Consider the following 57,671-nt stretch of genomic DNA (forward strand, 5'->3'; position numbering starts at 1 on the left):
TCAGTTTTTTTCCTGCTTCCTGAAGAAAGAAATAGGCAGATTTTGAGTTGACGTTAAACATCGTATCGTATTCTTCTTCCGTAGTTTCGGCAAAAGGTTTTTTAAGCACCATCCCTACGGTATTGATAGCAATATCAATTCCTCCGAATTTCGAAATAGTTTCATTAAAAAAGGCGCTAATATTTTCTACTTTCGTAAGGTCTCCCTGGAATAAAAATGCTTCCGCTCCCAATGCCTGAACTTCCGCCAGGGTCTTCTCACTGTCTGCTCTTGAGCTTTCACTGTTATAATGAATAGCCAGCTTTGCTCCTTTCGCTGCAAAGTCCCTGCTTAGAAGGCCGCCTAAATTTTTGCCGCCTCCGGCAATTAATATTACTTTTCCTTTGACATCTTGTGTTGACATTATCTATTGTTTTAAAATGTTATCACAGCAAATATGGAAAATGAATATCATTTTAGTATGGTGAATTTTTCGGAAGATGTAATAAATTCCTAATTTTCTCCTTATTGTGATGAAGAATATTAATCAAATTAAAAAAAATAATATTTTTTTCACATACCACAGAAAAGATATATCCTATTATTTACCAGCATGATACATTTATAAAAGCCCCTGAAATAAGGCACTAACAGAGATCAACTCCAAAAACAGAGGAGTTTTAGGCACAGCATTTGCAGCTCCTTGAAACGTATTATACACCACTTCATTTTTATAATATATTATTTTCCACAATCCTCAGTACGCTGAGGATTTTTTGTTTTATTATCTGTTAAATGAAACGAATATTTTACTCTTATAAAACCTGAAAATACATTTTTGATAATCAATGATTTAAAATAGGTTTATTCAGTTTATTATCGTATATTTGCCTATTAATTAAATAGGCCTCTGCCTTTGCCCTCTGTTATAGTTTTAGAAAATATTTCTTTTCAGTTCCCGCTTTCTCAGACGCCTCCTTATTTTAATAATGACTTCTTTTATCCATAAATGGCAAAAAACAAACTGTTTTCAACTTTTTGTTTATAAAGAAGAACAGACGGACTACTGCAGGCTTTACACAGCCCAGGGCAGATCAGGTAAACAAATACAATTTAAAATTAAATAATAGAATAATTTATGGCAGACTCTTTTTCTAAAAAAGAAAACTTCAAGAAAAAAATTCAAAAGCAAAAAGAAAAAGCGCTAAGACGCGAAGATCGTAAAACGAACAACAACAAAGGAGCAGAAGATGTTTTCATGTATGTAGATGAATTCGGAAGACTTACTTCTACCCCTCCTGAACAAAGAGAAAAAGTGGAAGTGAATATTGAGGACATTCAGCTTGGTGCAGCCCCAATTATTGAGGAAGACATCAGAAAGTCCGGAATCATTACTTTCCACAGTGAAAAAGGATATGGCTTCATCACTGAAGACAATACCAAAGAAAATATTTTCTTTCACAACAACAGCTGTGCACATCCTGTAAAAAAAGGAAACAAAGTATCTTTCGAGAAAGAAAAATCTCCGAAAGGATTCTCTGCAGTGGATATTCAGATTATCAAATAATTACTGCTTTAGCTTTGCAATAACAGATCTGTTCTTTTTCTGCAGGTTCTGTAAAACAATAAAGAAAGCCACCCTTAGAGGTGGCTTTCATCGTAAAAAAAAGTAAAAATCAATCCAGTTTTCCGCCCAGTGCTTTAAAAAGCAGAACGTTATTCCTGGTATTCTGATGCTTAAACTGGAGCAGATCCAGCTCAGCAGTCAGTTTGCTTTTCTGAGAATTGATCAGTTCAAAATAATTGGCGTATCCTGTGAGATAAAGATCATTGGAAACCTCAACACCACGGTCCAGAAAGCCTACTTCTTCAGATTTCAGCTGCAGCATACGTTCATAGATCTTGGTCTGTTTTAGAATAGACTGAAGCTCATTGAATGCCGTGGTAATGCTTTTCTGATAATTGAGAAAAGCAATTTCCTGTTCCTTTCCCGCTACCTTGAACTCATATTTCAGCTGGCCTTTATTAAAAACAGGCACCATTAACCCTCCCAATAACTGACCTGCCAGAGAAGCCGGACTGAAAAAATTTCCGGCAGAAAAAGAATTCAGTCCAAAGCTTGCCCCAAGATCAATCTTAGGATAAAAAGCCGCTCTTGCCGCTTTCGCATCAGCCTGAGATGCTTCCAGTACATAATAATTCGCAGCGACATCCGGTCTGGAATGGATCACGGATTCCACATTGATTGTTTTGTTCAGAATCTCCATATTCGTAGGCATCAGCAATTTTCCCCGTCTCACATCACCGCCGTAGCTTCCGGTTAATGTTGTAATAGCCTGTTCCACGGTGACAATTTCCACTCTGATGTGTTCAATTTCAGCCAGCCAGTTATTATTTTGTGCTTTAAACTGCTGTACGGCAAGTTCCGTTGCCTTTCCTACTTCCCGCTGGGCAAGTACAATTTCAAAAGCCCTCTGCTGAAGATTATAGTTTTTCTGATAAATGGCCAGCCTGTTGTCCAGCGCTACCAATTGATAGTACAGGTTAGCAATATCAGTAAAAAGTTCCACCTGCAGCAAACGTAATCCTTCCGTGGAAGCCAGATATTTTTTCTGGGCTGCCAGCTTTTTGTTTTTAAGCTTTCCCCAGGCATCTATTTCCCAGCTGCTTCTGGCTCCCAGCCAATAATTTGGGGTAAAATCACGGTTGATTTTCTGATCTTCCGTAATATTCGGTGAAAGGTTGGTATCGTAATTTCCAACTCCTTCCATTGTATATTTTCCGTAGCGGTCACCAGATGCAGTTGCTCCTATTTCAAGAGAAGGAAGAAGATCCATCTTGGAACGTAAGAGAAAGCTGTTGGCAATATCTACCCTTTGCTGCGCAATCTGAAAATCCGGATTGGCCCGAACTACCTTATCAAAGAGTTCCAGTAGATGATGATCCGTAAAATAAGATTTGAGATTGATCTGCTGAAACTGGTCTGCATCCGAAGCTTTTTCCTTTTTTATCAACTCATCCGGCAGCGTCTGCGCTTTTTTCAGCTCCGTTACTTTCGGAATGGTACACGACATCAAACTCAATATTGCAATTCCGTATCCTATATTTCTATGATTTAATCTCTTCATTTTTCTTTTTATTTTCAAGTTTGGCAAAGAATATATACAGTCCGGGAATAACCACCAGCCCGAAAACAGTTCCGATAAGCATTCCTCCCGCAGCAGCAGTACCAATGGAACGGTTTCCTACCGCTCCGGCTCCTGAAGCAATACATAAAGGAATCAACCCGGCAACAAAGGCAAAGGAAGTCATCAGAATAGGACGGAGACGCTGTCTGGCTCCTTCAATCGCAGCAGGAACAATATCATAGCCCTGTTTATTTCTGGCGACTGCAAATTCTACAATAAGGATTGCATTTTTAGCTAAAAGCCCGATAAGCATTACCAAAGCAACCTGTGCGTAAATATTGTTATCCAGCCCGGTAAGTACCAATGCGATATAGGATCCGAAAATTCCTGTCGGAAGGCTCAGAAGAACCGGCATCGGAAGAAGGAAACTTTCATATTGTGCCGCCAGCAAAAGATATACAAACAAAAGACAGATCAGGAAAATATACACGGTTTGATTTCCGGATAAAATTTCTTCTCTGGTCATCCCCGACCATTCAATATCGAAACCTCTCGGAAGTGTTTCTTTTGCGACACGTTCTACTGCTGCAATAGCATCTCCGGAGCTGTACCCGTCACCAGGTTCACCATTAATCATGGCAGACATATACATATTATATCTTGTTAAAACCTCAGGTCCGTATACTTTTTCAATGGTGATGAAAGTAGAGAAAGGCACCATTTCGCCCTTATCGTTTTTCAGATAGAGATTCAAAATGCTCTCCGGTGTATCCCTGTGTTCAGGATCTGCCTGCACCATTACTTTATACATCTGGCTGAAACGGATAAAATTAGTCGCATAATAGGAACCGAGCATCGTCTGCAGAGTAGACATTGCGTTGTCTACGGAGATTCCCTTTTTAGCAGCCATATCATAATCCATATTGATCATGTACTGCGGAAAGGTGGCATCAAAACTGGTAAAACTATTTTGCAACTCGGGAGCTTCATTCAGTTTTTTAACAAAATCCTTTGTGATTTTATCTGTATTTTCAATGGTTCCTCCTGTTCTGTCAAGGAGACGCAGCTCAAAACCGCTGGTATTTCCAAAACCGGGAACAGTAGGCGGGGCAAAGATCTCAATCTGTGCATCAGCAATACTTTTTGTTTTATCGGAAAGTTCTGTTATCAGATCATTGACGGAGATATTTCTTTCTTTCCAGTCTTTAAGATTGATCATCGCCATTCCGTAAGAAGATCCGGCAATTTCTGTTACAATGCTATATCCGGCAAGTGTCGTTACATTCTCTACTCCTTTTATCTTTTTAGCAATTACAGTAACTTCATCCAGTACTTTTTCCGTTCTCTCAACGGTTGCTCCCTGCGGAGTGGTAACACTTACATACACCATTCCCTGGTCTTCCATCGGGATAAATCCAGTCGGCAGGAACCTGCTCGTAACAAAAGTAAGTACAATGAATAAGAACAGAATTCCGAAAGTAACGATGGTTCTGGTTGCAAATTTTGATAAAATACCTACGTAGGTTTCTGTCAGTCTTTCAAATCCTTTATTGAAGCTTTGGAAAAACCGGTCAACAATATTTTTCTTTTTGTTGTGATCATGAGGTTTCAGGATAATGGCACACAGTGCCGGAGTCAGAGTTAAGGCATTTACTCCGGAAATCACAATACTTATAGCAAGCGTCAATGAAAACTGACGGTAAAATACCCCTACAGGTCCGTCGAGAAAAGCCACCGGAATAAATACGGCCGACATCACAATGGTAATGGCTACCACAGCTCCTGCAATTTCTTTTGTAGCACTGATGGTTGCCTCCAACGGCTTCATTCCTTCCTCCATTTTCACATGGACGGCTTCTACAACGACAATCGCGTTATCCACCACAATTCCGATGGCGAGAACCAAAGCAAACAGCGTCAACAGATTCACCGAGAAATCCAGCATATCCATAAAGGCAAAAGTTCCCACCAACGCAACCGGAACAGCTAATACCGGAATTAAAGTGGAACGCCAGTCCTGAAGGAAAATAAAGACCACAATCCCCACAAGAATAAACGCTTCAATAAGCGTTGTCAGTACCGCACTGATGGACGCATCAAGGAATCTGGAGACGTCATATGCCATATTGTATTCCATTCCGGGAGGAAACGAGGTGACTTTCAGCTCCTCCATCTTCGCCTTTACGCTTTCAATCACTTCAGAGGCATTGGAACCGGGACGCTGCTTCATCATAATAGATGCCGAAGGTCTTCCGTCTGTTTTGGAAACCATCCCGTAATTCATGGCTCCGAATTCTACTTTAGCAATATCTTTGAGTTTAAGGATGGTTCCGTTCACATCAGATCTGATAGGAACTTCCTCATATTGTTTAGGTTCAAAGAATTTACCTTTATATTTAATGACATACTGGAGCTGGCTGGACGTTTTTCCGGATGTTTCTCCTACTTTCCCCGGTGCCGCTGAAATATTCTGCTTCTGCAGGGAACTGATCACTTCATCTGCTGAAATACTATAAGCTGCCATTTTCTGCGGATCCAGCCATATTCTCATGGAATATTCTTTCTGCCCCATAATCTCGGCACGTCCTACCCCATCAATACGTTTTAGTTCCTGAAGTACGTTGATATCTGTAAAATTGTAGATGAACTGCTCATCCTGGCTTGGATCTGTACTCGTAATATTGAGATACATCAGCATACTGTTCACCTCTTTCTCAGTAGTTACTCCGGCTCTGATTACCTCTTCCGGTAATTCATCGAGAATTGTGGTCACCCTGTTCTGAACATTTACTGCCGCTACATCAGGATCTGTTCCCACTTCGAAGAATACCTGGATTAAAGTAAGCCCGTCATTGGAAGTCACGGTGGACATATACGTCATTCCCGGAACTCCATTAATCGCCCGTTCCAAAGGCAGGGCTACGGCATTGGCTGATACTTCAGCATTGGCACCCGTATATTTGGCGGTAACGGTTACCGAAGGCGGTACAATATCGGGAAACTGGGTAATGGGCATCTTCATGAGTGCCATAATTCCCAGCAAAACAAATACAATGGAAATCACCAACGAAAGCACCTTTCGTCTTATAAACATTTCTACCATGTCAGTTTGATTTAAAGATTAGGGAAGGTTAATACTTCTTTTTAATTTTAATTACATCACCGTCCTTTAAAGACTGTGTTCCTTCGTAAATGATTAAATCTCCTTTTTTAAGACCACTTTCCACCACATAAGAATCTCTTAAAGTAGCTCCGATCTTAATAGCGGTCATTTTCACTTTGCTCTGTTTATCTACAACAAATACATAGGTTTTATCCTGGATAGAGAATGTGGATTTCTGAGGAATTAATATCGCATTGGCCTGATGCTCGGAAATAATAAGTTTTCCTGAAGTACCGTGCTTGATAAGGCGGTCCGGATTGGGAAAGAGCACTTTATAACGGATAGATCCCGTAGTTCTGTCTATTTCTCCTTCTGCTGTTTTCAGTGCTCCGTTGAACTGGTAATTCACTCCGTTCGGAAGAGTAAGCTCAATTTTCTGATGATTTCCGATTTTGTCGTTGGCCAAAAGTTCAAAATACAGGTTTTCCGGGATGGAAAAATAAGCATAGACTTCGTTCAGCTGGGACAAAGTTGTGAAAAGGGTTCCGTTTTCTACAAGGCTTCCTTCTTTATGGGGAATAACATCAATCACACCATCGAAAGGAGCGGTCACCCTTGTAAAGCTGATCTTCTGAAGAACAGTTCTTCTCTCCGCATCTGCAAAGGCATGTTTCGCTTTGGCCGATGAAAGTTTTGCCTTTACCATTTCCAGCTCATTATTAGCTACAAATTTTTTAGCATGAAGGCTTTGGATCTGTTTCAGCTCTACTTCTGCAACGCGGACGTCTGCATCGGTCTGTTTTAAAGTGGCATTGGCTTTTAAAAGCTCCATCTGAAGTTCGGCATCATTGATTTTGAAAAGAGACTGTCCCTGGTGTACAAACTGCCCTTCATTCACATCAATACGCTGAATAATGCCGCCAATCCGTGAACGGATGTCTACATTTTTCTTCGCCTGAATATCTGTTACAAACTGGTTGTTGACGAGTGTATCTTTTTCTTTGATCTCCAGTACAGGAACTTCTTTTTCTTTTGCTCTGTTTTTTTTGTTGTCTTTACTGCATGACACAGCGAATAATATTGCCAGAAAGCAAATTATTACATTTTTAGAATACATTTAAAGGTATTTAAGTTATAAAATTTCGATAAAATAGACGGATTTTCAATAACTTATACTAATACAGCTGGAGGAGATGGAGAAATGATTTTACTCCGCAAATGATAGAAATGGCAATGTCCGGAAGGCTGATTCTGGAGGAAATCTTCGTGATGGAAGAGAAATCTCCTGTTGCCATATCCTCTTTGCAGATTACATATTTTACGATCTTTGAAGCGGCAGGCAGCGCATGGGTGTTCATGTCCGTTTCCTCATAAAAATCGAGGGCAAGGACGTTTCCTATATTGGGAACACATGGAATATTACGTAATGATTTTTCTGCCCATTTCGAATTGAAAAGGGTGAAAACCAGTATGAAATAAAAAAAGATAAATGACCTCAGACCTGCCATGTCAATCAGAAAAACTTTGGTTTTTTAGTAAAAACGATAGTTCGGCTAAATTATGGATTTTATATGGGGTTTTTGGCATTATGAATGTTAAAAAAACTTAAACAATGCCTTATATCATTAAAAAAATAAGGTTTCTGAACTGCTTCAAAAACCTTATTTAATTTTTAGACTTATTTTGTACTGAACATTTTTTCCAGGACAGTATAACGGTAATTGAAAATATCTTCCAGTTTCTTTTTAACAAACAGCGAGTGGGCCATTTCACCCAAAAACCCCATGGGAAGCTCATAATCAACAGTATCTTTCATGAGAACTCCTTTTTCGTTGGGGATGAATTCATGGTGGTGATGCCATAATTTGTAAGGCCCTTTTTTCTGGAAATCTATAAAACTCTTCTGAAAATCTACTTTAAGAATCTCTGTCTGCCACTTCATCTTTATTCCGAACAGTGGTGATACATAATAATCAATGAGCATTCCTTCAACAATTTCATCGTTCTCCATTTTTGTCAGAACTATAAAATTCATGTCTTTAGGCGTGATCTCTGTGAGGTTATTGGCGGAAGAAAAAAACTTCCAGGCCGTTTCTATATTGCAATTTAGCTGTTGTTCGCGGAAAAGTCGGTGCTTCATAATTTCTCTTATATTACTGATAGATCCACATCAGGATAGGTTTTCCTGTCTTTTGAATCATAGGATCAATCTCTCTCATGGCATTATTGGAAATGGTTGGACAGCCCCAGCCCTCCGGAGACCCTTTCGGAAAAACTTCGTTGTCACTCATCTGGTCCCAGGAATGGAAAACGATATATCGCTTCAAAGCATTACTGTTGGTTTCTTCCAGGCCATGCATCAAATATTTAATATTGATTCCCCATTCACTCCGGCCTCTTCCCTGTAGCTTATATTTTCCTAAAGATGAAAGGTGGCTCCCATCTTCGTTGCTAAATTCGGGGTGATCTTTTGAACCGTCTCCACTCCATGGATTGGAGCCGCAGCCATGACCCACAAGGTACTTCTTCACAACCGATTTCGTTTTAAAATCCCAGACAAAAAATCTTTTAATCCCCGAATGAAGGCTCATATCAATCAGAATGCAGAATTCTGTGCTGAGCTTTTTTGAAACGCAGAACTTTAGAGCTTCCTCTGCTTTTTCTGTAATTTCAGTGAGGTCTTCCTGAGGCTTCTTTTCAGTTACGATGGCAGGATCAGTTGTAATACGGCGGTTCTCTTTAGGTTCATTGGTACAGGAAAATATAAGATGAGCGGCCAGAATTGCGGTGAAAATCCTCATTGCGACTTATTTATAATGTCTGAAAATTCCAAAATCCGAAGGTGTCCATAAGGCTGCTTTCTGTCCTGCTGCTTTCAGTGCATCATTGGCCCAGGTATTACAGGTATTCAGGAAGCTGTATTTTCCTTTGGCATCATAAAATGCATCGTTTACGTCGTATACGGCATCGGTAGGAATCAGGATGAAATTTCCTTTGGAATCTTTATCAAATTTATCTTCAACAAATTTCACCAGACTGGTATACTGGTTTCTGCTGATCATTATTTTTTTGCAGTCCTCGCCTTCTTTCATGGTTTTATAATACGTACAGTGCATCGCCGAATCACTCAGCCAGAATGCCGCTTTGAATGCCGTAGAAAATTTCAGATCCGCCCATGTTGGGGTATCAAGATAGAAACCTTTGTCGCCCCAGCCAATTCCTATATAATTATAATCTGTACTTTTTGATTTGGTATTGGAAAAAGGAACTTTCGTACTCCAGTCGAAAAGATCGTTTTTCACGGGCATTACAATATCTGTATGCACTCCGTTGGTATAAATATAAATGGGAATATCTTTCGGCTGCCCGTCTTCTTCTCCTGAAACTTCTATAAGTGGCAATACAAGCCCTAAAATCACATAGAGCGCCACAATTCCCAAAATAGCTCCTAAAGTTTTGAGAACATATAATACTATTATTTTCACCGTCATGTCTTAATAAAATTTAATCTTCAATTTCCTGTAAAAGTATTTGTTTTAATCGAAAAAATGATTAAATTTAGTTACGAAATATTCACCAATATGCGTAAAAATACAAAATCACAAAAGAGATTTAAAGTAAGAGTGAAAACAGCTCCAAAAAGAGTACAAAAAAAACGTTGATTTTCTGTGGGACATTGGTCTCCTGAAAGTCAATTTTCTTTTTAGGAAAAGCTTTCCGACTGTTCTTATTTTTTTAGATCTTATCCTCCCTAACACTGATTGTATAAGGGGTGGTCGATTATCCTCCAGAGTTTTGGAACCTAAAAATTCCAGATGAGGATTTGTCACCAAAAATTTAGGATAGAAGATGGATGAATTTGTGAAATGGTGAATGTGTGAATTGTTAATTGATCGGTCATAACCAATTGACTATTGACTTGCGGAGCAAAATTGAGCCTTGATATTTGATTTTGAATTTTGAATTAAAAAAAATTAGAACTATTCCAATCACGGAACTCCCAACCCAAAACCCATAACCAGTAGCCCGCACCTCGAAACCCGCAACCATTAATCAACATCTGAAGAACGTTCCAGGAATTCAATATTCCGCTTCAATCCTGCAAATTTTGTTCTTTTTACGGGGGATTTTCTAAAAATTTCTGAGAATATCTCCTGAGTAATTTCCCGCCATTCTTCTTTTTTGAAATTTTTCAGTGATTCATTCGGAGCAAAACGGCTCTGAAGATTAGGAGCTGAGAATCTGTTCCAGGGACATACATCCTGACAGATATCACATCCAAACATCCAGTCTTCCATCCTGTTTTTAAAATGATCCGGAATTTCATTTTTGAGCTCTATCGTCGCGTAAGAAATACAACGGCTTCCGTCGATAATCTTTTCTGAAACAATGGCATCAGTAGGACAGGCATCAATACATTTTCTGCAGGTTCCGCAATGATCTGTCGTTGCATGATCAGGAATGAGCTCCAGATCACAAATGATTTCGGCTAAAAAGTAAAACGAACCATTCTGTTTGGTAATGAGATTGGCATTTTTCCCTACCCAGCCTATACCTGATTTTCTAGCCCAACTGCGTTCCAAAACAGGGGCAGAATCCACAAAAACCCGGAATCCGAACTCTCCTATCTCTTCCTGAAGTTCTGCCACCATTTCACGGAGGATTTCTTTTACCACCTCATGGTAGTCTTCCGCATAGGCGTATTTTGATATTTTATAGTTTTCCAAAGCAGAAATTTTCTCTTCCGGAAAATAATTATAGGAAAGTGAAATAACCGATTTAGAACCTTCTACAAGCAGCCTGGGATCTAATCTTTTATCGAAATGGTTTTCCATGTACTTCATTTCTCCATGGAAGTTATTTTTAAGCCATTTTTCAAGATTCGGAGCATCTTCTTCTAAAAATTCCGCTTTGGATATACCGCAGCTCTGAAATCCAAAACGTTCTGCTTTGGACTTGATTAACTGAGAGTTTTTTTCGGCACCGGAATTAAGGATTTTCACTTTGCAAAATTAAGATTAATTTACTAATCTTTTGCTTTCCAATTATTGAGGAATTTTTAGGATTTTTTGTGGAAAATTTAAATTTTGATAAGGAGTTTTTCAGAAAAAAATTGCGTATTTTCGTTCTTACTTTTTTAATCTAAAATTAAACAGTTATGTCTTTAATAGAAGTTATACAATCAGGAAACTATGAATTAATTGATGTTCGTGAGCCAATGGAGCTTGAAATGGACGGAAATATAGACGGAGCCCAAAATATTCCTCTGGGTGAAGTGGAAGACAGAAAGGAAGAAATTCTATCTGTTGAAAAACCAGTAATCCTGTTTTGCAGAAGTGGAAACAGAAGCGGAAAAGCATTAGAATATCTTAACAGTCAAGGCTTAAAAGACGGCTATAACGGCGGAGGCTGGGCTGAACTGAAAGCTGTACTGGAAGCAAATCAAGGAACTTTTTAAAAGTTCCTTTTTTATTTTCAGCAGTTATGTATTTAAAGGAAAAATTCAAAGATCTCTGTTTTGATTTGACATCGGATCAGGATCTGATCAACAGCTTCTGGGAGGAAATTGAAACTAAATATTCCGAAAAAGGCAGGCATTATCATAACCTTTTTCATCTGGAAAATATGTTTCTGGAACTGGAAAAGGTAAAAAGCAACATTCAGGATTTCATGGCTGTTTCTTTTTCCGTGTTTTATCATGATGTTATTTATGATGCCACTTCAAAATCCAATGAAGAAAAAAGTGCTTTATATGCTGCCGAAAGACTTCAAAAACTGGGTCTACATCAGGATATAATCTCAAAAATATCATTACAGATTTTAGCTACAAAATCGCACCTCCATTCCAATGATTCCGATACCAATTATCTTCTGGATGCCGATCTTTCTATTCTTGGAAAAGATCCGGAACTCTATCTGGACTATACCCGGAAGATCAGAAAGGAATACTCCATTTATCCGGATTTGCTCTATAAACCCGGCAGAAGAAAGGTGCTCAAACATTTTCTCGAGCTTGAAAGCATTTTTAAAACTAAAGAGTTCAGGGATCAATATGAGTTTCAGGCTAAGGAAAATATTGTTGAAGAACTTAGAATTTTGTAATTAAAAAAGGAGATGCAAAAAAAATTGCATCCCCCGTCATGAAAAACATCCATTTCACTAGACCAATACACCACATTCAATACATTGGAACTGTTTGGAAATCTCTTTACTGATGATTCAAGAATAAAGATCACTAGAGTATTTCAATGTGATTTAGATTGTATATTTTGTGTAATAAGTCCTGTAACAGAAGTAGAAATTTACTATACTATCTCTGAGAAAAAAACTCAGAGAATAATTAAAAATTTATTTCCGGTTATTAATTCTTCCTTTTTTTATTTCCATTAAAAATGGATCATAAGAAAAACATAAATGGTATAAAAGCATACAAAAAAAGCTGTCAACCTAAAGTCACAGCTTCATTTGTGTACAAAATTGTATAGAGGATTCTATTACACTCACTTTATGTACAAATGACCTCATTTCAGGATCCTTATTTTTTGTCATCAACTATTTAAACGGATAAACTCTGATGCTTTTGTGAGAACCAGCTCCGGCACTTCCTTATGCGGCGTATGCCCAATTTCGGGAATTATATATTTTTCGGCTGTTCCATTTACTTGGGTAATTGTTTTTTCAACCTGATCCATTGTTCCGTATTCATCGTCTTCTCCCTGAATGAAAAGCAAAGGGCACTGAATGTCTTTTAAAAGGTATTCAATATTCCAGTTTCTGTAGTCTTCGCGGGTCCAGGTTTCTGTCCAGGCTCTGAACAACATTTCTACTTTGTCTCCGTGGTATTTTTGCAGGCGTTCGGGAAGATTGGTTGTTTTGTAAGCTTCCCAGGCATCATACACTCCTTTTAATGTGACCTCTTCTACAAAAATATGTCCCGCTTCGCAGATCAAAGCCTGTACTTTTTCCGGATATTTAGCTGCGGTAATCAGTGCAATGGTTCCGCCGTCACTATGTCCGAACAGAATTGCATGATTGATATTCAATTCTGCAAGAAGATCGTTTAACAGATCTGCTTCCAGTTCCATATAATTAACGGGTCTTATATGAGTAGGCATCGGATAGGATTTTCCGTAACCTAATCTGTCATAGAGGAGAATATTGCACCCTGTAGCTTCAGCCAGTCTGGAAGGAAAATCTCTCCAAAGCTGTGCGCTGCCTAAGGAATCATGAAGAAAAACAAGGGTCGGTCTGCCTTCAAACCGGTGAACATATTCAATATAAAGGGTCTGGTTATTAATCGTTATTAAGTTATTCTGCATCATTATATCATTGGGATAATTACTCACTTAACTGAATGTTTAAAAAGAAAGAACCTCAGCATCTACTGAGGTTCCTTTTATGCTATAAAAAAGGTATTTTGGTTTCTTCAAACTCTTTCAGCAGATTTCGGAATACCGTTTCTACCGGTAAAATTTCATCAATTAAAGCGGAAACCTGACCTATTTCCAGTTCGCCGTCTTCCATATCTCCTTCAAACATTCCGCGCTTTGCTCTGGCTCTTCCCAGAGAGGCTATCAATGCTTCTTTATCTCTTCCCGACTGATAAATCTCTTCCAGCTCGCCAAAGAATTTATTTTTAACCATTCTTACCGGTGCCAGTTCTTTTAATGTAAGATGAGTATCTCCCTCGTTAAGCTCCGTAATTTTCTTTTTCCAGTTTTCATGGGCACTTGCTTCAACGGTAGCAGCAAAACGTGAGCCTATCTGCACACCATCTGCTCCTAACATCATGGCGGCTTTCATCTGTGAACCCAACGCAATTCCTCCGGCAGCAATCAATGGTTTAGAGATGTGTTTTTTGACATTCGGGATCAGACAGAAAGTAGTTGTTTCGTCTCTTCCGTTGTGTCCTCCGGCCTCAAAGCCTTCAGCAACAATAGCATCTACTCCGGCCTCTTCACATTTTACAGCAAATTTGGTGGAAGAAACCACGTGGGCCACTTTTATTCCTTCCTTCTGAAGTGTTTCTGTATACGTTTTTGGATTTCCGGCGGAAGTAAAAACAATCTTCACTCCTTCCTCCAGGATAATCTGGATGATTTCTTCAAGATTAGGATAAAGCATCGGAACATTCACGCCAAACGGTTTATCCGTTGCCAGTTTACATTTTTGGATATTTTCTCTAAGGATATCAGGATACATGCTTCCCGCCCCGATAATTCCCAGCCCTCCGCAGTTAGAAACCGCAGAAGCCAGTCTCCATCCTGAATGCCAGATCATTCCGGCCTGAATAATGGGATATTGTATGTTAAAAAGTTCTGTAATTCTGTTTTGATCTGTCTTCATTTCATGAAGTTTTTTTGCTGAATTAAAATCTATGAAATTGCTCATGCGTAAAAATACTAAAAACAATGGTTCTCAGTCATTAAAAATAGATAAAAAACCTGATATACACTATATTTTCGAGCGATAAGAAGTGAGTATCTCATCAATCACCGGGCTCAGATTTAAAAACTTTTCTGCTAAAAAATGCAGATCCTTCACTAAATGATCAGGATTCAATTCAATCCAGCCTTCCATAAGAGTCAGAGGTCCATATTTTACACTAACATTCTCCCAATTCTGACAGTCTTCCTCGAATCGTTTCCTAAAATCATCTGCAAAGCTCCGGGCCTGTATTGTATAGCCTTTAATATTTCTCAGTTTCAATGCGTGGATATTGTAATATACTTTTTTCTGTTCCACCGATTTTTCATTCACCCAGACGGAGAAAAAAATTCTTCCGGGAGCATCTATGGGAGATTCCATATTACTGGACCATTCCGGCTTGTATATTTTCAAAGCGATGGATTCAAGAATGAAGTCTACGGAGAATTTTAGACCTGCATGTGTAAATTCTTTAAGGGAAATAGTATCAACAGCTTCCTGGAATTTTTGTACGTAAAAATGATTATCCATTGCTTTAAATTTATCTTTTAAATATATATTTTTTTGGAATGCATTCACAAAAAAACCTTCAGAATTTCTGAAGGTTTGATATTTATTTTTTAACTGAATCTTTTTTCCAGTTGGCTTTGAACTTACAGTTGTCATAGCGTCCGTCAATGGATATGAAAGTTGTCGGTAGTTTGGAGTTGACAAACTTCTCAATCATTTCATTTCGCTTTTTATTGAGGGCCATCTGCTTGATTCTGTTATAATCTGTTTCCAGAGTGATCTGGTGAGCAGGGATAACATCTTCCTGTTTGATGATCTTTACTACTTTTCTCTTATTATCGTCGTCTTCAAAAGGAGCCGTAATATCACCTTTATTTAAGCCGGCAAGCTCGTAGCTGATTGCTCCCGGGATGCTTTCTCTTTCAATTTTATCAGAACCGTCTGCTCCGGGAATAAGTCCGGCGTTGAACTTCGTTCTCTTATCGTCTGAGAATTTAAAAGCTGCATCTTTAAAAGTCATTTTTCCAGCTACAATAAGGCCTTTGATACTGTCTAGTTTTGCTTTTGCCATTTTAATTTCCTCATCAGTAGGAGTAGCTTTCAGCAAAATGTGTCTTGCATCATATACTTTCCCTGATTTCTTGATCAGCTGTATAATATGATACCCGAATTCTGACTCAATAGGATCTGAGATTTCATTTTCCTGAAGGTTCAGTGCAGCCGCTTCAAACGGTTTCACCATCTGTCCTTTGTAAATGTTTTTATACAGTCCTCCGTTCGCAGCAGATCCTTCATCTTCAGAATAAATCCTTGCCTGGCTTTCGAAAGTTTCTCCGCCTGCAATATCCTGTTTGATTTTCTTTAATCTTTTGATCAGATCTTCCTTATGAGCTTCTGTAAGCTTAGGATACATCATAATCTGAGCTAAAGATACCTCATCCTTCACTTCCGGAAGCTGCATTTTATAAAGGTTGTAGAAATCCGTCACCTCATTTGGCGTTACGTCTGCCTTTTCAGTGATACGCTGATATTTTGCCTGTCCGTAGTATTGGTCAATATCTATCTTTTCGATAGCATTTTTCATTTCAAATCCGTTTCTGAATTTATATGCGGCAAGCATTGTTTTTTCATCCGGGAACTGACCAAGTAACTGACGGTATTTTGCATTCGCCTGCTCTTTAATAGCAGCAGAACGGTTTTCAATTAATGTATCTTTTTTGGCTTCATATACCAGAAGCTTATTACTGATAAGATTTTCAAGGAATTCACATTTATCAGTCTCAGAAGCACCCTGTTGTTTGGCATAGTTCATCTGCTCATTCACATCTGATTCCAAAACAATTTCATCACCGATTACAGCAGCAATACCATCCACTAATTCCCCTGGTTTTAGCTGAGCCTTCATGTTTGAAGAGAATATCATCATGAAAATCCCAAGAAGAAAAGTGATTTTTAGTTTATTTGTCATTTTACTATTTTAAACAAGTTGCAAATTTAGAATTCTTAACGAATTAGTCTCTATTTTTTATTATAAATATTTCTTAAAAAGACTTATTTATTGCAGTTCAACATCGAATGTTGTTAATTCTTTGAATTGTTTCAATCTGCTGAACATATCAGATTCATTTACTTCTTCAATTCTTTCTGTTCCGAATTTTTCAACGGTGAAAGAAGCCATAGCTGAACCTACGATCAAAGCAGACTTCATGGTATCGAAATCAAATTTTCCTTTTTTAGCAAGATAAGCTGCAAAACCTCCTGCAAATGTATCTCCCGCACCGGTTGGATCGAAAACATCTTCCAGTGGAAGCGCAGGAATCGCAAATACTTTATTGTCGTGGAAAAGAAGCGCTCCATGTTCTCCTTTTTTGATGATCACATAATCCGGTCCCATCGTATGAATCTTCTTAGCTGCTTTTACAAGAGAATATTCTCCGGAAAGCTGTCTAGCTTCTTCATCATTGATGGTAATAACATCTGTTTTAGCAATCATATCCATCAGAATATCCAAAGCAGAATCCATCCAGAAGTTCATCGTATCAAGGATCACCAATTTAGGACGCTTGTTCATTTTTTCAAGTACGGAAAGCTGAACGCCCGGGTGTAGGTTTCCAAGAAGAAGAATCTCTGCATCCTGCATAGAATCAGGAATTTTTGGATCGAAGTTCTCTAAAACATTCACTTCAGTAGCCAAAGTATCTCTGGTATTCAGATCGTTGTGGTATTTTCCGGACCAGAAGAACGTTTTTCCTTCTTTTACGATTTCTATTCCTTCAATATTTACGTCTCTGTCTGTGAACATATCAAGGTGCTCCTGCGGGAAATCTCCTCCTACAACAGAAACAATACCAGATTTAACGCCTAAAATAGATGAAGTAATGCTAATATAAGTAGCAGCTCCTCCTAAAATTTTATCAGTTTTACCAAACGGCGTTTCGATTGCATCGAATGCAACACTTCCTACAACTAAAAGTTTCATATATTTTTCAATGTATTTTAAAGTCAATTATTTTTTCCATTCAAAGGTATCCAGCATATGTTTCATATCATTTTTGATATAGTTCACTGCCGGGGCCAAAGAGTCCGGTTTCGGTCTTGTATTAAAGTATAAATAAGCAGTGACGAAATGTTTCGTACTGTCTGTAACGTAAAACTGAAGATTGGAAGCACTCTGGCCTTTGAGTTCATAGAAGTTTCCGTATACCTTTTTATCAGGGTATTCAAAAGATTTGGTATCTATGGAGCTGGCTTTAATGGTATGCTCGTATACCATTTTTTCGGCTTCTTTGATGTGATCTGCAAAATCATTCTGTATCGGGTAATAGGTTACAAAAACCTTGGCTTTCATTTTGGGATAATTCAAATAGTACCAACAAGGCCTTTTGGCATCTGTAATGGTTGCAAAATCTGAATATTCAAAAGTATAGGCACAGTTATTTTCAAACTTCTGATATTTCGGTGCCGGATACTCAAGGCGGAGTTCCCCATAAGGTTTTGGAACATGATCTTTTCCGCACGAAATTAAAAGCAGCGATACAAAAATAAAAATGACGTTTTTTATCATTTTGCAAAAGTACAAATTAGATTTTAGATTTTGGGAGACAAATTTCAGTCTTTCAGTGAGTTTTGAATGTAGTTTTCCAAAGGCTTGGGAAAAGATTTATCGTGAGAGTCTTCAAAATTGGTAATGATGTACTGATTTTGTGCGATAAAGCTGTCCCAGGCTGCTTCTGAAAGAACCTCAACATTTGAAATTTCAATCGTGAGATTCTTATGGGTAAGCTTATGGGTGATGGTTTTCACATTCCTGATAAAGGGCTCCAGATCTGAAGAAATGGCAGGCGGAAATTCAAAGAGTTTCTTCCAGATAAAATCATCCTTCCTCTGCTGAATCAAGAACTGTCCGTTCCTGTGCACGAAATAATATTTCAATGCAAGATCTTCTGTTTTAACTTTTTTGGTTTTAACAGGATAATCGGATGTCTTTTCAAGAGAAAACGCAAGGCAGTCATCATTAACCGGGCATTCTCCACAGACAGGGTTCTTAGGTTTACAGATCTCTGAACCGAGATCCATCATCGCCTGATTAAAATCTCCTACATTGTCAGGTAGAATCAATTCTGCGAGCTGAGAAAAGTATGAGAAAGCTTTTGAACTGGAGATATCAAAATCATCTGCAAAAATACGGCTCAGAACACGGTAAAAATTACCGTCAACAGCGGGCATTCTGGCTCCGAAACATATACTTGAAACGGCAGCAGCGGTATATTTCCCTACTCCTTTAAGCTTTAAAATTTCTTCATATTCAGAAGGAAATGTCCCGTGATATTCATTCATAATCTGCTGTGAAGCTTTATGAATATTGATGGCTCTGGAATAATATCCGAGGCCTTTCCAATAAAGCAATACTTCATTTTCTTCAGCTTCGGCCAAAGTCTTTACATCCGGAAATCTTTTAATGAAATTATTATAGTGGTTCAGTCCCTGACTGATTCTTGTCTGCTGAAATACAATTTCACAGATCCAGATTTTATAAGGGTCTTTGGTCTGTCTGAAGGGCAGATCTCTTGCATTTTTTCCGTACCAGCTGAGGAGCTTGTTTCCTATAGGTCTGAAGTTATCGTTTTCTAATTTTTCCAAAGGTTTCTTCTTCATTATAGATGCTTCGACTCCGCTCAGCATGACATTGTACCCTAAAGTGTTAGAAACATCATGCTGAGCGGAGTCGAAGCATCTGAATTTACAGACGTTTAATTCTTCTCTGCAAAGATAAAACTATTTATCTTTTTTTACAGAATATACCGGAGCGGCCTTCAGCCATTCATATTTAAGATTTCTTTCCGGAGCAATAAGGCGGTATCCTTCCAGTTTTTTCAGATAAAGATAGATGGAATCGCTTTTAAGCTTGAGTCTCTGCTGCGAGAGAAACATAAAAGGATAGTCTACTACTGAATCTCTGACTGTTTTAAGGACTTTTCCGGATCTCACTTTATACAGAAAAAATGATTTTCCTCTTCCTCTGGAACTGTCGGCCAGTTTTACATTTGAACTTGCGATAACGAGCTCGCTGCCGTCAAAGCACTCTTCTTCGTCCATGATATAAGCTTTCCCCTGCTGGCGTTCATCTTCAAAAAGATCTACCTCATAATGATCAGGCTTCTGGTATTTTTTTTCGCACGCAGCTAATACCATCAACATGAATATAGGGAGAAAGAAGCTTAACTTTTTTTTGATCACATTAATTTTCATATGAATTGGCAGTAAAAAACCGATGTAAAAAATGCATCGGTTTTTTTATTAAAAGTTGAATTTTTATTATTCCTGAGTATATTGTGCATCCCATTCGTTGCCATCATCTCCTTTGTGTCCGTCTAATTTAATAACGAAACTTTTTGTAGGGAAATAAGGGGTCATACGGATATCAAGCCATACTCTGTCTTTATTCACTCTATCTTGCTCGAAACGAACAATTTTGAATTTTTCAATCAATTTATCCGGGCCTTTGATATTATCCAGGAATGTAACGATCTGTCTTCTAAGATCATCTTCATTTTTTGCATTCCAGTTTTCGAAAGCTCTTCTGTTCAGGAAGTCCAGTAAAACTTTAGTTACATAGTCGAATACACGAACTACAGAGTAAGTCTGAAGCCCGATATTGTCTCCTGTAAACAATGTTTTTGCAGAGAATGCCATGATTTTCCCGTACTCATTAACCATCGGAACAAGACCCATTTTTTCCAACTGAGAAATTTCACTTTTCTTCAATTCGAATTTTACGGCATCTACTTCGTTGATATTTCCGTGTTTTTTACCTGCTGCTACCTGAGACATCAAGGTTTTGTGAATTTTTCCGGCCAATGAAGTGGAAGGTGGAAGCTCTACGTTTTCCTCTTCTCCTACTTCTTCTGCTTTTCCTCTTCCCACAAGCCAGTTACACGTCATAATAACGTTACTTCTGTGAAGCTCTCCTCCAGTAAGATTGGCTGAGTGGAATAAATCTACCACATCATCCGGCTTATCAAGATTAGCAAAATCGGTAACCATCATTACTTTGTTCTCGTTACAGATTTTTGCCCATTTTTCAATAACCTTATTTGACCCTAAATATCCAGGTATAGCCAGGATAGAATAGTTGTCTCTAAGATCCAAACGGTCGTAATAATTTTTGAATTCTTCAGAAATGGCATCAATGAATAAAGGGTTATCAAGATCTGAAACCTGCTCCAAGCTTGCATTCACGATACTTACATTATCCACTTTATCCAATTCTGTGTTTTTATAGAATTGGGCTACAGTTCTGTAGTTGGTTTCCAACATACGTACTGAATCCAGTGCATTTTTCAAATTGGTTTTTAAATTCTGATCAGCTGCCTGTGCTTTGTTTTTACAGGTATCTGCCATTTTATCTGCAGATTCGTTTCCTTCCAGAAGGCTTACCCAAAGGTTGATTTTCTGAAGGAGTTCTTTTCTTTCATCAGATTTATTATTGTCTGTCAGGAAAATTTCTTTCCTGGCTTTTCTTGTCGGGTTCATATTGGCGATACCGTCTACAACGGATTCAACAAAGCCAAAACCTCCCATTTTATTTAGCTCAGCAAGCGGATTCCCTTTCGGTTGTCCTGCGTGTTGCTGCTGACCCTGCTGTTGGCTTTCTTGTGCCTGTAATTTGCTATCCATGATTTGATTTAGTGTAAATGATTATTTTTCAAGTTCTTGTGCCACATCTTTCAGTACTTCGATGAATGCAGCTCTGGTCTGATCATTCTCAAGCATATTACGCAGAATCTTATTGGTTTTCAGCTGACGTACAATTTTGTTGTACTGCTCCTGCTCTACGCTAAGCTGCTGTAAATACTCTGATTTCTGGGTAAGATTTTTTGGGGTAAAGTCTGCAAGATTCTGAAAACGGAATTCTTCTTCCACTATAGCTCCATCTTCCGTTTCGTGCTGTACTGCTACAGAAGGCTGAAAATGTCTGAAAACGTCGTCTACCGACTTTAGTCCTGTTACTATTTCAGGGGTATAAGATTCTTCTGTGGTAAGCTGGCTCACTATCAGGGATTTGTTTTCCTGGATTTCCTGGATAGCTTCATTAGCGTCTACTTTTACTTCGTTTCCGCCAACACCATAATTAAACATTGCCATATTATTATTATTTTGAGATTTATGATTTTGGTTTGGATCTGTCTTTGAGTAATTTACCGACGAATCGAATAAATTACCAATCCAATGTTTAAATTTAAAAAAAAACTGTAACATACAAAATTTTGTCAAGATTTTTCTTGAAATATTTAATTTAACCCATAATATATATAACGTAAAATCATCACTTTACGATATCACTAAACTATGAAAAAATAAATAAACAAAACACGGAGATGTAAAATAAAATCCGAGGGTATTTTGTTGCCGTAAGAAAGTTACGAGGTATGGGGTTTTATGATGCAGAATGCGAGTTTCGGGGTGCGGGATTCGGGTTTGAGAGAGGGAGAGTAAGAGGGTTTGAGCGTTATGAGTTTTGGGATGCGGGTTTCGGGTGTGGGTGTGTGTGGTGCGGGATGCGGAAGTATTAAATGAGCCGACCAATATCTGGTGACTGAGGCTCCCGAAGTCACCAGAAGCAGTCTATTCTATCCAAAATCTAATGTCTGAAATCTTTAATTTCCATTCACCATTCACTTGCCCAGCAAAATTGACCATTGATCTTTCTCAATCTCAGCCTTTGCCTCAACCTGGAACTCTGAAACCTTTCTATCCCAAGCTCAAGTTAAAAAAGAATTTCTCCGGTATGAAGAAAAATATTTTTTATATTTAAATAAAGTAAACGGAATAATGAAAGATGTAAAGATCGCGTTCAGAAAACCAATATATCCTGTTTCCGAAGCATTGGAGCAATATCTGGAAAAACATAACAGAACGACCAAAATTCAGTTTCTGTATGAAGATCTGCTCAGATTCAGCGACAGTGTGAATATTCTGGATAAGGAGGGCAAAGATACTTTGTGGCTCGGGGTATTGTATCCTGAACATGAGTTCAGAGAAATAGAGGCTAATTTAAATAAGATTTACACTCTTCTTCATTCCGACGGAGATGAAGCCACTTTACCCTATCTGAAAGTAGACACAATAGACTTCTGTACCTTCGGAAATTCTAAACCTTTCCGAATCCGGGTAAGAAATATCCTGAACGATAATTATACTAATTTTTATATAAAACAGGCCGATGCATCACGGATTTACGGACTGGAAATCGAAGACCTGCTTTCGCCCAACAGGATCAATTTTTTAATTTATAAAAACACCCTGATAGAAGAACATATCTTGGGAATTCCCGGAGACGTCTTTATTCAGAAACATTTACACAACTGCACGGAATCGGAAAAGGCACAAATTTCCAAGGAGTTTGTAAAATTCAATGAACGCTGCCTTATCGGACTGCTTGGAGACATGCGCTCCTACAACTATGTGATTATTCCCATACACGATTTCGATCAGGTTATTTACAGAATCCGTCCTATTGATTTTGATCAGCAGAGTTATGAAGGAAATCTGAAAGTTTATCTTCCCCAATATTTCAAAGAAAACAACGTGATGGTGAATATGGTACTGGAAAAACTGAAGCCTAATTCTATTGAACAATACCGTAAAGAAGTACGTTCACAGATTGTAAAAAGGGTAACCAGCAGCAAAAACAGGTTCGATGAACTTATTTCCATTATGAAAAAAGAAAATATTGCACCGGAAGCCCATGTAACAGAGCTAAAAACAGCTTTGCGAAAACTCACCTACGATGTCAATTTCAAGTATTGCAAAACTATGGGAGACATTATAGAAACCGGGATCAATTTTGTTCTCCGCAATTATAAGAAAGCCTATTAAAAAGAGAATCCACCTCAGCGAAATGTGAGATGGATTCTTTTCTTTTTATTTTTTTGGCTGTTCTACCAGATTTTTATTCTATCCTGAGGCGCTTTGTACATTTTGTCGCCAGGTTTGATATCAAAAGCTTTGTTGAATGCATCCTGATTAACCAACGGGCCGAATGCTCTGAATACACCCGGAGAGTGCGGATCTGTCTTTACCTGATTGATCATGTACTGATCGGTAGACTTGGTTCTCCACACGGTTGCCCAGCTCATAAAGAACCTCTGATCCTGCGTAAACCCGCTTATTTTTCCCGGATTTCCTTTATCTTTCAAATACATCTGCAATGCATCATAAGCTACCGCTACTCCACCAAGATCCCCGATATTTTCACCACTTGTGAATTTACCGTTGACAAAGCTTCCTTTTACAGGTTCGTAAGCGCTGTACTGAGCCGCCAGTTGTGCCACTTTCGCATCAAAGTTTTTACGGTCTTCATCTGTCCACCAGTTATTTAAGTTTCCGTCTCCGTCGAAACGAGAACCACTGTCATCGAATCCGTGAGAAATTTCGTGTCCGATTACGGCTCCAATTCCTCCAAAGTTAACGGCTGCATCCGCTTTAGGATTATAGAAAGGGGGTTGAAGAATAGCCGCAGGGAAAACGATTTCATTGTTTGATCCGCTGTAATAAGCGTTCACAGTTTGCGGCGTCATTCCCCATTCTGTTTTATCTACCGGTTTTCCTACTTTATCCAGATTTTTCTGATACTGCCAAGCCGCTACATTCTGAAGATTGGAATATAATGTAGCGCCTTCTTTTGGAGCACCTACTTTCAACTGAGTATAGTCTTTCCATTTATCCGGATAAGCAATCTTTACGGTAAATTTAGAAAGCTTTTCCTGTGCTTTGACTTTAGTGGCCGGAGACATCCAGTCCATATCAGCGATATGTTTTTTGAATGATTTCAGAAGGTAATCAATATACGTTTCCATCTGAGCTTTTGCTTCAGGCGTGAAGTATTTTTCAACATATAGTTTCCCGAAAGCTTCACCCAGAACTCCGTTCACAAGCGTAAGTCCTCTTTTGTCCATCGGACGCTGCTCTTTTTGCCCCTGAAGGTATTTTGAATAGAAATCAAATCTGATCTGCTCCAGTTTATCATCAAGATTGCTGGCATTTCCGTTGATTAAATGATATTTTAAATAATCTTTCAACAACGGAAGGTTCTTTTCAGTGACAAACTGATCCATATTCTGATAATATTTCAGTTCACCAATGATCACTCTGTCTGTATTGACACCGGCATCCTGAAGGTATTTAGCCAGATTAACATTTTTAACCAATCCTGAAAGTTCGCTTACATTTTTAGGGTTGTATCTCAGGTTAGCGTCTCTGTTTTGCTCCAGTGTTAGCAGATAATTGGCAAGCTGTTTTTCGAATGTCACTACATTCTGTGCAGCCTGTGCCGTATTTTTATATCCTAAAACACCGAATAATTTATCTACATAAGACTGATATTCTGCCAGAGTTTTGGTATTGGCGTCATTTACTTTCTGATAATAGTCTCTGCCTAATCCCAGATCCGGACCTCCCAGATATACCGCATTCATCTTAGAATTCTTCATATCGGCACCTACTCTCCATCCATAGAAAGAATTGTCGCCCAATTTCGTGGCTTCAAGAAGGTATTTCTGAAGATCATTCAGATTTTTAATGGCATCTATTTTTGCTAAATCACCTTTGATAGGAGCTAGACCTTCCGCATTTCTTTTGCTTACATCCATGAAGGAAGCATACAGATTCTGGATTTTCTGTCCTTCTGAGCCTGCAGGATAAGTTTCAGATAAAATTTTGTTCAGGATATCCAGCGAAGCGTCATCCACATTCTCTCTCAAAGCATTGAAAGATCCCCAGCTAGCCTTATCCGAAGGGATTTGAGTCGTTTTCACCCAATTTCCGTTTACATAGCTAAAAAAATCATCCTGCGGACGTACATTTTTATCCATATAAGATAAATTGATTCCTTCCTCTTTCACTTCTTCTTTCATAGGCTTTTCAATGGCAACCTTAGTATCTGTTTTGGTTTCTGTACCAGCAGTTTTCGCTGTTCCGCATGAGTTTAAAAATACAATGCCGGAAAGAGCAAGTATTCCAATATTTAGCTTTTTCATTAAAAAAAATTTTGATTATGTACAAACTTACCAAATATACAAACTTTAGTGATAAGTGATTAAGGATAATTGAGAAATGATGAGGAATTGGTAGTGGGTTCGGGTTGCGGGATGCGAGTTTCTAGTTTCTAGTTTCTAGTTTCTAGTTACAAGATCCGGGTTACTAGTTTCTAGTTGCAGGATACGAGGTGTGGGATGTGGGATTTAATTTTAAATAGGGTTTTATTTTTAGAACTGGTGGCTTCGAGGGCCTCAGCCGCCAGATATTTGGCGTTTATTATATATTTAATACTTCAGACTACCCAACTCACAAACCGGATCTCGCAGCTCAAAAACTTGTACCTCATACCTCGCATCCCAAAACTCATAACGCTCAAACCCTCTTACTCTCCCACTCTCAAACCCAAAACCCGCCACCAAAACAAAAACCGCTCATTGCTGAACGGTTTTTGAGTATGACGATCTGATGACTACCAGATTTTGATTCTGTCTGCAGGAGTTTTGTACAATTTGTCTCCCTGTTTTACGTCGAATGCTTTATAGAAAGCGTCTACGTTGATTAGCGGACCGAAGCTTCTGAAATATCCCGGAGAATGCGGGTCTGTTTTCACCTGGTTCACCATGTATTTTTCACTGGATAAAGTTCTCCAAACGGTTGCCCAGCTTAGGAAGAATCTCTGATCCTGAGAGAATCCGCTGATTTTTCCTGGGTTTCCTTTATCTTTTAAATACATCTGAAGGGCATCGTAAGCGATATTTACACCTCCTAAATCGGCAATATTTTCACCGTTGGTGAAAGTACCGTTGACGAAAGTTCCTTTTACCGGCTCGTATTTGTCATACTGAGCAGCCAATGCTTTTGTTGCTTTTTCGAAGTTGGCTTTATCTTCCGGCGTCCACCAGTCTACTAAGTTTCCGTCTGCATCAAACTGAGCACCTGAATCATCAAAACCGTGGCTCATTTCGTGTCCGATTACAGCACCGATTCCTCCAAAGTTCACAGCAGCATCCGCTTTAGGATTAAAGAACGGCGGCTGAAGGATAGCAGCAGGGAAAACGATTTCGTTGTTTACCGGGTTGTAATAAGCATTTACGGTTTGTGGAGTCATTCCCCATTCTGTTTTATCTACAGCTTTACCGATTTTAGCTATATCTTTATTGTATTGCCATTCAGAGATATTCTGAAGGTTTTTGTATAAAGTTCCTCCTTTAGCTTCAGGAATGATTTCTAATTTTGAATAGTCTTTCCACTTGTCCGGATAAGCCACTTTTACCGTAAACTTGTTCAGTTTGGTCATTGCCTTTTCTTTCGTTGTAGAAGACATCCACGCCAGGTTATTGATGTGAACTGCGAAGCTTTTCTTCAAATAATCAATCAGCTCCACCATCTGTGCTTTTGCTTCAGCAGGGAAGTATTTTTCAACATATAATTTCCCGAAAGCTTCACCAAGAGAACCGTTGATTAATTCGAAACCTCTTTTGTTCAATGCTCTCTGCTCCTGCTGGCCTCTCAGATATTTACCGTAGAAAGCAAATCTCATATCACCCAGTTTTTCGCTTAAATAAGAAGCGCTTCCGTGGATCATGTGGAATTTCAGATAATCCTTGATGACAGGAAGATTCTGAGCATTCACTAATTTATCGAAGTTCTTGTAATACCCGATTTCTCCGATGATTACTCTATCGGTGTTCACCCCTACTTTTTTAAGATAAGCAGGAATATCAACTCCTTTTACAAGGGTTGAAAGCTCAGCCATAGTCTGAGGGTTGTACTGAAGCGTATTGTCACGGCTCTGCTCATTCGTCAGATACGTTTTAGCAATGCTTTTTTCATAGTCTACAATACCTTTTGCCGCAGCATCAGCATTTTTATAGCCTAATTCTTTAAGCATAGAAGCTACATATTTCTGATATTCAGCAATAGCTTCCGTATTTTTTTCGTTTACTTTCTGATAGTAGTCTCTTCCTAATCCTAAAGAAGCATCTCCTAAATACACTGCATTCATTTTGGAGTCTTTAAGATCTGCATCAATTCCCCATCCGTAAAGCGTATTTTCACCGTCTTTTGTTACAGAAATCAGGTAATTCTGAAGATCAGCAAGGTTTTTGATGGCGTCAATTTTATTCAGGTTTTCCTGGATAGGTTTGATTCCGTCTGCATTTCTTTTCTGCATGTTCATATACGATGCGTACAGATCCTGAATTTTTTTCCCTTCGCTTCCGTCTGCAAATTTATCTTTCAGAAGAGAGTTCAAAATAGTCATGGAATTGTTGTCCGTATCTTCTGCCAGTTTGTTGAAACTTCCCCATGTAGGTTTATCGGACGGAATTTTAGCCGTCTTCATCCACGTTCCGCTTACGTAATTATAAAAATCGTCCTGCGGACGTACGGAAGTATCCATAAGGCTGATGTCTAAGCCTTTATCGGTGCTGTTTACTGCTGTTTTAGTAGCTTTTGTCTGTGCACTTACTGTATTTTGAGAGCACACGCCAGCCAATAAAAACAAAGAAAGCGTTAGTTTTTTCATTATGATAACAATTTATACTATATGTATGTTCTTTTTAATCTTTGTTACTTTTACAGAAAACAAATTTAAACAAATATCAGGAAGCGGCTATCTCTTTCACATTTCCTGTTCTTTTTAGAAATCCCCAGGACTGCATTTCTCCTTTCAGCGCTTTTCTTAAACTTCTGAATAACACAATATACATGAGCCATCTGTACCCAAAACGCTGCGGAATAATATACAGCAAGCCAATCAGTTTTTCCCGCTGCATAATAAATGTCATCAAAGCCAGGGAAGCGTCCACCAGAAGGAATATCAGATAATAACTGAAGATTTTCTCTCCGTTTCCTGATAAAATTCCAAAAAACATAATCACATCAGCCAAAGGTGAAAAGAAAGGAATAATATACTGGAAAAGCAATATATTAGGCATTGCCCAAAGTCCCAGTCCTTTGTATTTCGGGTTCAGGAAGGTCTGACGCTGTTTCCAGAACATCTGCATAATTCCATAGGTCCATCTGAAACGCTGCTTTAAGAATTGTTTTACACTTTCTGGGGCTTCCGTTACGGCAACCGCTCTGTTTTCATTGGCAACCGTATATCCGGCTCTTAAAATTTTCACCGTGATATCACAGTCTTCCGCAAGAGTATCTGTGGAATATCCTCCGGCTTCTGCAATCACTGACTTTTTGAATGCTCCTATAGCACCGGGAATGACTGTAATAGCGTTGATATGAGCGTAAGCCAGTCTGTCGAAATTCTGACTTGTCGTATATTCTATCGACTGCCATCGGGTGAGCCAGTTCACCGTATTTCCTACTTTCACATTTCCGGCAACGGCGGCGATCTTTTCTTCAGACTTTGAGTTTAAAAACCTTGCCATCAGATATTTTACGGCATTTTGCTGAAGTTTTGTATCTGCATCAATACAGATTACATATTCCGCATCGGTCTGTGAAATCCCATAGTTCAGAGCTGTGGCTTTTCCTCCGTTTGATTGGGTTAAAACTTTAAGTTTCGGATGGTTCGGAAATGCATTTTTTGTTTTTTCATAAGTTGAATCCTTACTTCCGTCATCAATCATAATGACATCAAAATTCGGATAATTCTGTTTCAGTAAATTATTCAGGGAGGATACAATATTTACCTCCTCATTGTATGCCGGAACAATGATGGATACTTTCGGATAGGATTCCAGAACAGGAAATTCTCCTGATCCTTTTTCTTTTCTTCTTTCTTTAAAAGCCCAATACATCATGATTACCAGTCTGAACAGCCCCAGAACAATAAAAATCGTGAAAAGTGCGACCAGAAAATGACTTACTCCGTAAATAACTGTCGCCAGTACCAGATTGAGCTGCATAATATAATAGGATCTCGTTTTAGGAACTCCCGGCATCAGTATATTTTTGTTTTTATGCAGAATACTGGAAAGGTTTGTAAAGTGGTATCCCTGTTTCTGAAGGGTCGGAATCAAAAACTGAAGTGCTTTTACCGTTTCTTCTCTGGTATCTCCGCCTGCATCATGCAAAAGAATAATATTTCCTCGCTCCTGTTTTATGCCTGCCATTACCCGTTTGATGATCTCATTGGCTTTTATTCCCGGCTGCCAGTCCTCAGGATCGATGCTTTCACCAATATCCAGATAATTTTGCTGTCTGGCCAAAGCTACGGGAATAATTTCTTCAGAAGTGGTAGGCTCGGAATCTGCATTATAAGGAGCTCTGAACAGAATGGTGCTGTGTCCTGTGATACACTCTATTAGCAGCCTTGTCAGTTTCATTTCCAAAAGAGCTCTCGCCGGGCTTACTCTGGCTACATTTTCGTGGGTAAAGGTATGGTTTCCAATTTCATGACCTTCCCGGAAAATCCTTTTAACCAAAGGAAGATTCTTTTCTGCATTCAATCCTACGAGGAAGAACGCAGCGGGAACGTGGTATTTTGAAAGAATATCTAAAATCTGCGGTGTGTAGGTTTCGTCCGGCCCGTCATCAAAAGTAAGCACCAGTTCTTTTTGCGGAGCTTCTCCATATTTTTTCACTTCGTACGAACTTGGGTACGTCACATAATTCTCGTCGGTGATTATTTTTTCTTTGGGATCTATTTCGAGGGCAATTTTTCCGTCGTGAGGTGTATTCAGAACATCCAGAACTTCTCCGTCTCCGATATAATCTACCATAGTCTGCCCTTTTACATTTTCCAGCGTTTTTAAATTAAGCTTGGAAAGGCCTACCAGCGTAAGATCTTTATCATAGAAATTCCAGATTCTGCTGTCTTCACTTCCGAGTCTCCAGATGGCTGTTCCGGCGAGCGGATATTCGGAGGAAAACCGCATCGTATTAAAATTGGAGGCTGCATCGTTGAAAAAAACCGTGTGGGTATTTTTTTTAGAATCGGTGTAGGAATAATTTAAATTGAATGTGTTGTCATCAAAGTTCATCACCGCCTTACTTGCATTCGCTTTGGTAATAGCCTGCATGTAAGTGACAGAAGTATTGTCATCTTTGTTCCTGCTCCAGTCGTAACCGTAAGCTGCAAGTCCGAGAATGATTTTTTCCGGAGTGGTTTTCTTAACTATCTTCTCAGTTTGCGCTTCGATCCACTTTTGGGAAGATACAGGTCCGGCATCGCTGTCTACGGCATATTCGTCGTAAGCCATGAGAATGAAATAATCTACATAAGGATTCAGTTTCTGGATATTATAATCGTCGTTATCCGTCATGATGTCCATAGTCACCAGCAATTTATTCTGTTTGAACGTTTCTGAAAGCTCCTTCATAAAAGCAACAAGATATTCATCAGAATCCAGGTTCATATCTTCAAAGTCAATATTAATTCCTTTAAAATGAAATTTCTGGCATTGCTGTGCCAATTTCCGGATAAGCTGTGTTCTTCTGTTCGGGTCTTTCAAAACTTTGCCCAGTCCTTCAGAACGGAATTCTCTGTCTGAATTATTGCTTAAAATAGGCATGGCTGCGACTCCGGTTCTTTTAATGACCTTATAGCCTTCCGGATCTATATTGGTTTTTAAATCTCCGGTTTTAGGATCCAGGAAAAACCATTCCGGAAACACCAGATTGATATGTCTGATATTTCTTTTGAGGGACATCAGAGACTGCGGATCCCATGCTACATAGAATGCCGAACGTATGCCGCCCGGAAACCGGGACCAGCTGCTGTTTTGGTTTTTAAGTCTTTCGGCTCTTGCTACCTGAATTTTGGCAAGATTGGTATGAATGTTTTTCTCAGAAATAAAACTTCTGAATCCTTTATATTCTTTCGAAATTTTATTTTCCTGAAGATAGGGTTTACTGGCTGTAATTACGGCTTTATAATCTTCTTTAAAAGGAATTTTCGGGCTTTTGTCCAGCTTCATCATCAGTCCTAAAGCAAGCAGAAGCAATACTGCAACGAAAATAAAAATACGGGTTCCCCACTGCACGCCTCTCCAGCGTTTTTTGCTGTCGGTCTGAAAAATCTGTTTTGAGTTTTCCACGTTTTTTGAAATTTTATGGAATGGATCTCAAAAAGTGTGAAAAACAGTGTTGGTTTTAATTAAAAAAAAATTAAAAAAACAAAAAGAATTTTAAGCATTTATCAGAAGGCTTACCACATCCTGAATAACTTTCTGGGAAACAAAATCCATAAAATCAAGTCTTTCCAAATGAGGCAGATACAGTTTTGAAGTAACTTCCTGATCTTTAATTCTTATGGTATAAAAAACCGTTCCCACTTCTTTCCCGTCCTCTCCCCTTCCCGGGCCCGCAACGCCGGTTGTAGACAAGGAAATATCTGTATCAAACAGTTTCTGACATCCTTCTGCCATTTCAGCTGCCACCTGCTCACTTACGACGGTAAACTGCTCTACCGTTGCTCTGGAAACTTTCAGAATATCAATTTTCTTTTCCGTAGCATAGGCTACCATCCCTCCCATAAAATAGGCTGAGCTTCCGGGATTAGAAGTGATCATTTTGGCCAGTTCTCCTCCGGTACAGCTTTCTGCCGTGGAAATAGTCAGCTTTCTTTCGGTAAGAATTTCTGCCAGAATTTTCTCTATTTTATCCTCAGATACAGCAATAACCTTATCTCCCAACAGCGGAAGCAGCTTCTGAACCTCATCTTCTGCCTGCAGTTTCAGGGCTTCTTCGTTATCTCCTGATGCCGTTAATCTCAGTTTTACACGGGTGCCTACCGGAAGATAAGACAATGCGAAATTTCCGGGAAGTGCAAGCTCCCAGTCTTCAATGGTGTCTGCGAGAATACTTTCAGGAATTCCCACCACGGAAACAATCCGGGTATGAATATAATTAAGACTGAATTTTTCCTGTAAATAAGGAACAATCTGATGTTTAATCAAAGGTTTGACTTCATAAGGTACCCCCGGAAGACTGAAACACAGCTTTCCGTTCTGTTCCATCATCATGCAGGGAGCTGTTCCAAAGTGGTTTTGAAAAACAAGAGATCTGGAAGGCACAAAAGCCTGTTCTTTATTTCTTTCCAGAATATCCAGACGGCCTCGCTTTTCCATATATTTTTTAAGATGGTTGAATGTGACTTCATCCAATACAATTTCATCATTGAAAAACTCTGCCAGTGCTTTTTTGGTTTTATCATCTCTTGTCGGGCCTAAGCCTCCGGTGGTTATGATTAGTTCACCCAATTCAAAAGCCGTTTTTAAGGTGTCTTTAATGGTATCAATTTCATCTGATATTGTAAAAATCCGGGTAACCTGTATCCCGATATTTTTAAGTTCGGTAGCAATAAAATTAGAATTAGTATCCACGGTGTTCCCGGAAAGGATCTCGTCTCCGATGGTGATCAGAACTGCTTTTTCCATATCGTATCAATTGTCATGCAAAGGAAGTTAAAAAATGTAGAAGGGCAAAATGGTTGAAAGGCGAAGATGGCTGAGATGGCGAAAAGGCTAAGATGCAAAAATGAGAAAGGACAGAAAGGCAGATGAGGTAATAAGCTGATTGACAAGTCTGATGTTTTGCCATTTCGCTCCTTCGCTTTTTCAACCCTTTACTTTTTAGCTTGTTAAAATTTTCGTGCAAAGTAACTGGGGACGTAGAAATTCTGAAAAACAACGAATTGCTACTTGTGCGAATTTCAATTTAATTTAACATTATTTTTATGTTAATTTGTGTTAAATATTGATTTTTATTGAATTATTAATATACAAATGAGATAATTTAATATAAATTTATAAAACAATTCAAAAACAATTTTATTATGAAACAAACTCTACTTTTTTTCAATTTATCAGATTTAATCCGGAAAATCTTTAGGAAAAGGATACTCTCACTGAGCTTATTCTTCGCTCTTTTAGCTCATGTTAATGCACAAATCGTTTATACTGACATTACCGATTGTACCACAACTATGACAGCCGGCGATAGCGGTTTTCAGCTTTGCAGTATAGATTTCGATAACGACGGAATGAGAGAATACAGTTATAGATGGGATGATTGGGGCCCTCAAGGCTGGTTTATGCATTTGGTTCCGGGAAATTTTAATTCCGCAATAGCACTGAAAGGCACAACCACTAATGCATTCGGAGGAAGATTTGTAAAATCATTTTCTTCCAACGAGACTATTGGAAATACTGAAACATGGGGTTCTTCACAACCTGAACCTTTTATAGGAGAATCTACAACTGATAGCAATTTTTTGGGCCTGGGAGATAAATACATTGGTGTACGGTTCATCAAGAACGGTGTTAATTATTATGGCTGGATTTTAGTGAATTTTTCGCAAACAGGCAACGCAAGAAGTCTAACCGTGAAATCCTACGCTTATAATTCCACGGCTAATCAGTCAATTTTAGCAGGCCAGGGCAGCAATCTTAGTGTCAATGAAACGAAGGCGGCTGAAAATTTTAAAATTTACCCTAATCCTGTAAAAAAATCTTTTACCATTGAGCATACTATTAAGAGTGGTGATATCAAGTATGAGATCTATAACACTTTGGGACAAATCGTAAAAACAGACGTACTGCATAGCAAAGAAAAGCAAATACATGTTTCCGAACTGGATAAAGGTGTTTATTATATCAAGCTATATGATAAAGCAGGTACATTAGGGCAGCAAAAATTCATTAAAGATTAATTTGGCAGGCTCTACAAATACTATCGGTGTCTCAGAAGAAAGTACAAAGAATAGATGAAGGAATGTTCGCAGAAACTATATTTCTTCAAACTGAACTATAAATTTTCAGTACTAAATCTTTCCCGTTTCAACAGAATTCTCATTATAATTTAGGTTTTAAAAAGACCATCATTCAATTATTAATTTAAATTGAATGGTGGCTTTTATTTAACCTGAGTTCGCGTTAAGACATTTCAGTTTTTATCATGAGGTAAGGAAGTCAGAAGCTTGAAGATGGAAGTTATTGAAGTCCAAAGATAGAAATGCAGGGGTATTTTATTAATATTTTTAAAACGACTTCAATACATGTAAAAGAAATTGTTAAATACTTACCATCCAATAGTAACTTCCATCCTCCATCTTCCATCTTTTAATCTTAATCTCTTATCCTGAACTCTCAGGTTATTTATATTCCATTGAGCTCTGTTTAAAAATAATAATTCTAGGAAAAGACCTTCAGAAAATTATCTTTAAAACTTCCGGAAACTTCAATCTCCGTATCATCCGAAAGCATTACAGTACCACTTTTATGGTAAGATTTTACAAATCCTGCATTGATGATATGGGACCTGTGAACTCTTACAAAAGGGTTTTCCAGTAAATCATCAAAATGCTTCAGGAACCGGCAGACCATTTTTTTTGATCCGTCCGTAAGATAAACCTGGGTGAAATTTCCGTCGGCCTGCAATCTCAGGATATCTTCGGTTTTTACGACATCAAATCCCTGAAGTGTAGGTAAAATAAGCTGTTGCTTTTCAGGTTTAAGTTTTAAGTTTTCCAGAAGAATTTTATTCCGGTTGAGCTCTTCTTTTCTTTCAAGGCTTTCCGCCACCTTATTCACCGCCAGAATAAGCTCATGAATATCAATTGGTTTTAAAATATAATAACTTGCAGATTTATTAAGTGCCTGCAGGGAATACTGGGAAAACGCCGTAATAAATATGGTTTCATAGGAAAAGTCTTTGGTAGCCTCTAGCACATCGAAAGCGTTTCCGAAAGGCATTTCCACATCCAGAAATACAAGCTGCGGCTGCACTTCAGCAATAAGAGGAACGGCTTCTTTGATATTTTCTGCTTCTCCAACTATTTCAACCTGCGGGCAGTATTTTGTGATATAATTTCTGAGAACCTCTCTTGCAATGATTTCATCGTCTATGATTACGGATTTTATTTTCATTTTTTGGGGGATTAGATGGTAGGTTGTGAGTTGTTAGTTGCGGGTTTCGAGATGCGGGTTACGGGTTACGGGGTGCGGGTTACAGGTATTTGCCGTTTTTAAATTTTAAGATGCGGTAGGAGGTTTTGGAGGTTTCATTTTCTTTGCAGTCTCCGTTTACTTCTTTGGTTTTCCTGTTGACCGAAATGGTTTTGATTTTAAGATCTGTGAAATGATTCGTTTTTGTCTTGTCCATCATAATTACAGAATGATCATCATCGGACTCACCGGTGCATCTAGTATCCCACTCTCCGCTGTAACGGCTTAATTCAAATTCATTTAAAACTTTTTTAAGGGTTTGCGCTGCAGGATAATACAATGAGATCGTTTCTGAAGAATAAGGATTGGGCTGGCTGCCGTTTTGAACGTACACTTTCAAACCAAAAGCACGGATTTCGCTGCTAATGTTGTACAGGCCAGTATCAATCGTTAAGCCTCTCAACATAATTGCATCTGAAGTAATTTCAACCGGATCAAAATACTGATTTTTAATTCCGCCCTTTTCATCTGTGATCACAATATAATTCCGGATCACGAAAAAATCCTCTTCTTCTTTTCCTTGTAAAATAGGCAGAACAGCGATATAGGCATTTTCCGCATTCGGCATTTTCTTTTCTGTACAGAATTCTTCTTTAATTTTAACTTTATCCAGTTTTAAGCTTTTTATGATATTTTCAAACCGGACACTGTTGATTTCCTGCCCCTGCAAAACACCGGCAAATGAAAAGATCATCATCCCTATGAATATATATTTCCTCATTTCTAAACGGTTTAAAAAAGATTGATTTTTATATTCACTACAACCCCGGCACCGTCTTCCTTATCTTTTATAGAACAGGTGATTTCTTTTTTGTAAAGGTCATTCAGCAGGCTGATTCTTTCCAGCGTATTTTTCATTCCGCGGCCTTCTCTGGTCTTCTGATGCTCGGTTTTCTGTTTTTTACTTTCCTCAATGCCTATTCCGTTATCTTCAACGGTGATTTTCAAATGCTGAGATTCTTTTGTAAAACTCAATTTCAAAAATCCTTTGTCGCTTCTGTAGCGTAATCCGTGCCATACCGCATTTTCCAAGAACGGCTGAATAAGCATTCCGGGAACTTTGAGGCTTTGCATATTCAGGCTTTCGTCTACCTCAATTTCGTAATCAAATTTATCGGCAAAACGTGTTTTTTCTAAAGCCAGATAATTTTGAAGCAGATCCAGCTCCTGCTGAAAAGGAATAAAATCTTCGGCAGAGTTTTCCATGACGCCCCGCATCAGTTTGGAGAATTTCGTAAGATATTGGTTAGCTTCCAACTCGTTATTCGTTGCAATAAAATGATTGACACTGTTTAAACTGTTAAAGATAAAATGCGGATTCATTTCACGCCGTAACGATTGTAAGGCTATTTTTTTGTTTTTAATCTGAACTTTCTTGAGCGTTCTGAAAATAAAGATGACCAGCCCGGTTAACAGAACCAAAACCCCGATCAGGCTGTAATTAAATACATTTTTCTTTCGGATGAGCGCATCTTTCAATTCTTTTTCTTTTTCCAACTGGGAAATTCTCTGTTCGGTATCTTCCAGTATTTTATTGTCTACAAGGCTTCTGTCTTTGGATACAAGATCCGGAAGCTTTCCGAGAAAATCTCTGTACAGCGAAACCGATGCGTCCGTATTTCCTGCTATATTATAAAGGCTGTCCAGTTTCTTGACACTTTTCTGAGCTTCCATGGTATGGCCTTTTTCCAGGGCAATTCCATAGGCATTTTTTAAAAGAGCCACAGCTTCCCGGGGATCATTTTTCTTGATATAAATATCAGCCAGCTCCTGAATCTGGTTGACTTTCTCCTGAGAATTTTCTTTAACAAAATCTTCTTTCAGGACGCTTTTTTTGGCTTCAATGGCTTTATCAAAATTCCTGTTTTCAACATAAAAATTGGTCAGTTTCTGATTGATTTCCAACGCCTGCTGAGGGGCTTCTTTCTTGGAAATCACATAAGCATTATTCAGGTTTTCTTCCGCTTTGGGAATATCTTTCTGCTGAATATTCACATCTGCCATTTGGCTGTAACTGGCTGCAAGATCGCCTTTATCTTTTGTTTTAAGACCTATATTGATATTATCCTGAATGGCTTCTTCTTTTTGTTCGGCAGTAGGAGAAGAAAGTCTTGCCACATCATTGGCATTCACTGCCCTGCTCTTTTCACTGTAGCTTATCTCGGCAGCCATGCTGTAATTGCTGATTGCCGGAGTTATTTTGTTCTGCTTTTCCTGTGACTGAGCAATTTTCCGGGTAACAGATTCCAGATTTTTTTTATCATTAAGGTTTTTATAAATAGTTCTGGCCTTCACCAAAAACTCTTCACTCTTGGCATAGTTTCCCTGATTATAGTAATTGTTGGCAATTCCTACATAGGTGTCGGCAACTCCTTTATCATCATTATTATCCACCGCTTTTTTCAGCTTCGCAGCAGATTTGTAGGCTTGGGTAACCCGCGTGGAATCCTGTGCTGTACAGAAATTTCCTGCAGCAAGAATGAAGATGAAGAATATTTTCACAATTAAATTCACGGATTTCAAATCTTTAATGCAAAGTAACTAAAACTTTATGTATCCTTTTCTATTCTTTACCAAGTCAAAACCTTATTTCACCCAGTTCTGTACCTTCAGGAATGTACAACGGACAATTTGAAACTTAAAATCAAAAGATAAGTTTTGGGACTGAATGCAGAACTGAAGGACCAATCCTTGTCAAGGTTTTGAATTTTGACAAGGGTTATTGATTAAGATACGGGTGGTTTAAAATTTAATTTCAAAACGCTTTAAAAGGCAAGTGTTAAAGGAATCCCGCCTTTTTCCAGCCATCCACCAAGTGAAAAGCTTCTTTCACCAAGTCTCTTCATTCCGGGTTTCCTATCGCCGTAATTTTACTCCAGAATTTAAAACAAGAAATTATGAAATTGAGACATTTTTTATTAATCGGAATCTTTACTCTGGGAAGTTTTGTTCATGCACAGGAAGTAAAGAAAAATGCTATTGAAGTAACAGGTATTGCAGAAATGGAAGTGGAACCGGATGAGATCATCTTCAGCATCGGCATTAAAGCGGATAACAAAAACGATCTGGCAGACAATGAAAAGAAACTGTTTGAAACATTGAAAAATTCCGGCGTAAAGAACGAGGACATTAAGTTTAAATCTATGTACCAGAATATATACGCCAAAAACGGAAAGTTCACAAAAAGCTACCAGTTCAAAGCCAGTACAAAAGCCAATATCAGTAAGTTATTCGAAGATCTGAATCAGAAATGGGTAAGCAACCTGAATATTGCAGAAGTGAAGAATACAAAAATCGCCGACTTCAAGAAAACAGTGAAGATCAATGCTTTAAAAGCAGCCAGAGAAAAGGCAGATTATCTTCTGGAAAGCATGGGCAAAAAGACCGGCGCACCTCTTGAGATCATCGAAATTGAAGACTATACCAGCGATATGATTCTTCCCGCAGCTTATAAAAGCAGCATGAGCAATGTACGGCTTGAGGCGGCAGATGCTCCGGTAGATTTTTCTTTTGATAATATTGAGAATATCAAACTTAAATACAGTATCAAAACAAGATACGAAATCCTTTAAAATTAACAGATTTAAGAAACAGTCCGAAAGGGCTGTTTTTCTTTTTTAGCCCCGGTATTTAAGTTCACCAAGTGAAAGCAGGGTTTCACCAAGTCTCCGGATTCTGAGCTTTAAATAGGGATAATTTTACTACAGGAATTTAAAATAATATACTATGAAACGCTATTTAATACTATTCATTACATTCTCTGTTTCCCTGTTACGGGCACAGGAAATTAAAAAAGAAATTGAAGTAAAACAGGCCACTGTATTTCTTCAGGGAGCCAAAGTTTTCGGAAGCACCAATGTAAGTCTTCAGAAGGGAAGAAATAAGGTGAGAATCATTAACCTTCCCAATAATCTGGATGAGAATACTTACAAAATCAATCTTGAAAAAAGCACGACTCTTCTTTCTATAACGCCTCAAAGTAATTTTTTGAAAACGGAAGATCTGTCCGAAGGTGAAAAGAAACTGGATGATGAGAGAAAGAAACTGCAAAAACAGGTTAATCTGCTGAATATTCAGATTAAAAATCTAACGGGTGAACAAAACATCATTAATGACAATTTAAAAGTCTCTACCAATGATAAATCCACTCCGCAGGAACAACTGATTAAGCTAACCGAATTTTACAGAAAAAGAATGCTGGAAATAGATAATCAGGTTTTTATTTTGAATGAGCAAAAAGCTGTTTTAGACGAAGGTATTGCTAAGATTAATAAGCAATACGCAGAAGAGCAGACCCACAAAAATACCAACAGAAAAGAACTTATTCTGGAAATCCTTGCAGACCGCGAAACCAATCTCAATCTGGGAGTAAGTTATATCGTTTCTGATGCAGGCTGGATACCGTCTTATGATCTGCGGGCAGAATCTGTGAAGAAACCACTCGAAATGGTTTACAAAGGAAAAATCTATCAAAAAACCGGACAGGACTGGAAAAATGTAAAGCTTTTTGTTTCTACCTACAGACCATCTTACAATCAGGACAGACCTATTCTTTCTCCTCTTTACGTTGCTGAATACACTCCTTACAATGAACGGGCTGAAACCGCCAACTACAGTTTGAAAGCTGCTACAAAAGAAGTGAATTCCTACCAGATAAGACAGGATGCCGCTATTTCGCAAAGCCAGATTCCGGTAGCTACTGTTTCGGACAGCCAGATGAACGTTATTTATGAACTTAATTACGAACAAACCATAGTAAGTCAGGAAAAAGAACAGTATGTCATCCTTGATAAAAAACAGATTGACGCTACCTACAAATACCACACGGTTCCGAAACTGAACAATCAGGTGTTCCTGATGGCCTTTATTAAAAACTGGCAGAACCTCAATCTGATCTCGGGAGAAGCCAATATTTATTTTGAAGATAATTATATCGGAAAAACAAATATCACCAGCCATTATGTAAAAGATGAATTCCCGATTTCCCTGGGTGTAGATGAAAGAATCACCGTAAAAAGGATTAAACTGGAAGACAAAACATCCCAAAAGAACTTTAACACCAATAAATGGGAAACAGAATCTTTCCAAATCATTATCAGAAACAATACAAAAGAAAATATTGAACTGGAAATCCTTGATCAGCTCCCGATCAGCGAAAATTCTAAAATACAGGTCAAAGCCTTAGAAATAGGCAACGGAAGCCTTGACGGGAAAACAGGAAGCATTCTTTGGACCAGAAACATCGGCAGCGGAAGTTCGGACAAGATTAATTTCTCTTACGAAGTGAAGTATCCAAAAGACATGCAGATTCAATATTACAGCAGATAACCAATAAAAAAAATAATATGACAACTTTAAAAATCTTAGCAATGACAGCTGCAACCGCTTTTTTAAGCTCAGGCAGTTTTTCAGACATCCGCTGTTCAAACAGCACAACAACAGACAGAGCAACATTGGTACAGAATGCTTCTATACCCAAGATACCCACTCCGTCAAAAGACAATAAAATTCAGGTTGCCCTTCTTCTTGATACGTCCAACAGTATGGACGGCCTTATTGATCAGGCTAAATCAAGGCTGTGGAATATTGTGAATACATTAACCACATTAAAGTATAACGGACAGGCTCCTCAGATAGAAATTGCGCTTTATGAGTATGGTAATGACGGGATTCATGATGAGAACTACATCCGCCAGGTAGCCCCATTAACACAGGATCTTGATTTGGTTTCTGAAAAATTATTCGCCCTGAGAACCAATGGCGGCAGCGAATACTGCGGTGCTGTGATCCGGGATGCTTCCATGAATCTGAACTGGGACGGCAACGAAAAAAGCATGAAACTGATCTACATTGCAGGAAATGAACCTTTTGACCAGGGAAGGGTAAATTACAAAGAAGTGATCTCCAAAGCCAAGAGTAAAAACATCTACACCAATACTATTTTCTGCGGAAGCAAAGAGGAAGGAATCCAAACTTTCTGGCAGAACGGCTCTGTTCTCGGCGGCGGAAAATATTTCAATATCGACAGTGACAGGAAGGTGATTTATATTGAAACGCCTTATGATGTGAGAATTTCAGAATGCAATACAAAACTGAATGACACCTACATCTACTACGGAAGTCATGGCTCCGAATATAAGCTAAAACAGGCAGCTCAGGACAAGAATGCAGAAGTACAGTCCGTATCCAATTATGTGGAAAGAACCGTTGCCAAGTCTAAAAAGAATGCTTACAAAAATGATCATTGGGACCTTGTAGACAAAGCTGAAAAAGATGCCGGATTTATTGCTACCGTTAAAGACGATGCACTTCCCGCCGAACTGAAAGGTAAAAGCAAAGAAGAGATTAAAAAAGCGGTTGCCGTAAAATCTACCGAACGGGGAAAAATCCAGAAGGAAATTGAGGAACTGTCCGGAAAACGTCAGAAATACATTGATGCTGAAATGAAAAAAAGAGGCAGTACAGATGCCGATGATCTTGGAAAAGCTATTGAAAGATCAATCCTTGATCAGGCCAAAAAGAATGGCTACACCCAGTAAACAAAATGCCCGTTCATGATGAGCGGGCATTTTGTTATTTGATCTGATAAATTGAAAAAAAGGATGAACTTCCAGCCAGCAATTCTAAAGACAAAAGGCTGGTTCTTGCGCCGAAAAAAACCTGATCACCCGCATCCAGTGCCACAATATTCTGGGTTTTTCTTGTGGGAGGTGAAACGTTTACATTTAATAGACTGATATTCAGATAGCTTTCGTCTGCAATCAATTCCGGAGGATTATTTCCTCTTTTAACAAAAATTCCTGCTCCGAAATCTCCTACTCCAACAAGAGAAGAGGCTTTCAGCTGAACATAGATGTCATAGATTCCCTTTCCGGGTGCCGTAAATGTGTAATTTCCCACATCAAAATCATTATTTTCATCAATAATTTCTCTGTCGAATCCTACTTTCAACCAGTTTGAAAGTATTGATAGGGACAGTAGTATAGTTCCATCGGTACCGGCACCGGATACATACGACTTTATATTCTGATTCAGTAACTGTTGTTTTGAAATGGTCTGCACATACCCACCGCCAGTTTTTACAAGGATAGAATCCGCACATGAACCTCCTTCACATTGCTCTGCAACCCGTACCCGAAGATCTCCGTTAATATCAAGCATCGCTTCCGGAACTGCAGTATTGATACCCATCTGAGCTGCTGTTTTTATCATAATAAAAATAAACAGCACTACGAAAATATTTCTATTATTTCTCATGGTATTAGGATTTAATTAGTCTAAATTATGATTTTATGAAAAATAAAGACCTATAATAAAAGGCTTAATCATGGTTTATTAACTTAGGTTAAATGATTTATTTGCTAAGGTTAATAAAGCAGGCAGCATAGAATAAAATCTATAAAAAAAACCACATACATTTCTTTGAAAATCAGTAAATTGTATAGTCAAACAATTAGATCTGAGTGGGAAAACCAAACGGAAAAACAGCGTATTTTAAGGCGTATTCCTATTTTATAATCAGTAAATATATTTTCCCATGAGGAATGATTATGCTGTTTGGGGAAGTGGAATACTATTTACGTTCAGTATAGAAAATTGCATACTGAATGATAATAAGATGTAAAAAATAGTTTCAATAAATTTTTAAATTAAAATTCATAAATTAAACAAAAAACACAATATGAATTACGAAGAATTCATCAAAATATATTTCGAAGAAAATAGTTTTTTAAACAAAAAAGATCGGGACAAGCTTACAGAAATGATCAGGATCGTAAGCTATCCCACCAATAAAATAATTTTACCCCGTGGTGAAAAAAGTAATCAGGTAGGGATCATTTCAAAAGGACTTATCCGTGGCTATGATAAAAGTGACCGGACCGTATGGCTTCTGCACGAAGACAATGTGTACGGGCTTACAAAGACTGCTTCTCTGGAGTATTCTTCATCCCTTACTTATGAAACACTGGAGGAAACCACATTATTTTTATTCAATTATCCGGATCTTGAAAATACCATCCGTGAATATCCCAATGTAGCTGCCCTGATGATGATGTTCTGGAAAAATATGACTGAGGAAGTCTGTAAAAATTACTACGTATTTCTTCATTCTACTCCTGAGGAAAGGTATCTGCATCTTCTCAACCAGGATTCCAAACTGATTTTAAGGGTAAAATCCAAAGATATTGCCACTTATCTGGGAATCCATCCGGCATCTTTAAGCAGACTTAAAAAGAGGCACTTCAACCCTTCTCACAATCCCAAAATAAGTTCTTAGACTTTTTCATCGTCCGAATTTAAAATACCGGGACAGCGGGTGTTTTTTATTTTTCATAAACAGAGAGGTCATCTCCATTCCTGCCACCGAAAAAGTGATCCCGTTTCCTCCGAACCCCAGTACAAAATAAGAGTTTTTAAACTTTTTATGTTCGCCGATATAAGGCAGCCCGTCTTTGGTTTCTCCGAAAGTTCCTGCCCAGACGAAATCGGTGTAGAAACGCTCACCGGGTTTTATTTTTTTCAGATTTCTCAGAATTTCTTTTTCCTTTTTATTCAGAAGGGCATCTCTTTTTTCTGCATCATAGAAATCTTCGTCTCCCCCGCCAATCAAAAGCCTGCCATCGTCTGTAGTTCTCATATAGAGATAAGGATCAGCCGTATTCCAAACCAGTAAGTTGCTCATATTTTTCAATGGCTTCTCATCTATTTCCGAAACAATGGCATAGGTACTTTTTAAATCTACAAAGTTTTCTTTGAGTAAATTTTTACTTTCATATCCGATACAGTAAATCACTTTTTTTGCTTTAATCTGAAAGCCGCTGTCTACAGTGACCAGATTAAAACCTTTGTGAAATTCTACAGTTTTCATTGCAGTTTTATCGAATATTTTCAATCCCTTCTTCGTATTATATTCGAATAATTCATGGGCCAGTTTAAAAGCATCTACACTGGCGCCTTGTCCGGATAAAATCCCACCGTATGTATTTTCAAATCCGAATTCTTTCAGAATCTGTCTCGGCTCGAGCCATTTTACTTCAAAACCGGCCTCTTTTCTTGCTTTATATTCTTCTTTAAGCCAGCTTACATCTTTTTTCCGGGAAGCGAAATACAGAGATTTTTTACGTTTAAATCCTGCATCCGAACGGATCTGTTTTGAAATTTCCTCAAGGGTATCTATGGCATCCGAACAGGCTTTATAGCTTTCATAAGCGCCTTTTTTGCCTATTTTTTCTGTCAGTTCAAAAAGCGGAACATCTATTTCGTACTGCAGCATGGAAGTGGTGGCTGAAGTGCTTCCGTTGCAGATCTCACGTTGATCAATTAAAATGGTTTTATACCCGTCACTTATCATCTGATGGGCAACAAGGCTTCCGGTAATACCGCCGCCTATGATCAACACATCACAGTTTTCATTTGATTTTAACGAAGGATAGGAAGCTGTAAGCCCGTTTTTTAAAAGCCAGAAAGGTTCGTTTGATTTTAAATCCATAATTGAGTTTTATGTTAAAAACAGTAATAATTATAAGTATTTTAACTATTATTTTTCAAATTATGGTGCAATTATTGTACCCCGTTTAAAATCCAACCATCCAAAAATAATTATTATGATAACGATTATTCCAGAAGCTCCGGAAAATGTTGCTGCATTTAATGCAACCGGAGAAATCACTAAAGAAGATTTTGAAAATCTTGTAATTCCTCATGTAAAAGAAAAGGTAGAGCAGTTTGGCGAGCTGAATTACTTATTGTATTTAGATACAGATCTGGATAATTTTACGATGGGTGCATGGCTTGAAGATGTACTGTTAGGATTAAAAAACCTTACCAAATGGAACCGTACAGCGATAGTTACAGACCAAGAAGGTGTACAGAATTTCACCGATATATTCAGTGTTCTGATGCCCGGGGAATTTAAATCTTTTCCTAAAGAAAACCTATACAATGCCCTTTACTGGTGTAAAAATGGTAATGAGGTAGAAGTTTAATAAAGGTAAAAAAGCGAAAGGGCAAATTTGTTTTTTTACCCTTTCGCCTTTTAACTATTTATCACAAGGTACACATTCTATTGAAGCATCTTCATTATCGGGATTTTCTTTACCGTACAGATACCTGTATCTCAAGCTTATGGCCAGCCCAATGAACGTCATTCCCACTCCTACCAGCGAAGGATATTTAAAGGAAAGTCCGTATTCTAAAGGAATTCCGCCTAAAAAAGCTCCCATTGCATTCGCAATATTAAAAGCAGCCTGCATAAACGCAGCAGCCATCATTTCACTTTTAGGAGCAGCCTTCATCATCATAATATTAATTGGGGCAGCCACCGACATGGATAAAGCTCCACATACAAATGTCAGGATAAGTGCCGTATTCTGATGTTCTGCAAAGAAAAATACACCCGCAAGAGAAATCATCATCAGAAAAATCAATAATACACATGTTTTTTCAGGTCCAAGCCTGTCGGAAACAAACCCTCCGGCAAGATTACCCACTACCATTCCGGCACCGGCCAGAATCATTACATAAGCCATCTGATTGCTTTGAATGCCTGCAACAATGGTCATTAAAGGAGTAATATAGCTAAACCAGGTGAAGAGCCCTCCAAACCCAATCGCTGTAATTCCCAAAACCAGCCATGACTGCTTATTCTTAAGGAATTTGAGTTCTTCCAGAAAATGGGTATCCTGATTGGATTCTATTGCCGGAAGCCATAATTTGAGGAACAGAATAGCAAAAAGACCAATCAGTGCTACAATGGCAAAGTAAAGTTTCCAGTGATAGGTATGCCCGATATAGGTAACCAGCGGAACCATAAGTAAATTGGCTACAGTAAGTCCCGTAAACATCAGAGAGATATAAAGTGCCTCCTTCCCTTTTCCGGCCATTCGGGAAGCCACCACAGTTCCTACTCCGAAAAATGCTCCATGAGGAAGTCCGGACATAAATCTGATGATAAGCATACTTGTATAATCGGGAGCTATTGCGGAAAGTCCGTTGAATAAGGTGAAGAGGATCATTAAAACCATCAATACCTTTTTAGGGGGAAATTTCACAGAATACCCGATCAGAATCGGAGCTCCGATTACTACTCCCATAGCGTAAGCGGAAATAAGGTGTCCTGCCTCAGGAATACTAATTTTTAAAGTATGGGCTATATCCGGAAGCAATCCCATCACGGTAAACTCGGTAGTCCCGATTCCCAGACCGCCTATAGCCAGCGGTATTATTCTTTTATCAATCTTCATCGTCTGTAAGCTCTTTTGAGAGTTAATTGTAAACAGTTTTCACTTCAAAACAAAAATAAGTTGCCCTCTTTATTTTGAAAGGGCAAAATTCGCAAGAAATATTGGTTTTCACTTCTCCTGAAATGATAAAAATTTGCTCTATATTAACCTTTTTATGTAATTTTAAAATCATAATTAATTAAAATAGAACAAAATGAAGATCCAGAAAGAAATCATAGAGTTTGAAAACGGAAAGTCTTTTAAACTTTTCTCACCCTCTTTGAAAAACTGTTTTTTCTGGCATTACCATCCTGAAATAGAGTTGGTATATGTAGAAGCTGTCAACGGAATCCGCCATGTAGGAAGAGATATCTCCGGTTTCTCGGAAAGTGATCTTCTGCTGATCGGTTCCAATGTTCCCCATCTGAATTTTGATTATGGAATTCAGACAGAATGCAGGCAGCTGGTTCTTCAGATGAGAGAAAGTTTTCTTCTGGAGATAATTTTTCCTGTTCCTGAGTTTGACCCTATCAAAAAGCTTCTTGAAAAATCCTATTTGGGGCTTTCATTCTCGGGAGAGACAAAGAAAAAAGTGGTTGAAAAGCTTCATGAAATGAAAGATAAAAATGCTTTCGATTCTTTAATGGGACTGATTGAAATCCTGCAAACCCTTTCTGCTTCAGACGAAGTAAAGGAACTCAACAAAGAAGATACAAGAATCAAATGGTTTCTGAATGACAAAATCAGAATGGGAACTATTTATGATTATATCCACGAAAATTATGACAAAAAGCCCAATGTCAATGAAATTGCAAAGATAGTCAGTCTGAGTACTCCTGCTTTCTGCCGGTATTTTAAAAAGCAGACGAATATGACGTTTACCGATTTCGTTAACAACTACAGAATCAATCAGGCAAAGATATTTCTGCTGAAGGATTATTCTGTGACCGAGGTTTGTTTTCAGGTAGGATTTGAAAGTCTTTCTTATTTTAATAAACTATTTAAGCAGCATACGGGTGAAACACCATCGGAATTCAGAAAAAAATATTTGAAGAATATTGAAGTATGAAATTAATTTTTTGGGATAAATTTTTAAATATTTCTCCCTTTTTATTATGTTTTGGCTAAAGCCAAAAATCCATTGATCTTAAAAACAAAGGCGAAAGCGGGCTAAAGCCCGCCCCTATTGAATTTTAATAAGATCCATTAAATCATTAAATCATTAAATCATTAAATCATTAAATCATTAAATCTTTTAATCTAAAAAAACAGAGCCGCTTCGAATGAAGCGGCTCTGTTTTTTTAGTGTATATGCTTTTCAGCGTGGTAAGAACTTCTCACCAACGGTGAACTTTCTACATGTCTGAATCCTAAACTTCTTGCAAAATCTCCAAACTCATCAAACTCTTCCGGTGTGATGAATTTTTTTACCGGTAAATGTTTTTTGGTAGGCTGCAGATACTGCCCAAGTGTAATGACGTCTACATTGGCATTTCTGATATCTTCAATGGTTTGGAAAACCTCATCTCTGGTTTCCCCCAACCCAAGCATTACTCCGGTTTTTGTTCTTCTCTGGCCTGCTTCTTTTAAGTACCTCAGTACTTCTAAGCTTCTTTCATATTTAGCCTGAATTCTTACTTCTCTCGTAAGACGTTTTACGGTTTCCATATTGTGAGAAATCACTTCAGGAGCTACGTCTACCAGTCTGTCAAGATGCTTGGTCAGCCCTTGAAAATCAGGAATAAGGGTTTCCATAGTAGTTCCCGGAGAAATTCTTCTAACAGCATTTACAGTTTCACCCCAAAGAATGGAACCCATATCTTTCAGATCATCACGGTCTACAGAAGTAAGAACAGCATGCTTGATTTTCATTAATTTAATGGAACGGGCCACTTTTTCCGGTTCATCCCAATTTACATCAAGCGGTTTTCCTGTTTTTACACCGCAGAATCCGCAGCTTCTGGTACAGATATTTCCTAAGATCATGAACGTTGCCGTTCCTTCTCCCCAGCATTCTCCCATATTCGGACAGCTTCCGCTCTGGCATATGGTATTTAATTTATATTTGTCGACCAAAGTTCTAAGCTCTCTGTAGTTCTTTCCGGTAGGAAGTTTTACACGAATCCACTTTGGTTTTTGAACGGTAGTATCTTGAACTAAATTTTCCATTTCTAAAATTGAAGTTCAAAGTTAAGGAATTTTTAATGGAAACCATCTAATGGAAAAATTGATGGAACAGATAATTCGAAATACTGTTGTAGTTTGAGGGAGTTAAAATTAAAAGTGAGTTGGGAAAATTTTGAACTGTTAAGGGTTTATTAAGTTTTGAAGATCGTTCAGGTGAGCTTTGCTTTAAGTTTAATGAGTAAATAAATTTGCATCAACTTTTATTTAATCTTCATCAAACTCATTATTTTTAAGCAGCTCTGCAAGAACTTTCTTGGCACGCATAACCCTTACTTTTGTATTCGCCACGGAAATTCCAAGTTCCTCTGCGATTTCTTTGATGCTTTTTTCTTCAAAAAATCTTAATTTGATAATATCCTGATAATTGGCATCCAGAGATTCGATGGTTTTGATGATCTTTTTCTGTTCTTCATTAGAGATCATCAGCTCTTCCGGAGATTTTGCAAACTGGTTTTTAACTTCATCCAGATTTTCAGTTGGATCCTGATTTTCACGACTCCTTTTTCTCCAGAAATCAATGACCGTATTTTGGGCGATGGTTAATACCCAAGTTTTAAACTGAAAATGCGGATCAAACATATCCAGTTTTGACAGGACTTTTGAAAAAACATTCACCGTGATTTCATCTGCATCATTTTCATCTCTTACTTTCTTCATTACAAAAGAAAAAACATCCACCCAAAAAACATTGATGAGTTTGGTCTGGGCTTTCTGATCCTTTTCTTTTGCCTTTTGAATAAGCAGAAATAGCTGTTCGTCGTTCATTAATAACAAATATAAATGATTTGGGTGAAATTGCAAAAAGGTAATTTTGCCCATTTGCCTTACAGCCCTTCCGCCTTTTTACCCTTCATACTCCTGAATTTACTATCTTTGCACCATAAAATTTTAAAGAAAAGTATAGATGAATTCCTTTATAGAAGAACTGAAATGGCGTGGTCTTTTTGCTGATATGATGCCCGGAACCGATGAACAACTGAATAAAGAGGTAACTACTGCTTATATTGGTTTCGACCCGACTGCTGATTCTTTACATATCGGAAGTCTTATTCAGATCAAAATTTTAGCTCACTTTCAACAGCACGGGCATAAACCCATTGCTTTGGTAGGAGGAGCTACAGGGATGATTGGTGATCCTTCAGGAAAATCTGCCGAAAGAAATCTGCTGGATGAAGCGACCCTGCTTCACTATGTTGACTGTTTAAAAAATCAGCTTTCAAAATTCCTTGATTTTGACGGAAACGGGCCTAACAAGGCTGAGCTGGTGAATAACTACGACTGGATGAAGAATATTTCTTTCCTTGATTTTGCTAAAAACGTAGGAAAAAATATTACTGTAAATTATATGATGGCGAAGGATTCCGTGAAGAAGAGATTTTCGGGCGACGGAAGTGCTGAAGGGATGAGTTTTACGGAATTTACCTACCAGCTTATTCAGGGATATGATTTCCTTCACCTGTATCAAAATAATAATGTGAAACTTCAGATGGGAGGTTCTGATCAGTGGGGAAATATCACTACAGGGACAGAACTGATCCGCAGAAAGGTACAGGGAGAAGCATTTGCATTAACGGTTCCTTTAATTACGAAAGCAGACGGTTCTAAATTCGGTAAGTCTGAAAGCGGAGAAAATTACTGGCTGGATAAAAAGAAAACATCTCCTTATAAATTCTACCAGTTCTGGCTGAATGCTACAGATGATGATGCTGAAAGGTTTATCAAGTTCTACACATTCATCGGAAAAGAAGAAATTGACGCTTTAATTGAAGAACATAAAACCGCTCCTCACGAAAGAAAGCTACAAAAGAGACTGGCAGAGGAAGTTACGGTATGGGTACACGGCATAGAAGAATATCAAAAAGCACTGAAAGCTTCAGAAATTCTTTTCGGACGTTCCACGGCTGAAGATCTGGTAAGTCTGGACGAAGAAATTTTCCTTGAAGTTTTTGACGGAGTTCCACAGAAAGAGCTTCCGAAAGCTGATGTACTGGGCGTATCCATTATTGATCTTCTTTCCGAAAAATCAGGGTTCTTAAAATCCAAAAGCGAGGCTCAGAGAGAAATCAAGGGAAATGCAATCTCTGTGAACAAGAATAAAGTAAATGATACTTATACAGCGAACGAAAGTGATCTTATTGACAGTACATTTCTTTTGCTTCAAAAGGGTAAGAAAAGCTATTTTATTGTAAAAGTTATCTAAGAATTAAATTCTACAATTATATCAAAAGGCTGTTTTATACAGTCTTTTTTGTTTTGGTTTACTCAATATTGCTTCTCAGTTCCATTCGGTCTTTCACATTTGTATTTTGTTTATGATCATATATCTGCTCCTGTTTATCAAATAATTTTTTGACACAGTTCTATTTTTAAATCAAAAAATTCAATCATTTGATTAAAACATTTGGATAAATTAGAATTTGATTTATATATTTGTTGTCAGAAATAATTTCAATCTAAAATGGCGAAAACGAAAGAAGTAAAGAAGCTGGATATATCTACGGAAGAGAAAATAAAGGAAGCAGCCCGTGTGGTATTCCATAAGAAAGGCTATGCAGCAACCCGGACAAGGGATATAGCTGAAGAAGCGGGAATCAATCTAGCTTTGCTTAATTATTATTTCAGAAGTAAGGAAAAACTGTTCAATATCATCATGACCGAAACCTTATCGGGCTTTGTTCAGAAAATGTTTGTCATATTAAACAATGAAAAAACAACTTTAGATAAGAAAGTAGAGCTGGTTGCCGCCAATTATATAGACCTGTTATTGGAAGAACCTGAAGTACCCGTTTTTATTTTAAGCGAAGTTAGAAACAATCCGGCTATTCTAATAGAAAGACTGCCTGTAAAACAGATAATAACTCATTCAGTATTTTTTAAGCAGCACCAGAAGGCAGTAGCGGACGGAAAGATAAAAGAACCCAATCCCTTGCATTTTCTGATGAACTTAATCGGGTTAATTGTTTTCCCGTTTGTAGCAAGCCCTATGCTGAAAATAATTGGCAATATGCAGGATCAGGATTTCCATCAATATATGCAGGAAAGAAAAACACTTATACCTAAGTGGATAAAAGCAATGATGAAAGCATCATAATTTTTTTACCTATAAATTAATCAAATGATTAAAATAAAAAAATAAATAAGATGATTAAAAAATTCATTTCTATAATAAGTTGTTGGCTTTTGACATTTGGCTATGTCCAAGGCCAATCGTTAACGTTGGAGGAATGTTACCGTCTGGCAAAAGAAAATTATCCTGCAGTTAAAAAAATAGATTTAGTAGCAAAGTCTGCCGACTATACGATCAGGAATGCCAACAAAAAGTTTCTACCTCAATTCAACATTTCGGGACAGGCAACCTATCAATCACAGGTCGTCAATTATGCCGAACTGCTCGGAGGAAGTTCATCTCCTTTGGGGGTAGACTTCCCCACTTTCAGCAAAGACCAGTACAGGATACAGGGCGAGGTGGAGCAAATGCTGTTTGATGGTGGAAATACCCGTTTCCAAAATGAGATCACCAAAGCCAATGCACAATTACAGAAACAGAACGTTGAAGTGGAACTGTATGCAATAAACGACCGCATCAATTCCATTTTCTTTTCTATCTTCTTACTGGATGCACAATTGGAACTCAACACCCTGAAAATAGACAACTTACAAACCCAATTAGACAAGACAGAGGCGGCATACAAATACGGAACGGCTTATGCAAGCGACGTAAACGAAATCAAAGCCGAAATTGAGAATACCAAATCTACAAACATTGATTATCAGGGGAACCGTTCGGCTTTCTTAAAAATGCTTTCCATTTTTATCGGTAAGGAAGTGGCATCTTCTTCAGAATTGGTAAAACCCGAACCTGTGCTGTTATCAGAAACCATCAACCGACCGGAGTTGAAAACCTTCGATTTGCAGAAAAGCATGTATGAGACACAGACAAAACAACTGAGATCAAGCTATCTGCCCACATTCAAAGCCTTTTTTCAAGGGGCTTACGGAAGACCTACGCTTAATCCCGTTTCTAATGACTTTGGAGCGTGGTATATTACAGGTATACGTCTGAACTGGTCGCTTGGAAGCCTTTATACTATAAAAAACCAACGGGCCATGTATGATCTGAACAGCCAAACTGCCGATGCCGACAGGGAAACCTTTATACGCAATGTGAAAATGGACATTGCCCAACAGGATGAAAATGTACGAAAATATACAGAAATGATGGGACAGGACGAAAAGACCATTGCATTAAGGGAAGCAGTTACCCAATCGGCTTCTGCACAGCTGGCAAACGGCGTCATTACCACCCACGAATACATCCAAAAAATCAATAACGAAAATGCGGCAAAGCAAAACCTTATTCTTCATCAAATACAGTTATTACAGGCACAGTATAATGTAAAGTTCAAATCAGGCAATTAATAATAAACGTAAGAAAATGAAACAGATAATAGTATTTATTTCAGCGGCATTGTTATTCAGTGCCTGTACACAGAAGAATGATTTCGATGCTTCGGGAAATTTCGAGGCGGATGAAGTCATCGTATCGGCACAGCAAAGCGGTGTATTGCTTTCTTATGCTGTAAAAGAAGGCAACCCACTCAAAGCCGGAGATAACATTGGGCGGATTGACGTTAAAATCGTAGAGCTTCAAAAACAGCAGACCGAAGCCAGTATAAACGCTTTGAGTGAGAAAACGTTGACAACCAATGATCAGACGGAATTGGTACGCCGTCAGCTTGATGTGCAAAAATCACAGTTATCCCAGCAGTTACGCGAAAAGACACGAACCGAAAATCTGGTAAAGGCTGATGCGGCCACACGTAAACAACTGGACGACATTAATTCCTCGATAGACCAGTTACAAAAGCAGATTGCAGTAACGGAACAGCAACTGAAGCTAAACACCTATAACACCGATACCCAAAACCGCAGCATATTAAGTGAAAAAGCCCCAATGGAGAAAGCTGCAGCACAGTTTCAGGAACAAATAAACAGAGGACAAATCATTAATCCTATTAACGGAACGGTATTGACCAATTATGCCCTGCAAGGCGAAATGCAGACTGTGGGCAAGCCACTTTATAAAATAGCCAATACAGAAACGCTTGATTTGAGAGCCTACATTACTGGAACGCAGCTTCCGCAAGTTAAAATAGGGCAAAAGGTAACGGTAAGGATTGATAACGGTAAAGACGGCTATAAAGAATACAAAGGTTCCATCACCTGGATTTCCGATAAATCGGAATTTTCACCCAAAACCATTCAAACCAAAGACGAAAGAGCCAATCTCGTTTACGCCATTAAAGTACATGTAAAGAATGACGGCTATCTGAAAATAGGAATGTACGGGGAGGTTTTGTTTAAATAGTCAACAACTAAAAAATGAGTTCAGTAAGTGTAAAAAATATAGTCAAAACCTACGGAGGTGTAAAGGCTGTAAACGATATTTCTTTTGATGTGCAAAAGGGCGAATTGTTCGGACTAATTGGTCCCGATGGAGCGGGGAAAACGTCTATATTCCGTATTCTTACCACCCTATTACTTGCCGATAGCGGAACTGCGACGGTAGAAAATTTCGATGTGGTCAACGATTACAGGGAAATCCGTAACAGGGTTGGCTATATGCCGGGTCGGTTTTCGCTGTATCAGGATTTAACGGTAAAAGAAAACCTGACTTTTTTTGCAACAATATTCGGGACAACCATTGAAGAAAATTATGACCTCATTAAAGACATTTACGAACAGATTAAACCTTTTAGCGACCGCAGGGCCGGTAAACTTTCAGGAGGTATGAAACAGAAACTGGCCTTGTGCTGCGCCTTAATCCATAAGCCTGAAGTTTTGTTTCTGGACGAACCCACCACAGGAGTAGATGTGGTTTCAAGAAAAGAGTTTTGGGAAATGCTCGACAAACTGAAAAAACAAGGTATTACCATTGTTGTTTCTACCCCGTACATGGACGAAGCCACCTTATGTGACCGCATTGCGCTGATACAGAATGGTATTATTATGTCCATAGACACGCCTGATCATATCATAAGACGATTTCCAAAGACGCTGTTTGCTGCCAAAGCAGATAATATGTACAAGCTCCTGGAAAATTTGAGGAATAATACCGAGGTAGAAAGCTGCTACGCATTTGGAGAATACCTGCACCTCACACTGAAAACAGATGATACAGATCCTTCGACAGTCATGCAAATTGTGAGAGATCAAAACGTTTCAGGACTTGAAACAAAAGTAGTAACACCGACTATTGAGGACAGCTTTATCCGTTTGATGAATGAGAACACCCATGATGAAGCATTAAAAGAAAAAGCCAATGGAAAATAAAGCAATTATCTGTAAAGGATTAACCAAACAATTCGGTGATTTCAAAGCCGTTGACGGTATTTCCTTTGATGTTGAGCAAGGTGAAATTTTCGGTTTTCTCGGAGCGAATGGTGCCGGAAAAACAACGGCAATGCGTATGCTCTGCGGGCTTTCCTATCCCACATCCGGCCAGGCCACAGTAGCAGGTTTCGATGTATATAAACAGCAGGAAAATATCAAAAAAAATATTGGCTACATGAGCCAGAAATTTTCACTGTATGATAACCTTACCGTATTAGAGAATATCGAGTTTTATGGTGGTGTATATGGCGTATCAAGACCCGACATAAAAGCACGAAGCAGTGAACTCATTACCACACTTGGGTTGGAAAAAGAGGCCAAAAAGCTCGTCAGCGAACTGCCTTTGGGCTGGAAACAGAAACTGGCTTTTTCAGTAGCTATTTTCCACCGTCCGAAAATTGTGTTTTTGGATGAACCTACAGGAGGCGTTGACCCTATTACCCGCAGGCAGTTTTGGGATATGATTTATCAGGCAGCAGAAGATGGCATCACGGTATTTGTCACTACACATTATATGGATGAAGCCGAATATTGCAACCGTATCAGCGTAATGGTTGACGGACGTGTGGAAGCATTAGATACCCCTACCAATTTAAAAAATCAGTTCAATACCCATTCCATGGACGAAGTATTTTATCAATTGGCAAGAGGAGCGAAAAGAAAATCGGATTAAGATGAAACAACTATTTGCATTTATAAAAAAGGAATTTTATCACGTATTCAGGGATAGGCGTACTTTATTGATCCTCTTCGGGCTTCCCATTGCGCAAATCATACTTTTTGGTTTTGCATTGAGCAGCGAGGTGAAAAATATTGGTATTGCCGTCCTGGACAATGCCCGTGATCTACAATCTCAGCAGATTGTCGCAAAAATAAATTCAAGTTCCTATTTTCAAATCAAACCACCTGCCCTGAACTATCAGGAAATTGAACGGCGCTTTAAAGAGGGTGAAATAAAATGTGCCATCCTGTTTCCGGCCAATTTCGGTTCAGACTTATATAAAACAGGCGGAGCACAGGTTCAGGTTATAGCGGATGCTTCCGACCCTAATACGGCAACGACGGTAACCAATTATCTGAACGCTATTATCGGCAATTACCAACAGGAACTTAACCCCACGGCAAAACCTTCCTACCAAATCATTACTGAAACGCGCCAGTTATACAACGAGGAACAAAACGGTTCGCTCAACTTCATTCCCGGCGTAATAGCACTGATATTTATGATCGTGAGTACCGCCCTTACATCGGTGTCCGTGGTACGTGAAAAAGAATTGGGAACCATGGAAATTTTATTGGTATCCCCCTTTAAGCCTATCATGGTATTGATTGCTAAAGCCGTTCCTTATCTGGTGCTTTCGCTCATTGATTTTATCATTATTTTATTGCTCTCTGTATTCCTCCTTGATGTGGAAATCAGGGGAAGCCTTTTGCTCATTTTTGCAGAAAGCATCCTGTTTATCATTACTTGTCTTTCTTTAGGCCTATTGATTTCAAACCTTACCAATTCTCAACAGACGGCTATGATGATATCCATGATGGGGATGATGTTGCCTACCATGTTGCTTACAGGGTTTATGTTCCCTCTGGAAAATATGCCCAAAGCTTTTCAGATAGCTTCTTATATCTTACCCTCAAAATATTATTACACCATTATAAAGGCGGTCATGCTCAAAGGGCTTGGCTTTAGCTATGTGTGGAAAGAAACGCTCATTTTGGCAGGAATGGCAACCGGCTTACTGACCTTGACATTAAGAAAGTTTAAAATCAGATTATCATGAAAATATTGCGTTTTATATTACAAAAAGAATTCCGGCAGATATTCAGAGATAAGACCATACTGGCCATGATGTTTGTAATGCCAACCGTTCAGCTTATCATCATGCCATTGGCAGCCAATTTTGAGGTGAAGAATGTCAATGTGGCCTATGTTGATCAGGACCATAGCACATACTCTCAAAAGCTTAAAAACAAAATAGCATCATCAGGTTATTTTAAGATGGCAGATAATCCAAAGTCCTACAAAGAAGGATTGGAAATGATTGAATATGGTAAAGCCGATCTGGTGTTGGAAATTCCGTCCGGTTTTGAAAAAAATCTCATCCGTGAGGGAAGCCAAAAGATCAATCTTTCCATTGACGCCATTAACGGGACTAAAGCTTCCTTAGGCAGTGTTTATCTATCGTCTGTCATCAAGGATTTTAACAGCAGTCTTGATGTCAATATAAAACTGCCCAATGGAGCAATGACAGCTCCTGATGCAAAAATCACC

Annotated in this window: 50 protein-coding genes (2 of these 50 only partly in view); 19 read left to right on the forward strand and 31 right to left on the reverse strand. The window is 38.4% G+C overall.

Annotation, left to right across the window (positions count from 1 at the left end):
- Positions 1 to 403, reverse strand: the 5' portion of a protein-coding gene (locus ACM46_RS18215; protein ID WP_048508116.1) for an SDR family oxidoreductase. Its footprint begins 353 nt before the window's first position; 403 of the gene's 756 nt are visible here — the first part of the coding sequence; its start codon is at positions 401 to 403; its stop codon lies beyond the left edge, outside the window.
- A gap of 714 nt (positions 404 to 1,117) precedes the next feature.
- On the opposite strand from ACM46_RS18215, the gene ACM46_RS18220 reads away from it, so the two are divergent.
- Positions 1,118 to 1,546 (forward strand): cold shock domain-containing protein, encoded by a 429-nt coding sequence (locus ACM46_RS18220; RefSeq protein WP_048508117.1) that lies wholly within the window; start codon positions 1,118 to 1,120, stop codon positions 1,544 to 1,546.
- A gap of 109 nt (positions 1,547 to 1,655) precedes the next feature.
- Here the strand turns inward: ACM46_RS18220 and ACM46_RS18225 are convergent, their stop codons facing one another.
- The 8 genes from ACM46_RS18225 to queG form a co-directional block, all read right to left on the reverse strand.
- Positions 1,656 to 3,107 carry a TolC family protein gene (locus tag ACM46_RS18225; protein WP_048508272.1) on the reverse strand — a complete coding sequence of 484 codons (1,452 nt, stop codon included), beginning with the start codon at positions 3,105 to 3,107 and terminating at the stop codon, positions 1,656 to 1,658.
- Positions 3,088 to 6,210 (reverse strand): efflux RND transporter permease subunit, encoded by a 3,123-nt coding sequence (locus ACM46_RS18230; RefSeq protein WP_048508118.1) that lies wholly within the window; start codon positions 6,208 to 6,210, stop codon positions 3,088 to 3,090. The genes ACM46_RS18225 and ACM46_RS18230 overlap by 20 nt, the downstream gene beginning before the upstream one ends.
- A gap of 28 nt (positions 6,211 to 6,238) precedes the next feature.
- Positions 6,239 to 7,279, reverse strand: coding sequence for an efflux RND transporter periplasmic adaptor subunit (locus ACM46_RS18235; protein WP_241486050.1), 1,041 nt, complete (start codon positions 7,277 to 7,279; stop codon positions 6,239 to 6,241).
- 106 nt (positions 7,280 to 7,385) lie between these two features.
- Positions 7,386 to 7,718: a hypothetical protein gene (locus ACM46_RS18240; RefSeq protein WP_048508120.1), complete on the reverse strand. Its 333-nt coding sequence runs from the start codon at positions 7,716 to 7,718 to the stop codon at positions 7,386 to 7,388.
- Between the two features lie 170 nt (positions 7,719 to 7,888).
- Positions 7,889 to 8,350 carry an SRPBCC family protein gene (locus ACM46_RS18245; protein ID WP_048508121.1) on the reverse strand — a complete coding sequence of 154 codons (462 nt, stop codon included), beginning with the start codon at positions 8,348 to 8,350 and terminating at the stop codon, positions 7,889 to 7,891.
- A gap of 13 nt (positions 8,351 to 8,363) precedes the next feature.
- A complete protein-coding gene (locus tag ACM46_RS18250; RefSeq protein WP_048508122.1) occupies positions 8,364 to 9,011 on the reverse strand; it encodes a murein L,D-transpeptidase catalytic domain-containing protein in 648 nt (215 codons plus the stop codon).
- Positions 9,012 to 9,017: 6 nt separating this feature from the next.
- The gene (locus ACM46_RS18255) at positions 9,018 to 9,701 is read right to left on the reverse strand and encodes a TIGR02117 family protein (RefSeq protein WP_083997453.1); all 684 of its coding nucleotides are present in this window, start codon (positions 9,699 to 9,701) and stop codon (positions 9,018 to 9,020) included.
- A gap of 558 nt (positions 9,702 to 10,259) precedes the next feature.
- Complete coding sequence (queG, locus tag ACM46_RS18260; RefSeq protein ID WP_048508274.1) at positions 10,260 to 11,207, reverse strand: tRNA epoxyqueuosine(34) reductase QueG; 948 nt, start codon at positions 11,205 to 11,207, stop codon at positions 10,260 to 10,262.
- A gap of 161 nt (positions 11,208 to 11,368) precedes the next feature.
- Between queG and ACM46_RS18265 the strand changes: the two genes are divergently transcribed.
- Both ACM46_RS18265 and ACM46_RS18270 read left to right on the forward strand, forming a co-directional pair.
- The gene (locus ACM46_RS18265) at positions 11,369 to 11,668 is read left to right on the forward strand and encodes a rhodanese-like domain-containing protein (RefSeq protein WP_048508123.1); all 300 of its coding nucleotides are present in this window, start codon (positions 11,369 to 11,371) and stop codon (positions 11,666 to 11,668) included.
- 26 nt (positions 11,669 to 11,694) lie between these two features.
- Positions 11,695 to 12,312, forward strand: coding sequence for an HD domain-containing protein (locus ACM46_RS18270; protein WP_048508124.1), 618 nt, complete (start codon positions 11,695 to 11,697; stop codon positions 12,310 to 12,312).
- 446 nt (positions 12,313 to 12,758) lie between these two features.
- Here ACM46_RS18270 and ACM46_RS18275 read toward each other — a convergent pair whose 3' ends face one another.
- The 10 genes from ACM46_RS18275 to ACM46_RS18320 all read right to left on the reverse strand — a co-directional run bounded on the left by ACM46_RS18275 (position 12,759) and on the right by ACM46_RS18320 (position 21,792).
- Positions 12,759 to 13,529, reverse strand: coding sequence for an alpha/beta fold hydrolase (locus ACM46_RS18275; RefSeq protein WP_048508125.1), 771 nt, complete (start codon positions 13,527 to 13,529; stop codon positions 12,759 to 12,761).
- Between the two features lie 82 nt (positions 13,530 to 13,611).
- Positions 13,612 to 14,556 carry an NAD(P)H-dependent flavin oxidoreductase gene (locus ACM46_RS18280; RefSeq protein WP_048508275.1) on the reverse strand — a complete coding sequence of 315 codons (945 nt, stop codon included), beginning with the start codon at positions 14,554 to 14,556 and terminating at the stop codon, positions 13,612 to 13,614.
- Between the two features lie 108 nt (positions 14,557 to 14,664).
- Positions 14,665 to 15,168, reverse strand: a complete 504-nt coding sequence (locus tag ACM46_RS18285; protein WP_131707621.1) for a hypothetical protein — start codon at positions 15,166 to 15,168, stop codon at positions 14,665 to 14,667.
- Positions 15,169 to 15,250: 82 nt separating this feature from the next.
- Entirely contained in the window at positions 15,251 to 16,615 is a 1,365-nt protein-coding gene (locus ACM46_RS18290) for a peptidylprolyl isomerase (protein WP_048508127.1), read from the reverse strand.
- A gap of 87 nt (positions 16,616 to 16,702) precedes the next feature.
- Complete coding sequence (locus tag ACM46_RS18295; RefSeq protein WP_048508276.1) at positions 16,703 to 17,626, reverse strand: PfkB family carbohydrate kinase; 924 nt, start codon at positions 17,624 to 17,626, stop codon at positions 16,703 to 16,705.
- A 27-nt stretch (positions 17,627 to 17,653) separates the two neighbouring features.
- The gene (gene gldD / locus ACM46_RS18300; protein ID WP_048508128.1) at positions 17,654 to 18,211 is read right to left on the reverse strand and encodes a gliding motility lipoprotein GldD; all 558 of its coding nucleotides are present in this window, start codon (positions 18,209 to 18,211) and stop codon (positions 17,654 to 17,656) included.
- Between the two features lie 44 nt (positions 18,212 to 18,255).
- A complete protein-coding gene (gene mutY / locus ACM46_RS18305; protein WP_048508277.1) occupies positions 18,256 to 19,302 on the reverse strand; it encodes an A/G-specific adenine glycosylase in 1,047 nt (348 codons plus the stop codon).
- A 120-nt stretch (positions 19,303 to 19,422) separates the two neighbouring features.
- The gene (locus tag ACM46_RS18310) at positions 19,423 to 19,845 is read right to left on the reverse strand and encodes a hypothetical protein (protein ID WP_241486051.1); all 423 of its coding nucleotides are present in this window, start codon (positions 19,843 to 19,845) and stop codon (positions 19,423 to 19,425) included.
- Positions 19,846 to 19,962: 117 nt separating this feature from the next.
- Positions 19,963 to 21,324: a DUF5458 family protein gene (locus ACM46_RS18315; RefSeq protein ID WP_048508130.1), complete on the reverse strand. Its 1,362-nt coding sequence runs from the start codon at positions 21,322 to 21,324 to the stop codon at positions 19,963 to 19,965.
- Positions 21,325 to 21,345: 21 nt separating this feature from the next.
- Positions 21,346 to 21,792 carry a type VI secretion system contractile sheath small subunit gene (locus tag ACM46_RS18320; RefSeq protein ID WP_241486052.1) on the reverse strand — a complete coding sequence of 149 codons (447 nt, stop codon included), beginning with the start codon at positions 21,790 to 21,792 and terminating at the stop codon, positions 21,346 to 21,348.
- 687 nt (positions 21,793 to 22,479) lie between these two features.
- Between ACM46_RS18320 and ACM46_RS18325 the strand changes: the two genes are divergently transcribed.
- A complete protein-coding gene (locus ACM46_RS18325) occupies positions 22,480 to 23,526 on the forward strand; it encodes a hypothetical protein (RefSeq protein WP_048508132.1) in 1,047 nt (348 codons plus the stop codon).
- A 62-nt stretch (positions 23,527 to 23,588) separates the two neighbouring features.
- On the opposite strand, the gene ACM46_RS18330 is transcribed toward ACM46_RS18325, so the two are convergent.
- The 4 genes from ACM46_RS18330 to ACM46_RS18345 form a co-directional block, all read right to left on the reverse strand.
- Complete coding sequence (locus tag ACM46_RS18330; RefSeq protein ID WP_048508133.1) at positions 23,589 to 25,685, reverse strand: M13 family metallopeptidase; 2,097 nt, start codon at positions 25,683 to 25,685, stop codon at positions 23,589 to 23,591.
- A gap of 470 nt (positions 25,686 to 26,155) precedes the next feature.
- Positions 26,156 to 28,213 carry a M13 family metallopeptidase gene (locus ACM46_RS18335; RefSeq protein ID WP_048508134.1) on the reverse strand — a complete coding sequence of 686 codons (2,058 nt, stop codon included), beginning with the start codon at positions 28,211 to 28,213 and terminating at the stop codon, positions 26,156 to 26,158.
- A 76-nt stretch (positions 28,214 to 28,289) separates the two neighbouring features.
- Complete coding sequence (locus ACM46_RS18340; protein ID WP_048508135.1) at positions 28,290 to 31,688, reverse strand: trifunctional glycoside hydrolase family 18/polysaccharide deacetylase/glycosyltransferase family 2 protein; 3,399 nt, start codon at positions 31,686 to 31,688, stop codon at positions 28,290 to 28,292.
- 90 nt (positions 31,689 to 31,778) lie between these two features.
- On the reverse strand, positions 31,779 to 33,029 hold the full coding sequence (locus ACM46_RS18345; RefSeq protein ID WP_048508136.1) for a CinA family nicotinamide mononucleotide deamidase-related protein: 1,251 nt from the start codon (positions 33,027 to 33,029) through the stop codon (positions 31,779 to 31,781).
- Positions 33,030 to 33,427: 398 nt separating this feature from the next.
- Between ACM46_RS18345 and ACM46_RS18350 the strand changes: the two genes are divergently transcribed.
- Positions 33,428 to 34,303, forward strand: a complete 876-nt coding sequence (locus ACM46_RS18350; RefSeq protein ID WP_083997454.1) for a T9SS type A sorting domain-containing protein — start codon at positions 33,428 to 33,430, stop codon at positions 34,301 to 34,303.
- Positions 34,304 to 34,784: 481 nt separating this feature from the next.
- Here the strand turns inward: ACM46_RS18350 and ACM46_RS18355 are convergent, their stop codons facing one another.
- The 3 genes from ACM46_RS18355 to ACM46_RS18365 form a co-directional block, all read right to left on the reverse strand.
- Positions 34,785 to 35,519: a LytR/AlgR family response regulator transcription factor gene (locus ACM46_RS18355; protein WP_048508138.1), complete on the reverse strand. Its 735-nt coding sequence runs from the start codon at positions 35,517 to 35,519 to the stop codon at positions 34,785 to 34,787.
- A 79-nt stretch (positions 35,520 to 35,598) separates the two neighbouring features.
- On the reverse strand, positions 35,599 to 36,318 hold the full coding sequence (locus tag ACM46_RS18360; RefSeq protein WP_048508139.1) for a PA3715 family protein: 720 nt from the start codon (positions 36,316 to 36,318) through the stop codon (positions 35,599 to 35,601).
- 11 nt (positions 36,319 to 36,329) lie between these two features.
- On the reverse strand, positions 36,330 to 38,099 hold the full coding sequence (locus ACM46_RS18365) for a histidine kinase (RefSeq protein WP_241486053.1): 1,770 nt from the start codon (positions 38,097 to 38,099) through the stop codon (positions 36,330 to 36,332).
- A gap of 395 nt (positions 38,100 to 38,494) precedes the next feature.
- On the opposite strand from ACM46_RS18365, the gene ACM46_RS18370 reads away from it, so the two are divergent.
- The 3 genes from ACM46_RS18370 to ACM46_RS18380 all read left to right on the forward strand — a co-directional run bounded on the left by ACM46_RS18370 (position 38,495) and on the right by ACM46_RS18380 (position 42,136).
- Positions 38,495 to 39,169, forward strand: a complete 675-nt coding sequence (locus tag ACM46_RS18370; RefSeq protein WP_048508141.1) for an SIMPL domain-containing protein — start codon at positions 38,495 to 38,497, stop codon at positions 39,167 to 39,169.
- A 154-nt stretch (positions 39,170 to 39,323) separates the two neighbouring features.
- Positions 39,324 to 40,925 carry a DUF4139 domain-containing protein gene (locus ACM46_RS18375; RefSeq protein WP_048508142.1) on the forward strand — a complete coding sequence of 534 codons (1,602 nt, stop codon included), beginning with the start codon at positions 39,324 to 39,326 and terminating at the stop codon, positions 40,923 to 40,925.
- 17 nt (positions 40,926 to 40,942) lie between these two features.
- Positions 40,943 to 42,136, forward strand: coding sequence for a VWA domain-containing protein (locus ACM46_RS18380; protein ID WP_048508143.1), 1,194 nt, complete (start codon positions 40,943 to 40,945; stop codon positions 42,134 to 42,136).
- A 34-nt stretch (positions 42,137 to 42,170) separates the two neighbouring features.
- Here the strand turns inward: ACM46_RS18380 and ACM46_RS18385 are convergent, their stop codons facing one another.
- Positions 42,171 to 42,854, reverse strand: a complete 684-nt coding sequence (locus ACM46_RS18385; protein WP_048508144.1) for a hypothetical protein — start codon at positions 42,852 to 42,854, stop codon at positions 42,171 to 42,173.
- Between the two features lie 424 nt (positions 42,855 to 43,278).
- On the opposite strand from ACM46_RS18385, the gene ACM46_RS18390 reads away from it, so the two are divergent.
- Positions 43,279 to 43,875, forward strand: a complete 597-nt coding sequence (locus ACM46_RS18390) for a Crp/Fnr family transcriptional regulator (RefSeq protein ID WP_048508145.1) — start codon at positions 43,279 to 43,281, stop codon at positions 43,873 to 43,875.
- Positions 43,876 to 43,881: 6 nt separating this feature from the next.
- On the opposite strand, the gene ACM46_RS18395 is transcribed toward ACM46_RS18390, so the two are convergent.
- Complete coding sequence (locus ACM46_RS18395) at positions 43,882 to 45,087, reverse strand: NAD(P)/FAD-dependent oxidoreductase (protein ID WP_048508146.1); 1,206 nt, start codon at positions 45,085 to 45,087, stop codon at positions 43,882 to 43,884.
- 115 nt (positions 45,088 to 45,202) lie between these two features.
- Here ACM46_RS18395 and ACM46_RS18400 point away from each other — a divergent pair, with 115 nt between their 5' ends.
- Positions 45,203 to 45,583 (forward strand): SpoIIAA family protein, encoded by a 381-nt coding sequence (locus ACM46_RS18400; protein WP_048508147.1) that lies wholly within the window; start codon positions 45,203 to 45,205, stop codon positions 45,581 to 45,583.
- A gap of 54 nt (positions 45,584 to 45,637) precedes the next feature.
- Here the strand turns inward: ACM46_RS18400 and ACM46_RS18405 are convergent, their stop codons facing one another.
- Positions 45,638 to 46,840: an MFS transporter gene (locus ACM46_RS18405; protein ID WP_173426499.1), complete on the reverse strand. Its 1,203-nt coding sequence runs from the start codon at positions 46,838 to 46,840 to the stop codon at positions 45,638 to 45,640.
- Between the two features lie 193 nt (positions 46,841 to 47,033).
- Between ACM46_RS18405 and ACM46_RS18410 the strand changes: the two genes are divergently transcribed.
- Positions 47,034 to 47,888 carry an AraC family transcriptional regulator gene (locus ACM46_RS18410; protein ID WP_048508148.1) on the forward strand — a complete coding sequence of 285 codons (855 nt, stop codon included), beginning with the start codon at positions 47,034 to 47,036 and terminating at the stop codon, positions 47,886 to 47,888.
- A 233-nt stretch (positions 47,889 to 48,121) separates the two neighbouring features.
- On the opposite strand, the gene lipA is transcribed toward ACM46_RS18410, so the two are convergent.
- Together lipA and ACM46_RS18420 are read right to left on the reverse strand one after the other, a co-directional pair.
- Complete coding sequence (gene lipA, locus ACM46_RS18415) at positions 48,122 to 48,988, reverse strand: lipoyl synthase (RefSeq protein WP_047487538.1); 867 nt, start codon at positions 48,986 to 48,988, stop codon at positions 48,122 to 48,124.
- A gap of 222 nt (positions 48,989 to 49,210) precedes the next feature.
- On the reverse strand, positions 49,211 to 49,771 hold the full coding sequence (locus ACM46_RS18420) for an RNA polymerase sigma factor (RefSeq protein ID WP_048508149.1): 561 nt from the start codon (positions 49,769 to 49,771) through the stop codon (positions 49,211 to 49,213).
- Between the two features lie 139 nt (positions 49,772 to 49,910).
- On the opposite strand from ACM46_RS18420, the gene tyrS reads away from it, so the two are divergent.
- The 8 genes from tyrS to ACM46_RS18460 form a co-directional block, all read left to right on the forward strand.
- Positions 49,911 to 51,206, forward strand: coding sequence for a tyrosine--tRNA ligase (gene tyrS, locus ACM46_RS18425; protein ID WP_048508150.1), 1,296 nt, complete (start codon positions 49,911 to 49,913; stop codon positions 51,204 to 51,206).
- A 258-nt stretch (positions 51,207 to 51,464) separates the two neighbouring features.
- Complete coding sequence (locus tag ACM46_RS18430) at positions 51,465 to 52,097, forward strand: TetR/AcrR family transcriptional regulator (protein ID WP_048508151.1); 633 nt, start codon at positions 51,465 to 51,467, stop codon at positions 52,095 to 52,097.
- A 125-nt stretch (positions 52,098 to 52,222) separates the two neighbouring features.
- Complete coding sequence (locus ACM46_RS18435) at positions 52,223 to 53,425, forward strand: TolC family protein (protein WP_048508152.1); 1,203 nt, start codon at positions 52,223 to 52,225, stop codon at positions 53,423 to 53,425.
- 16 nt (positions 53,426 to 53,441) lie between these two features.
- Positions 53,442 to 54,374 carry an HlyD family secretion protein gene (locus tag ACM46_RS18440; RefSeq protein WP_048508153.1) on the forward strand — a complete coding sequence of 311 codons (933 nt, stop codon included), beginning with the start codon at positions 53,442 to 53,444 and terminating at the stop codon, positions 54,372 to 54,374.
- A 14-nt stretch (positions 54,375 to 54,388) separates the two neighbouring features.
- Positions 54,389 to 55,339 (forward strand): ABC transporter ATP-binding protein, encoded by a 951-nt coding sequence (locus tag ACM46_RS18445; protein WP_048508154.1) that lies wholly within the window; start codon positions 54,389 to 54,391, stop codon positions 55,337 to 55,339.
- Entirely contained in the window at positions 55,329 to 56,072 is a 744-nt protein-coding gene (locus ACM46_RS18450; protein ID WP_083997456.1) for an ABC transporter ATP-binding protein, read from the forward strand. The genes ACM46_RS18445 and ACM46_RS18450 overlap by 11 nt, the downstream gene beginning before the upstream one ends.
- 1 nt (position 56,073) lies before the next feature.
- The gene (locus ACM46_RS18455; RefSeq protein ID WP_048508155.1) at positions 56,074 to 57,180 is read left to right on the forward strand and encodes an ABC transporter permease; all 1,107 of its coding nucleotides are present in this window, start codon (positions 56,074 to 56,076) and stop codon (positions 57,178 to 57,180) included.
- A protein-coding gene (locus tag ACM46_RS18460; RefSeq protein ID WP_048508156.1) for an ABC transporter permease crosses the window boundary here: on the forward strand, positions 57,177 to 57,671 show its start. Its footprint extends 630 nt past the window's final position; the window shows 495 of its 1,125 coding nt (coding positions 1-495); it begins with the start codon at positions 57,177 to 57,179; its stop codon lies off the right edge, out of view. The genes ACM46_RS18455 and ACM46_RS18460 overlap by 4 nt, the downstream gene beginning before the upstream one ends.

Source organism: Chryseobacterium angstadtii (assembly GCF_001045465.1).
Classification (GTDB): domain Bacteria; phylum Bacteroidota; class Bacteroidia; order Flavobacteriales; family Weeksellaceae; genus Chryseobacterium; species Chryseobacterium angstadtii.

Coding starts and splice junctions, on each gene's coding strand:
- ACM46_RS18375 (WP_048508142.1), top strand. CDS start 39,324: ATGAAACGCTATTTAATACTATTCATTACATTCTCTGTTTCCCTGTTA.
- ACM46_RS18420 (WP_048508149.1), bottom strand. CDS start 49,771: ATGAACGACGAACAGCTATTTCTGCTTATTCAAAAGGCAAAAGAAAAG.
- ACM46_RS18265 (WP_048508123.1), top strand. CDS start 11,369: ATGTCTTTAATAGAAGTTATACAATCAGGAAACTATGAATTAATTGAT.
- ACM46_RS18315 (WP_048508130.1), bottom strand. CDS start 21,324: ATGGATAGCAAATTACAGGCACAAGAAAGCCAACAGCAGGGTCAGCAG.
- ACM46_RS18230 (WP_048508118.1), bottom strand. CDS start 6,210: ATGGTAGAAATGTTTATAAGACGAAAGGTGCTTTCGTTGGTGATTTCC.
- ACM46_RS18450 (WP_083997456.1), top strand. CDS start 55,329: ATGGAAAATAAAGCAATTATCTGTAAAGGATTAACCAAACAATTCGGT.
- ACM46_RS18410 (WP_048508148.1), top strand. CDS start 47,034: ATGAAGATCCAGAAAGAAATCATAGAGTTTGAAAACGGAAAGTCTTTT.
- ACM46_RS18370 (WP_048508141.1), top strand. CDS start 38,495: ATGAAATTGAGACATTTTTTATTAATCGGAATCTTTACTCTGGGAAGT.
- mutY (WP_048508277.1), bottom strand. CDS start 19,302: ATGAAGAAGAAACCTTTGGAAAAATTAGAAAACGATAACTTCAGACCT.
- ACM46_RS18330 (WP_048508133.1), bottom strand. CDS start 25,685: ATGAAAAAGCTAAATATTGGAATACTTGCTCTTTCCGGCATTGTATTT.
- ACM46_RS18310 (WP_241486051.1), bottom strand. CDS start 19,845: ATGTTGATGGTATTAGCTGCGTGCGAAAAAAAATACCAGAAGCCTGAT.
- ACM46_RS18225 (WP_048508272.1), bottom strand. CDS start 3,107: ATGAAGAGATTAAATCATAGAAATATAGGATACGGAATTGCAATATTG.
- ACM46_RS18240 (WP_048508120.1), bottom strand. CDS start 7,718: ATGGCAGGTCTGAGGTCATTTATCTTTTTTTATTTCATACTGGTTTTC.
- ACM46_RS18285 (WP_131707621.1), bottom strand. CDS start 15,168: ATGGATAATCATTTTTACGTACAAAAATTCCAGGAAGCTGTTGATACT.
- ACM46_RS18430 (WP_048508151.1), top strand. CDS start 51,465: ATGGCGAAAACGAAAGAAGTAAAGAAGCTGGATATATCTACGGAAGAG.
- ACM46_RS18270 (WP_048508124.1), top strand. CDS start 11,695: ATGTATTTAAAGGAAAAATTCAAAGATCTCTGTTTTGATTTGACATCG.
- ACM46_RS18350 (WP_083997454.1), top strand. CDS start 33,428: ATGAAACAAACTCTACTTTTTTTCAATTTATCAGATTTAATCCGGAAA.
- ACM46_RS18345 (WP_048508136.1), bottom strand. CDS start 33,029: ATGGAAAAAGCAGTTCTGATCACCATCGGAGACGAGATCCTTTCCGGG.
- ACM46_RS18295 (WP_048508276.1), bottom strand. CDS start 17,626: ATGAAACTTTTAGTTGTAGGAAGTGTTGCATTCGATGCAATCGAAACG.
- ACM46_RS18390 (WP_048508145.1), top strand. CDS start 43,279: ATGAATTACGAAGAATTCATCAAAATATATTTCGAAGAAAATAGTTTT.
- ACM46_RS18405 (WP_173426499.1), bottom strand. CDS start 46,840: ATGAAGATTGATAAAAGAATAATACCGCTGGCTATAGGCGGTCTGGGA.
- ACM46_RS18325 (WP_048508132.1), top strand. CDS start 22,480: ATGAAAGATGTAAAGATCGCGTTCAGAAAACCAATATATCCTGTTTCC.
- ACM46_RS18255 (WP_083997453.1), bottom strand. CDS start 9,701: ATGACGGTGAAAATAATAGTATTATATGTTCTCAAAACTTTAGGAGCT.
- lipA (WP_047487538.1), bottom strand. CDS start 48,988: ATGGAAAATTTAGTTCAAGATACTACCGTTCAAAAACCAAAGTGGATT.
- gldD (WP_048508128.1), bottom strand. CDS start 18,211: ATGATAAAAAACGTCATTTTTATTTTTGTATCGCTGCTTTTAATTTCG.
- ACM46_RS18395 (WP_048508146.1), bottom strand. CDS start 45,087: ATGGATTTAAAATCAAACGAACCTTTCTGGCTTTTAAAAAACGGGCTT.
- ACM46_RS18290 (WP_048508127.1), bottom strand. CDS start 16,615: ATGACAAATAAACTAAAAATCACTTTTCTTCTTGGGATTTTCATGATG.
- ACM46_RS18400 (WP_048508147.1), top strand. CDS start 45,203: ATGATAACGATTATTCCAGAAGCTCCGGAAAATGTTGCTGCATTTAAT.
- ACM46_RS18360 (WP_048508139.1), bottom strand. CDS start 36,318: ATGAGGAAATATATATTCATAGGGATGATGATCTTTTCATTTGCCGGT.
- ACM46_RS18275 (WP_048508125.1), bottom strand. CDS start 13,529: ATGCAGAATAACTTAATAACGATTAATAACCAGACCCTTTATATTGAA.
- ACM46_RS18380 (WP_048508143.1), top strand. CDS start 40,943: ATGACAACTTTAAAAATCTTAGCAATGACAGCTGCAACCGCTTTTTTA.
- ACM46_RS18280 (WP_048508275.1), bottom strand. CDS start 14,556: ATGAAGACAGATCAAAACAGAATTACAGAACTTTTTAACATACAATAT.
- ACM46_RS18445 (WP_048508154.1), top strand. CDS start 54,389: ATGAGTTCAGTAAGTGTAAAAAATATAGTCAAAACCTACGGAGGTGTA.
- ACM46_RS18455 (WP_048508155.1), top strand. CDS start 56,074: ATGAAACAACTATTTGCATTTATAAAAAAGGAATTTTATCACGTATTC.
- ACM46_RS18245 (WP_048508121.1), bottom strand. CDS start 8,350: ATGAAGCACCGACTTTTCCGCGAACAACAGCTAAATTGCAATATAGAA.
- tyrS (WP_048508150.1), top strand. CDS start 49,911: ATGAATTCCTTTATAGAAGAACTGAAATGGCGTGGTCTTTTTGCTGAT.
- ACM46_RS18320 (WP_241486052.1), bottom strand. CDS start 21,792: ATGGCAATGTTTAATTATGGTGTTGGCGGAAACGAAGTAAAAGTAGAC.
- ACM46_RS18355 (WP_048508138.1), bottom strand. CDS start 35,519: ATGAAAATAAAATCCGTAATCATAGACGATGAAATCATTGCAAGAGAG.
- ACM46_RS18440 (WP_048508153.1), top strand. CDS start 53,442: ATGAAACAGATAATAGTATTTATTTCAGCGGCATTGTTATTCAGTGCC.
- ACM46_RS18385 (WP_048508144.1), bottom strand. CDS start 42,854: ATGAGAAATAATAGAAATATTTTCGTAGTGCTGTTTATTTTTATTATG.
- ACM46_RS18220 (WP_048508117.1), top strand. CDS start 1,118: ATGGCAGACTCTTTTTCTAAAAAAGAAAACTTCAAGAAAAAAATTCAA.
- ACM46_RS18250 (WP_048508122.1), bottom strand. CDS start 9,011: ATGAGGATTTTCACCGCAATTCTGGCCGCTCATCTTATATTTTCCTGT.
- ACM46_RS18335 (WP_048508134.1), bottom strand. CDS start 28,213: ATGAAAAAACTAACGCTTTCTTTGTTTTTATTGGCTGGCGTGTGCTCT.